51 protein-coding genes and 1 riboswitch (2 of these 52 only partly in view) are annotated in these 57,289 nt (G+C 62.6%); of the genes, 34 read left to right on the top strand and 17 right to left on the bottom strand.

Translation table 11 applies throughout. The annotated features are described in order from the left end of the window. From secA to O3306_RS15775, 3 genes are all read left to right on the top strand, one after another. Positions 1-2,536: the 3' portion of a preprotein translocase subunit SecA gene (gene secA / locus O3306_RS15785; RefSeq protein WP_272009062.1), read on the top strand. It extends 173 nt beyond the left edge of the window; the window shows 2,536 of its 2,709 coding nt (coding positions 174-2,709); the start codon falls outside the window, past its left edge; the stop codon is at positions 2,534-2,536. Positions 2,537-2,693: 157 nt separating this feature from the next. Then, positions 2,694-3,743 (top strand): hypothetical protein, encoded by a 1,050-nt coding sequence (locus O3306_RS15780; RefSeq protein ID WP_272009060.1) that lies wholly within the window; start codon positions 2,694-2,696, stop codon positions 3,741-3,743. Between the two features lie 24 nt (positions 3,744-3,767). Beyond that, positions 3,768-5,327, top strand: a complete 1,560-nt coding sequence (locus O3306_RS15775; protein ID WP_272009058.1) for a phosphate ABC transporter substrate-binding/OmpA family protein — start codon at positions 3,768-3,770, stop codon at positions 5,325-5,327. Between the two features lie 45 nt (positions 5,328-5,372). Here O3306_RS15775 and radC read toward each other — a convergent pair whose 3' ends face one another. The 5 genes from radC to O3306_RS15750 form a co-directional block, all read right to left on the bottom strand. After that, positions 5,373-6,134, bottom strand: coding sequence for a RadC family protein (gene radC, locus O3306_RS15770; protein WP_272009056.1), 762 nt, complete (start codon positions 6,132-6,134; stop codon positions 5,373-5,375). Between the two features lie 67 nt (positions 6,135-6,201). Then, positions 6,202-7,008 carry a bifunctional hydroxymethylpyrimidine kinase/phosphomethylpyrimidine kinase gene (gene thiD / locus O3306_RS15765; protein WP_272009089.1) on the bottom strand — a complete coding sequence of 269 codons (807 nt, stop codon included), beginning with the start codon at positions 7,006-7,008 and terminating at the stop codon, positions 6,202-6,204. Then, positions 7,005-7,619, bottom strand: coding sequence for a thiamine phosphate synthase (thiE, locus tag O3306_RS15760; protein ID WP_272009054.1), 615 nt, complete (start codon positions 7,617-7,619; stop codon positions 7,005-7,007). Before thiE ends, thiD begins: the two co-directional genes overlap by 4 nt. Beyond that, positions 7,616-8,404 carry a hydroxyethylthiazole kinase gene (thiM, locus tag O3306_RS15755; RefSeq protein ID WP_272009052.1) on the bottom strand — a complete coding sequence of 263 codons (789 nt, stop codon included), beginning with the start codon at positions 8,402-8,404 and terminating at the stop codon, positions 7,616-7,618. Before thiM ends, thiE begins: the two co-directional genes overlap by 4 nt. A gap of 50 nt (positions 8,405-8,454) precedes the next feature. Then, a riboswitch (TPP riboswitch) is annotated at positions 8,455-8,549 on the bottom strand. 45 nt (positions 8,550-8,594) lie between these two features. Continuing rightward, positions 8,595-8,774: a DUF1674 domain-containing protein gene (locus tag O3306_RS15750; RefSeq protein ID WP_272009050.1), complete on the bottom strand. Its 180-nt coding sequence runs from the start codon at positions 8,772-8,774 to the stop codon at positions 8,595-8,597. 66 nt (positions 8,775-8,840) lie between these two features. On the opposite strand from O3306_RS15750, the gene O3306_RS15745 reads away from it, so the two are divergent. The 7 genes from O3306_RS15745 to O3306_RS15715 all read left to right on the top strand — a co-directional run bounded on the left by O3306_RS15745 (position 8,841) and on the right by O3306_RS15715 (position 17,767). Then, positions 8,841-10,133, top strand: a complete 1,293-nt coding sequence (locus tag O3306_RS15745; protein WP_272009048.1) for an RsmB/NOP family class I SAM-dependent RNA methyltransferase — start codon at positions 8,841-8,843, stop codon at positions 10,131-10,133. 95 nt (positions 10,134-10,228) lie between these two features. Continuing rightward, on the top strand, positions 10,229-11,989 hold the full coding sequence (locus O3306_RS15740; RefSeq protein WP_272009046.1) for a heparinase II/III family protein: 1,761 nt from the start codon (positions 10,229-10,231) through the stop codon (positions 11,987-11,989). A gap of 163 nt (positions 11,990-12,152) precedes the next feature. Next, positions 12,153-13,742, top strand: coding sequence for a bifunctional phosphoribosylaminoimidazolecarboxamide formyltransferase/IMP cyclohydrolase (gene purH / locus O3306_RS15735; protein WP_272009044.1), 1,590 nt, complete (start codon positions 12,153-12,155; stop codon positions 13,740-13,742). Positions 13,743-13,822: 80 nt separating this feature from the next. Next, complete coding sequence (lspA, locus tag O3306_RS15730) at positions 13,823-14,308, top strand: signal peptidase II (RefSeq protein ID WP_272009042.1); 486 nt, start codon at positions 13,823-13,825, stop codon at positions 14,306-14,308. A 52-nt stretch (positions 14,309-14,360) separates the two neighbouring features. Then, positions 14,361-14,888 carry a DUF3035 domain-containing protein gene (locus tag O3306_RS15725; RefSeq protein WP_272009040.1) on the top strand — a complete coding sequence of 176 codons (528 nt, stop codon included), beginning with the start codon at positions 14,361-14,363 and terminating at the stop codon, positions 14,886-14,888. 237 nt (positions 14,889-15,125) lie between these two features. Next, the gene (locus O3306_RS15720; protein WP_272009038.1) at positions 15,126-16,454 is read left to right on the top strand and encodes a M16 family metallopeptidase; all 1,329 of its coding nucleotides are present in this window, start codon (positions 15,126-15,128) and stop codon (positions 16,452-16,454) included. Next, positions 16,451-17,767 (top strand): M16 family metallopeptidase, encoded by a 1,317-nt coding sequence (locus O3306_RS15715; RefSeq protein WP_272009036.1) that lies wholly within the window; start codon positions 16,451-16,453, stop codon positions 17,765-17,767. Before O3306_RS15720 ends, O3306_RS15715 begins: the two co-directional genes overlap by 4 nt. Before the next feature lie 139 nt (positions 17,768-17,906). Here O3306_RS15715 and O3306_RS15710 read toward each other — a convergent pair whose 3' ends face one another. From O3306_RS15710 to O3306_RS15695, 4 genes are all read right to left on the bottom strand, one after another. Beyond that, positions 17,907-20,252 (bottom strand): aldehyde dehydrogenase family protein, encoded by a 2,346-nt coding sequence (locus O3306_RS15710; RefSeq protein WP_272009034.1) that lies wholly within the window; start codon positions 20,250-20,252, stop codon positions 17,907-17,909. Positions 20,253-20,270: 18 nt separating this feature from the next. Then, positions 20,271-21,260, bottom strand: coding sequence for a deoxyribose-phosphate aldolase (gene deoC, locus O3306_RS15705; RefSeq protein WP_272009033.1), 990 nt, complete (start codon positions 21,258-21,260; stop codon positions 20,271-20,273). 107 nt (positions 21,261-21,367) lie between these two features. Beyond that, on the bottom strand, positions 21,368-22,087 hold the full coding sequence (locus O3306_RS15700) for a 2-dehydro-3-deoxygalactonokinase (protein ID WP_272009031.1): 720 nt from the start codon (positions 22,085-22,087) through the stop codon (positions 21,368-21,370). Positions 22,088-22,092: 5 nt separating this feature from the next. Then, the gene (locus tag O3306_RS15695; protein WP_272009029.1) at positions 22,093-22,512 is read right to left on the bottom strand and encodes a TIGR01244 family sulfur transferase; all 420 of its coding nucleotides are present in this window, start codon (positions 22,510-22,512) and stop codon (positions 22,093-22,095) included. Between the two features lie 199 nt (positions 22,513-22,711). Between O3306_RS15695 and O3306_RS15690 the strand changes: the two genes are divergently transcribed. Next, on the top strand, positions 22,712-23,854 hold the full coding sequence (locus tag O3306_RS15690) for a pyridoxal phosphate-dependent aminotransferase (protein ID WP_272009027.1): 1,143 nt from the start codon (positions 22,712-22,714) through the stop codon (positions 23,852-23,854). A 272-nt stretch (positions 23,855-24,126) separates the two neighbouring features. On the opposite strand, the gene O3306_RS15680 is transcribed toward O3306_RS15690, so the two are convergent. Then, on the bottom strand, positions 24,127-25,005 hold the full coding sequence (locus O3306_RS15680) for a LysR family transcriptional regulator (RefSeq protein WP_272009025.1): 879 nt from the start codon (positions 25,003-25,005) through the stop codon (positions 24,127-24,129). Between the two features lie 143 nt (positions 25,006-25,148). Between O3306_RS15680 and O3306_RS15675 the strand changes: the two genes are divergently transcribed. The 7 genes from O3306_RS15675 to O3306_RS15645 all read left to right on the top strand — a co-directional run bounded on the left by O3306_RS15675 (position 25,149) and on the right by O3306_RS15645 (position 32,218). Next, positions 25,149-26,651, top strand: coding sequence for an ABC transporter substrate-binding protein (locus tag O3306_RS15675; RefSeq protein WP_272009023.1), 1,503 nt, complete (start codon positions 25,149-25,151; stop codon positions 26,649-26,651). Between the two features lie 83 nt (positions 26,652-26,734). Beyond that, on the top strand, positions 26,735-27,670 hold the full coding sequence (locus O3306_RS15670) for an ABC transporter permease (RefSeq protein ID WP_272009021.1): 936 nt from the start codon (positions 26,735-26,737) through the stop codon (positions 27,668-27,670). A 10-nt stretch (positions 27,671-27,680) separates the two neighbouring features. Continuing rightward, a complete protein-coding gene (locus O3306_RS15665) occupies positions 27,681-28,502 on the top strand; it encodes an ABC transporter permease (protein ID WP_272009019.1) in 822 nt (273 codons plus the stop codon). Between the two features lie 3 nt (positions 28,503-28,505). Continuing rightward, a complete protein-coding gene (locus O3306_RS15660; protein ID WP_272009017.1) occupies positions 28,506-29,486 on the top strand; it encodes an ABC transporter ATP-binding protein in 981 nt (326 codons plus the stop codon). After that, on the top strand, positions 29,483-30,439 hold the full coding sequence (locus O3306_RS15655) for an oligopeptide/dipeptide ABC transporter ATP-binding protein (protein ID WP_272009015.1): 957 nt from the start codon (positions 29,483-29,485) through the stop codon (positions 30,437-30,439). The genes O3306_RS15660 and O3306_RS15655 overlap by 4 nt, the downstream gene beginning before the upstream one ends. 53 nt (positions 30,440-30,492) lie before the next feature. Next, positions 30,493-31,386, top strand: a complete 894-nt coding sequence (locus tag O3306_RS15650; RefSeq protein WP_272009013.1) for a serine hydrolase — start codon at positions 30,493-30,495, stop codon at positions 31,384-31,386. Between the two features lie 433 nt (positions 31,387-31,819). Further along, positions 31,820-32,218 (top strand): hypothetical protein, encoded by a 399-nt coding sequence (locus O3306_RS15645; protein WP_272009011.1) that lies wholly within the window; start codon positions 31,820-31,822, stop codon positions 32,216-32,218. Between the two features lie 26 nt (positions 32,219-32,244). Here O3306_RS15645 and O3306_RS15640 read toward each other — a convergent pair whose 3' ends face one another. After that, positions 32,245-33,222 carry an Lnb N-terminal periplasmic domain-containing protein gene (locus tag O3306_RS15640; RefSeq protein ID WP_272009009.1) on the bottom strand — a complete coding sequence of 326 codons (978 nt, stop codon included), beginning with the start codon at positions 33,220-33,222 and terminating at the stop codon, positions 32,245-32,247. Positions 33,223-33,257: 35 nt separating this feature from the next. Beyond that, positions 33,258-34,076 carry a 4-hydroxy-tetrahydrodipicolinate reductase gene (gene dapB, locus O3306_RS15635; RefSeq protein ID WP_272009007.1) on the bottom strand — a complete coding sequence of 273 codons (819 nt, stop codon included), beginning with the start codon at positions 34,074-34,076 and terminating at the stop codon, positions 33,258-33,260. A 260-nt stretch (positions 34,077-34,336) separates the two neighbouring features. On the opposite strand from dapB, the gene rbfA reads away from it, so the two are divergent. The 7 genes from rbfA (at position 34,337) to O3306_RS15600 (ending at position 39,604) form a co-directional block, all read left to right on the top strand. Next, positions 34,337-34,732 carry a 30S ribosome-binding factor RbfA gene (rbfA, locus tag O3306_RS15630; RefSeq protein ID WP_272009006.1) on the top strand — a complete coding sequence of 132 codons (396 nt, stop codon included), beginning with the start codon at positions 34,337-34,339 and terminating at the stop codon, positions 34,730-34,732. Next, positions 34,729-35,466, top strand: coding sequence for a phosphodiester glycosidase family protein (locus O3306_RS15625; protein WP_272009004.1), 738 nt, complete (start codon positions 34,729-34,731; stop codon positions 35,464-35,466). Before rbfA ends, O3306_RS15625 begins: the two co-directional genes overlap by 4 nt. 68 nt (positions 35,467-35,534) lie before the next feature. After that, positions 35,535-36,461, top strand: a complete 927-nt coding sequence (gene truB, locus O3306_RS15620; protein ID WP_272009002.1) for a tRNA pseudouridine(55) synthase TruB — start codon at positions 35,535-35,537, stop codon at positions 36,459-36,461. 53 nt (positions 36,462-36,514) lie between these two features. Next, positions 36,515-37,030, top strand: coding sequence for a DUF1643 domain-containing protein (locus O3306_RS15615; RefSeq protein ID WP_272009000.1), 516 nt, complete (start codon positions 36,515-36,517; stop codon positions 37,028-37,030). Positions 37,031-37,134: 104 nt separating this feature from the next. Then, positions 37,135-38,193 (top strand): calcium-binding protein, encoded by a 1,059-nt coding sequence (locus O3306_RS15610; RefSeq protein WP_272009087.1) that lies wholly within the window; start codon positions 37,135-37,137, stop codon positions 38,191-38,193. A 140-nt stretch (positions 38,194-38,333) separates the two neighbouring features. After that, on the top strand, positions 38,334-38,603 hold the full coding sequence (gene rpsO, locus O3306_RS15605) for a 30S ribosomal protein S15 (RefSeq protein ID WP_272008998.1): 270 nt from the start codon (positions 38,334-38,336) through the stop codon (positions 38,601-38,603). A gap of 137 nt (positions 38,604-38,740) precedes the next feature. Beyond that, positions 38,741-39,604: a DMT family transporter gene (locus O3306_RS15600; RefSeq protein ID WP_272008996.1), complete on the top strand. Its 864-nt coding sequence runs from the start codon at positions 38,741-38,743 to the stop codon at positions 39,602-39,604. On the opposite strand, the gene O3306_RS15595 is transcribed toward O3306_RS15600, so the two are convergent. Further along, the gene (locus O3306_RS15595; protein WP_272008994.1) at positions 39,582-40,553 is read right to left on the bottom strand and encodes an asparaginase; all 972 of its coding nucleotides are present in this window, start codon (positions 40,551-40,553) and stop codon (positions 39,582-39,584) included. The genes O3306_RS15600 and O3306_RS15595 overlap by 23 nt on opposite strands. Positions 40,554-40,801: 248 nt before the next feature. On the opposite strand from O3306_RS15595, the gene pnp reads away from it, so the two are divergent. Further along, entirely contained in the window at positions 40,802-42,934 is a 2,133-nt protein-coding gene (pnp, locus tag O3306_RS15590) for a polyribonucleotide nucleotidyltransferase (protein WP_272008991.1), read from the top strand. A 347-nt stretch (positions 42,935-43,281) separates the two neighbouring features. Beyond that, a complete protein-coding gene (gene gdhA, locus O3306_RS15585; protein ID WP_272008989.1) occupies positions 43,282-44,631 on the top strand; it encodes an NADP-specific glutamate dehydrogenase in 1,350 nt (449 codons plus the stop codon). Positions 44,632-44,635: 4 nt separating this feature from the next. Here gdhA and O3306_RS15580 read toward each other — a convergent pair whose 3' ends face one another. After that, entirely contained in the window at positions 44,636-45,094 is a 459-nt protein-coding gene (locus tag O3306_RS15580; protein WP_272008987.1) for an Lrp/AsnC family transcriptional regulator, read from the bottom strand. 136 nt (positions 45,095-45,230) lie between these two features. On the opposite strand from O3306_RS15580, the gene ald reads away from it, so the two are divergent. After that, the gene (ald, locus tag O3306_RS15575; protein WP_272008985.1) at positions 45,231-46,349 is read left to right on the top strand and encodes an alanine dehydrogenase; all 1,119 of its coding nucleotides are present in this window, start codon (positions 45,231-45,233) and stop codon (positions 46,347-46,349) included. Positions 46,350-46,437: 88 nt separating this feature from the next. Here ald and O3306_RS15570 read toward each other — a convergent pair whose 3' ends face one another. After that, positions 46,438-47,784 (bottom strand): hypothetical protein, encoded by a 1,347-nt coding sequence (locus tag O3306_RS15570; RefSeq protein WP_272008983.1) that lies wholly within the window; start codon positions 47,782-47,784, stop codon positions 46,438-46,440. Between the two features lie 261 nt (positions 47,785-48,045). Between O3306_RS15570 and aroC the strand changes: the two genes are divergently transcribed. Next, a complete protein-coding gene (gene aroC, locus O3306_RS15565; RefSeq protein WP_272008981.1) occupies positions 48,046-49,149 on the top strand; it encodes a chorismate synthase in 1,104 nt (367 codons plus the stop codon). 49 nt (positions 49,150-49,198) lie between these two features. Here aroC and O3306_RS15560 read toward each other — a convergent pair whose 3' ends face one another. Both O3306_RS15560 and O3306_RS15555 read right to left on the bottom strand, forming a co-directional pair. Continuing rightward, positions 49,199-50,794: a thiamine pyrophosphate-binding protein gene (locus O3306_RS15560; protein ID WP_272008979.1), complete on the bottom strand. Its 1,596-nt coding sequence runs from the start codon at positions 50,792-50,794 to the stop codon at positions 49,199-49,201. Next, positions 50,794-52,242 (bottom strand): TrkH family potassium uptake protein, encoded by a 1,449-nt coding sequence (locus tag O3306_RS15555; protein ID WP_272008977.1) that lies wholly within the window; start codon positions 52,240-52,242, stop codon positions 50,794-50,796. Before O3306_RS15555 ends, O3306_RS15560 begins: the two co-directional genes overlap by 1 nt. Positions 52,243-52,372: 130 nt before the next feature. Between O3306_RS15555 and O3306_RS15550 the strand changes: the two genes are divergently transcribed. The 5 genes in view from O3306_RS15550 to O3306_RS15530 are tightly spaced (each overlapping or abutting the next) and all read left to right on the top strand, a layout consistent with a single transcriptional unit that may run on beyond the window. Further along, a complete protein-coding gene (locus tag O3306_RS15550; protein WP_272008975.1) occupies positions 52,373-53,071 on the top strand; it encodes a GntR family transcriptional regulator in 699 nt (232 codons plus the stop codon). Further along, positions 53,061-53,969, top strand: a complete 909-nt coding sequence (locus O3306_RS15545) for a dihydrodipicolinate synthase family protein (RefSeq protein WP_272008974.1) — start codon at positions 53,061-53,063, stop codon at positions 53,967-53,969. Before O3306_RS15550 ends, O3306_RS15545 begins: the two co-directional genes overlap by 11 nt. After that, positions 53,966-55,456, top strand: coding sequence for an aldehyde dehydrogenase (locus O3306_RS15540; protein WP_272008972.1), 1,491 nt, complete (start codon positions 53,966-53,968; stop codon positions 55,454-55,456). The genes O3306_RS15545 and O3306_RS15540 overlap by 4 nt, the downstream gene beginning before the upstream one ends. After that, positions 55,453-56,217, top strand: coding sequence for an NAD(P)-binding domain-containing protein (locus O3306_RS15535; protein ID WP_272008970.1), 765 nt, complete (start codon positions 55,453-55,455; stop codon positions 56,215-56,217). The genes O3306_RS15540 and O3306_RS15535 overlap by 4 nt, the downstream gene beginning before the upstream one ends. After that, on the top strand, positions 56,214-57,289 hold the 5' portion of the coding sequence (locus tag O3306_RS15530; protein WP_272008967.1) for a trimethylamine methyltransferase family protein. Its footprint extends 475 nt past the window's final position; only the first 1,076 of its 1,551 coding nucleotides appear in the window; the start codon lies at positions 56,214-56,216; the stop codon falls past the right edge of the window. Before O3306_RS15535 ends, O3306_RS15530 begins: the two co-directional genes overlap by 4 nt.

Raw genomic sequence — 57,289 nt, 5'->3', positions numbered from 1 at the left:
TGGTGAATCATTGGATGCGCTGCTGCCCGAAGCATTCGCCAACTGCCGCGAGGGCGCGCGCCGTGCGCTTGGGCTGCGGGCCTTTGACGTGCAGTTGATGGGCGGGATTTTTCTACATCAGGGCAATATTTCGGAAATGAAGACCGGCGAAGGCAAAACGCTGGTCGCCACATTTCCCGCATATCTCAATGCGCTGACCGGCAAGGGCGTGCATATCGTCACGGTGAACGATTACCTCGCCAAGCGGGACGCCGAGTGGATGTCAAACGTGTTCTCTGCCCTGGGCATGACCACGGGCGTTGTCTATCCGGAACAGCCCAGCGGCGAGAAGCGCGCCGCTTATGCCTGCGATGTGACCTACGCCACCAACAACGAGCTGGGTTTCGACTATCTGCGCGACAACATGAAATCCGATCTCGATGACATGAGCCAGCGCGGCCACAACTATGCCATCGTCGACGAGGTCGATTCGATCCTGATTGACGAGGCGCGCACGCCATTGATCATCTCGGGCCCTTCGCAGGACCGCAGCGATCTGTATGTCGCGATCGATGCGCTGATTCCCGAACTGGACGAGTCGCATTACAAGCTGGATGAAAAAGCGCGCAATGTGACCTTTACCGACGAAGGCAACGAGTTTCTCGAAAACCTGCTGGTTGAACGTGGCATTCTGCCCGAGGACCAGTCGCTCTATGATCCCGAGAGCACGACCATCGTGCACCATGTCAACCAGAGCCTGCGTGCGCACAAGATGTTCACCAAGGACAAGGACTACATGGTTCGTGACAACGAGGTGGTGCTGGTCGACGAATTCACTGGCCGGATGATGGCCGGGCGACGCTTGAGCGACGGGCTGCACCAGGCCATCGAGGCCAAGGAAGGCTGTGAAATCAAGCCAGAGAACGTGACGCTGGCGCAGGTGACCTTCCAGAACTATTTCCGGCTCTATGACAAGCTGGCCGGCATGACCGGTACAGCCGCTACCGAGGCCGAGGAATTTGCCGAAATCTACGGTCTTGGCGTGGTCGAAGTGCCGACCAACCGGCCCATTGCGCGGATCGACAAGGACGACGCGGTCTACCGGACCACTGCCGAAAAATACAAGGCGGTGATCAAGGCGATCGAGGAAGCCCATGCGAAAGGCCAGCCGACGCTGGTCGGCACCACATCCATCGAAAAATCCGAGATCCTTAGCCAGCTTCTGACGCAGGCGGGTATCCCGCATAACGTCCTGAACGCGCGTCAGCACGAGAAGGAAGCGCAGATCGTCGGCGATGCGGGCAAACTGGGTGGTGTCACGATCGCGACCAACATGGCCGGTCGGGGTACTGACATCAAGCTGGGCGGCAATGTCGAGCAGAAGGTGCTCGAGGCGATCGCCGCTGATCCCGATGGCGACCCAGAGGAAATTCGGGCCCGGATCGAAGCCGAGCACGCCGCCGACGAACAGGCGGTGATCGACGCAGGCGGCCTGTTTGTTTTGGCGACCGAACGGCACGAAAGCCGTCGGATCGACAACCAGTTGCGCGGTCGGTCGGGCCGCCAGGGCGACCCGGGTATGTCGGCGTTTTTCCTGTCGCTCGATGACGATCTGATGCGCATTTTCGGCTCTGAACGGTTGGAAAAGGTGCTGTCAGGATTGGGCATGAAAGAGGACGAGGCGATCATTCACCCTTGGGTGAACAAGTCGCTGGAACGCGCCCAAGCCAAGGTCGAGGGCCGCAACTTCGACATTCGTAAGCAATTGCTGAAATTTGACGACGTGATGAACGAGCAGCGCAAGGTGATCTTCAAGCAGCGGCTTGATATCATGCGGGCTTCGGACCTCAGCGAAATCGTCAAGGATATGCGAAACGAGGTCATTGACGACTTGGTGGACCAGTACATGCCGCCCAAATCCTACGCCGAACAGTGGGATATGACCGGGCTGCACGAGGCCCTTCTGGAGCAGCTCAACATGGATCTGCCGGTTCAGTCTTGGGCCGAAGAAGAAGGCGTCGACGACGAGGATATCTCGGAACGGATCGAGAAAGCCGCGAACGAGATGATGGCGCAGAAAGCGGCGCAGTTCGGCCCTGCCAACATGCGGCTGGTGGAAAAGCAGATCCTGCTGCAGACCATCGACACGAAATGGCGCGAACATCTGCTGACGTTGGAGCATCTGCGCAGCGTTGTCGGGTTCCGTGGGTATGCGCAACGCGATCCTCTTAACGAATACAAGAACGAGGCGTTCCAACTCTTCGAGACGATGCTGGACAGTCTGCGCCATACCGTGACGCAGCAATTGTCGCAGGTGCGCCCTATGACGGATGAAGACCGTCAGGCGATCATGGAACAGATGGCGCAGCAACAAGCGGCGCTGGAGGCTCAATCTGCCGCGGCCCAAACCTCAGACGACAGCTCGCCAGCGAAGCAAGACGCTGCACCGGGATTTGACGAGAACGATCCGTCGACTTGGGGCAATCCCGGTCGAAATGCAGCTTGTCCCTGTGGATCGGGCAAGAAATTCAAGCATTGTCATGGGCGGCTGGCCTAAGGTTTGACCTTGGGCGCCAGCCGTTCTGCGGTCTCTAAAATTCGCGCAAGATGCCGCATTCTGGCCTAAATGACTCCGTTTCGGGGTCACATGCCTGCCGCTTTGTCTCCCTAGATTACTTTCCGCAACCGAAATTCTCGGTGAGGGAGACCTGAACATGCCCAAGATAGCAATGCCCAAGATCAAGTTGATCGCAAGCGGATGCGCCACATTGGCAGCCGCGCTGGCGCTCGGATATTTCATTCAGGCCAACGGAAATCCGGCCCCCGCCCAAGCACGTTCCATTCCGCAGGCGCCCAGCAACACGGGAACGTCGCTGGATAAACAAGACGGGATGTCCGCCGCTGACCTGGAGGACTCTGCCGATGAGTTGGATATCAGTGCGGTCACCTTGACCTCGGCACTGCCGATCGCGCCCGAAGCGATCCTGAAGGCGGCGGCATTGCCCGCGCAGCCCGTCACGCTGGCCTCTGCCGCGGTAGAGCCGATCACGACCATGCCCAGCGAGGAACCCGCGCCGGTCTTTGGCTGTGACTATGCGCTGTCCGCCGAAGCCTCTGCCGGGGCGATGGTCGCGCTGGCGCTCGATGTTCCTTGCATGCCGAACGAGCGGTTCACCCTGCATCATAACGGCCTGATGATTACCGGAGTGACGGACGAAAGCGGTATCAGCGAAATGGTGGTACCCGCGCTCAGCACTGAGGCGGTCTTTATCGTGGCCTTTCCGAACGGCGAGGGCGCGGTGGCCAATGCATCGGTAGATGCTCTTGAATATTATGACCGCGTCGCGGTGCAGTGGGAGGGTGACAGCGGCCTGCAGATTCATGCGATGGAATACGGCGCCGACTACGGCGATGCGGGGCATGTATGGGCCGAAGCGCCACATGATTTGAGCCAGGCGGTTGGCGGTGAGGGTGGGTTTCTGACCCGGCTGGGTGCAAGCGATCTGCCGCATGCCTATCAGGCCGAAATCTACACTTTTCCCAGCAGTATCGCCGCTCGCGCTGGTGACGTTCAACTGCAGGTCGAGGCGCAGGTCACACAGGACAATTGCGGGCGCGATGTCGAGGCACAATCTATCCAGTTGCAGCAGGATGGCGGGCTCAAGGTCCAGACACTGACCCTCGCAATGCCGGAATGTAACGCCGTCGGTGACTTTCTGTTGTTGAAAAACCTGTTGAATGACCTGAAGATCGCGCAGAACTAATTCGCAACGACCGAGGGTACATCAATGACTTTTGTGCGTGCGGCGATTGTCGCCGCACTTTTTCTTTTTGGTGGCGCGCTTTGTGCTCTGGCGCAGGACGTCACGCTGACGTCGCGTGATGGCGAGGTGGAAATCTCGGGCGATTTGCTGGGCTTTGACGGTGAATTCTACCGGGTCGACACTATCTATGGCGAGTTGACGGTAGATGGCTCGGGCGTGCTGTGCGCCGGGCCGGGTTGTCCCAGCCTGTCAGACTACGTCGCCGAATTGCGGTTATCCGGGGCGCCGACAATTGGCCGGGTTCTCATGCCCGCGCTGATAGAGGCCTTTGCGTTGAAGAGCGGGTTGGAAGCGTCGCGCCACACCGAGGATGACCGGCGTACGGTCTATACCCTGACGGACCGCGACAGCGGTGCGGTGCGGGGGCGGTTCTTTTTTCACCTCACCAATACTGACGAAGCGTTCGCCGACTTGCTGGCCGACGAGGCCGATGTGGTGATGTCCTTGCGCGAGGCCCGGCCCGACGAGGTCCGGCGTGGTCGCGATTCCGGCCTGGGAGATCTGACCGACGCTCGGCGCAGCCGTGTTCTGGCGCTTGATGCACTGGTGCCACTGGTGGCAGCCGAGAACAACGTGACCACCATCACGACGCCGCAGCTGGCGCAGGTATTGACCGGTGAGATTGACAACTGGGCAGAGCTGGGCGGGCCCGATGCCCCGATTGCGGTGCACTTGCATGACCCACGCAGTGGGTTGGGGCAGGCGACCGAAGACCAGATGACGGGCGGACGTGCGGCGGGCCTGCTGCCGGGGGCGATCCGGCACGGGGACGGGGTGGAACTGGCGGCGGCAGTGGCGCGCGATCCCTTTGCGTTGGGCGTCGGCAGCCGTTCGGAAAAGGGACTGACGTTCGAATTGGCACTGAAAGGCGCGTGCGGATTTTCCATGCGGGCAACGCGTCGGGCGGTCAAAACCGAGGATTATCCGTTGTCTGCGCCGATGTTCCTTTACCTGCCTGCGCGCCGCTTTCCCAAGCTGGTGCGTGAATTCCTGTCATTTACCCGTGATCCGGCGGCGCAGTTGGTGGTGCGGCGTGCGGGCTTTGTCGATCAACTGCCCGAAGAAATCGAGATCGATGCGCAGGGTGACAGGTTTGCCAATGCGGTGATGCGCGCGGGCGATGAGATCTCGTTGGAAGAATTGCAGCGCATGGTCCGCACGCTGGCGCCGCTGAAACGTCTGAGCACGACGTTCCGCTTTCAGCCTGGGTCGGTGCGGCTTGATGCGCAGTCGCGCTCTAACGTGGCGCAATTGGCGCGAGCGTTGGAGAGCGGATATTACGACGGGCGGCGGCTGGTCTTTGTCGGGTTCAGCGATGGCGAGGGGTCGGCGGAGATCAATCAGCAGATCGCGTTACGACGCGCGACGGCTGTGCGTGACGCTGTGCTGCGCCGGGCCGAGACGCTGAATACATCGCGGCTGCAGCTTGATCTGGAGGCCTTTGGCGAGGCGATGCCGATGGCCTGCGATGACAGCGAATGGGGTCGCCGTGCCAATCGGCGGGTCGAAATCTGGGTCCGCTGAGGCGCTGATCGGTATCACGTCGGTATTGCGTCGGTATCCGGTCGGTCAGAGATACCCTTCGCTGCGAAAGCTCAACTCGCAGGATTTTCCGGTGATCAGATGGTCGTGCAGCGTGATGCCCATCACCTGTGCCGCGTCGGCAATCTGGCGGGTCATGTCGATGTCGCTCTGCGATGGTGTCGGATCGCCGGAGGGGTGGTTGTGGACCAGGATCAGCGCCGAGGCATTCAGTTCCAGCGCCCGCTTGACCACTTCGCGCGGGTAGACCGGGACATGATCGACGGTTCCGCTGGCTTGTTCTTCGTCCGCGATCAGGGTGTTCTTGGTATCAAGGAGGAACAGGCGAAACTGTTCTGTCCCGCGATGGGCCATGGTGGCGTGGCAGTAGTCCAGCAACGCATCCCAGGATGAGATCACCTGTCTTTGCATGACTCGGGCGCGGGCCAGACGCTGACTGGCGGCCTCTACGATCTTGAGCTCGGTGATCACCGCTTCCCCAACGCCGGGCACCTTCGCGAGCCAGGCGGGCGGTGCGGAAATGGCACCGTTGAAATCACCGAAAGTGTCCAGCATGAGCCGCGCCAAGGGTTTCACATCCCGGCGCGGGATGGCGCGAAACAGGACCAGTTCCAGCATTTCGTAATCTGGCATGGCCTGCGCCCCACCATTGCGGAACCGGTCACGCAGGCGGGCGCGGTGATCGCGGATGTAGGAGGGTTGCTTACCGGGCGGAATATCTGCCGCAACGGCCTCGTCACCGCTGAAGAGCGGCAGGGGGGCTTCGGCAAAATGTGAAAACTGAGCCATAGCGGGAGAATGCCGCACGGCTGGTTAAGGCATGGTTAATCTGTCTGCCCGTGCCGCCTAGCCCGGCCTAGTCAGGCGCGTGCCACAATGCGTGGAAATGATGCGTCGGGCCGTGGCCGGTGCCGACGCGCAGCTGATTCGCCCCGGCGATCGCGCCTGTGACATAGGTCTTGGCGCGGCGTGCGGCCTCTTCAACGTCAAAACCTGACGCGATCAGCGTCGCCAGCGCCGAGGACAAGGTACAGCCGGTGCCGTGGGTATTGCCGGAGGCGATTCGCGTGCCTTCGAGCCACGCGCTGTCGCCTGCCTGAAGCAACAAATCGGGGCTCTCCCCGCCCGACAGGTGACCGCCTTTCAGCAATACCGTCTTTGGCCCAAGAGAAAGCAATGCGGCAGCCTGGGCCTGCATTTCGGCGCGGTCCCTTGCCTCTGGCTGGCCCAGGAGGTCGGCGGCTTCGGGCAGGTTGGGGGTGATTACCGCTGCCATTGGCAAGAGTCGGTCGCGCAGAGCTGCCATCGCAGCAGCCTCCAGCAGGCGGTCACCGCCTTTGGCCACCATCACCGGGTCGAGCACGATGGGTGCTGTCACGCCGGTCAACGCCTCGGCCACCGCCTTGATGATTGCGGCGTCGCCCAGCATGCCGATCTTGACCGCATCGATGTGAATGTCGGCACGAATCGCTGCGATCTGGTCGCGAACCAGATCAGGCGCGGTCAGGCTGACCCGCGTCACGCCACGCGTGTTCTGCACGGTCAGCCCGGTGATTGCCGCCATCGCGTAGCCGCCATTGGCCGAGATCGCCTTGATATCTGCCTGAATGCCGGCCCCGCCGGATGGGTCCGAACCAGCGATACTGAGGATATTGGGAATCACGTCTTGCTCCATTCATTTACCAGCGTGCGGGCCGCATGTTCCATGTCCGGGGCGCGGGAGATCGCCGAAACGACTGCCATGCCGTGCGCGCCCGCCGCACTGACCGCTGCGGCATCTGCTGCTATCAGCCCGCCAATCGCCACCACGGGCAGTGTTGAGGCCGTCGCCGTCTGTTGCAACCCGCCGAATCCGATGGGGGGAGCATGATCTGGCTTGCTGGCAGTCGCGCGTACCGGGCCGACACCCAGATAATCGACAGAATCGGCGGGGATAGAGTCTATTTGGTCTGTTTTGTCGACCGACAGCCCGAGGATCATCTGCGGGCCGATCCGGGCGCGGATGGCGCGCGGATCACCGTCGCTTTGGCCGATATGCAGCCCATCGGCGCGGGCCTCGATGGCCACGTCGATCCGGTCATTGACGATAAGCCGGGCCCCAAGGGGCCGCAGCACGCGGCGCAGATCGCGGGCCAGCGCGATCATTGCTGAATCGCTGGCGTGTTTGTCCCGCAACTGGACCCAGCGCACTCCGGCACGCGCGGCGGCCAGAGCCTGTGCCGTAACCGGTGCCTCTGCCGCTGCGTCGGTCACGAAATAGATGCCCGAGATCATGCCCGTGTCACCCGTGCACCTGCTGTCAGGGCCTCTGGCGTCATCGCGGCCAGCGCGTCGAGGAAGGCAGGCTGAAAGCTGCCCGGCCCGGTGCTTTGGGCGGCGGCCTGTTCGCCAGCCAGACCGTAATAGGCCAGCGCGGCGACCGTGGCGGGCAGCGCCGGTTGACCCACCGCAAACGCGGCCACGATCCCGGTGAGCGAACAGCCCAGCGCCGTTACCTGCGGCATGACCGGCGCGCCGTTGGCGATGCGCCAGCCGGTCGTGCCGTCGGTCACGTAGTCAACCGGGCCGGTCACGGCGACGACACCGCCGGTGCGCGCGGCCAGATCCCGCGCCGCTGCCTCGGCAGCATTGACCCCGTCGGATGCATCGACGCCGCGCCCGGTGGCATCGGCCCCGGCCAGTGACAGCACTTCGGATGCGTTGCCGCGAATCACCGTGGGCCGTAGCGCCAGAAGCCGCGCGCCGGCATCGCGCCGCAGTGACGTGGCCCCCACAGCGACAGGATCGAGCACCCAGGGCTTGCCCGCGGCGGTCATTACGCCTGCCGATTCCTCCATCGCGCAGACCCAATCGGCGTCGAGCGTCCCGATATTGACGCTCAGCGCCTGGGCAATCGCGGCGAATTCGGCTGCCTCTTCGCGGGCGTGTACCATCGCGGGTGACGCGCCTGCGGCCAGCATGACATTGGCCATGATGTTCATTGCGACATAATTGGTGATGTTCTGCACGAGCGGCGCGTTGTCGCGCATTTTAGCCAGGTTAGTGCCGATTTCTTCCATTTTCGCCTCCAAGGGGCGGAGGTGAGGCAGGGTCATCTGCGACAATTGCAGCTAGGCACCCCACGACTTCCTCCGCCGGTATGATCCGGGTCAGGTTCAAAGGGTACTTCTCAGCCCACATGCGCGGACGCCCCTGTCGTGATGTATAGGTGCGCCAGAGCGGGGCGCGCGTCAAGGTCCGGTGGGGGTATCAGAAATCGACGGCGATGCCTTTACGCTCCCAATCACCGAAGCGTACCGGCTCTGGTCCCTTGCGGCCGCCCAGCTCTGGCGGCAGGTCGGGCGCGTCGGCGGCGGCCTTGCGTCTGGCGTCGGCCTCGGCGAGGGCGCGTTGCGCTTCTGGTGGCAGATCCGGTTTGTCCTGGGTCATGGTGGGCCTTTCGCTGCTCTCACCCCCTTGATATACGCGCTCGATACCTCTCGGCAAGGATATGCAATGCCCACCGGACCCCGCCCCAGACGCAATGACACCCCACCCTCGGCCCGCGCCTGCGCGGTCGATCTGCTGAACCAGATCCTTGGCGAGGGGCGGCTGATGTCCGAATTGCTGGCGGGCGGTGCGCTGGACCGGTTGGAACCGGCGGACCGCGCCCGTGCGCAACGGCTGGCAACAGACACGCTGCGCGGGCTGGAACGTGCTGACCGGTTGCTGAAAAAACATCTGCGCAAACCGCCGCCGCTTCATGTGCTCAATATCCTGCGGCTGGGCACGGTCGAGCTGGGCATGGGCGGTGACGCGCATGGGGTGGTGAATGACGCGGTGAACCTGATCGCGGGGCACAAGCGATATGGCACGCTCAAGGGGCTGATCAACGCGGTGCTGCGCAAGATGGCGGCTGAGGCCCCGACGGGCTGGGCCAACCTGCGCATTCCGCATTTGCCGAAATGGTTGCGCGGGCCGTTGAGCGAAGCCTATGGCAGCGCCACCGTGGCGGGGTTCGAGGCGGCGCATTTTGCCGGCGCGCCGGTTGATCTGACGGCCAAGGGCGATGCGCAGTCGGTGGCCGATGCGACGGGCGGCACGCTGCTGCCCACCGGCTCTGTCCGGCTGACGCAGGCGGGGCAGGTCAGCGCGCTGCCCGGGTTCGATGCCGGCGATTGGTGGGTGCAGGATGCTGCCGCCGCCTTGCCTGCGAAAATCCTGAATGCGCAGGCCGGAGAGGCGGTGCTGGATCTCTGCGCGGCGCCCGGCGGCAAGACGCTGCAACTGGCCGCTACTGGGGCAGATGTTACCGCGCTCGACCTGTCAGAAACGCGGATGGCCCGCGTGGCGCAGAACCTTGCGCGCACGGGCCTGAGTGCGACCTGCGTGACCGGCGATGCGCTGGAGCATAAGGGCGGGCCATATGATGCGATCCTGCTGGATGCGCCCTGTTCGGCGACGGGTACGATCCGGCGCCATGCCGATCTGCCGCATGCTCGCGACGGGGCCGAGATCGGCAGTCTTATCGCGCTGCAAGCGACGATGCTGGATCACGCGATCACGCTGCTGAAACCCGGCGGGCGGCTGATGTTCTGCACCTGCTCGTTGCTGCCCGACGAGGGTGAATGCCAGGTCGAAGAGGCGCTGGCGCGGCATCCGCAGCTGCGCGTCGACCGTGAGGCCCTTATGCGTCCGGGTGTCGATCCAGCATGGGTCACGGAAGAGGGCGGATTGCGCCTGCGCCCCGATTATTGGGCAGATCAGGGCGGCATGGACGGGTTCTACATGGCGCTGCTGCGCGGCTGACCGCCCGGCGCCCATTTAGGCCGGTGACTTGGGGCCTGCTGCGCGGTATATTGCCGACAAGAGGTGCCGCGAAGAGCGCCGCTAGAGGCGAGGCTATGGCATTAATCGACACAATTGGCGCGCGGTGGACACGGCTGATGAACCGCGTGCAGGCGCGGCGTGCATCCTGGGCACGTCCGGCCACGGCATTCGTGTCCTCACCCGAGCCGCGCACCATCGGCAGCTTTGCCCGGGGGCGACAATTGTGCGCGGGAAATTTCCTGTTTGCCGGGCATCTGGTGAATGAGCCCGATACGCAGATCTGGGATATCCGAATCCCTGACCAAGCATTCGAGGCCGAACTGCACGGGTTTGCCTGGCTCGACGATCTGGCCGCCGTGGGCGACGGACCGGCGCGGCAAGCGGCGCAGGACTGGATCTGGGGATGGATTGACCGTTACGGCAATGGGCGCGGTCCGGGATGGACGTCCGACCTGACCGGGCGGCGGCTGATTCGCTGGATCAACCACGCGCTGTTTGTATTGCGGGGGCCGGACAAAGCCGCCTCGGATGCATTCTATCGCTCGTTGGGGCAACAGACGCTGTTTCTGGGCAAGAGGTGGGAGGCGGCACAGCCCGGTCTGCCGCGGTTCGAGGCGCTCACCGGTCTGATCTATGCCGGGCTGGCGCTGGAGGGCATGCAGGACAATGTCGGCCGCGCCACCCTGGCGCTGGCGCGCGAATGCGACATGCGCTTTTCCGGCGACGGGCTGCTGCCGACCCGTAACCCCGAGGAACTGCTGGAGGTGTTCACCCTGCTGACATGGGCCGCGACCGCACTGAGCGACGCGGGGCGAAGCCCGGGCGAGTCACATTGGCTGGCGATCGAGCGGATCGCGCCGATCCTGCGCACCCTGCGCCATGCTGATGGCGGTCTGGCCCGGTTTCATGGTGGTGGCAGGGGGCTGGAAGGGCGGCTGGATAACGCGCTGGCCAATAGTGGCATCAAGAGCCGGGCGCCTGACGGGTTGGCGATGGGATATGCACGGCTCAGCGCCGGGCGCACCTCGCTCATCATCGACGCCAGCCCGCCGCCAAAGGGCGCGGCCTCGGTCAATGCGCATGCGTCAACGCTCGCCTTCGAGCTGACATCGGGGCGGCGGCCATTGATCGTCAATTGCGGCTCGGGCGATACATTCGGCCCTGATTGGCGCCGTGCCGGGCGGGCGACGCCTTCGCATTCCACCCTGGTGATCGCCGCCGAATCAAGCGCGCGTCTGGGGCCGGATGGCCCGCAGGAGGAATGGCTGGTGGGCGGGGCGAAGAATGTGCCGATCCAGATCAGCCGTGCGACCGACGGGCTGCGCTTTGAAGGGGGGCATGACGGGTATATTGCCCGCTATGGCCTGATGCATGCGCGCACCCTCGAAATGACATTCGACGGGCGTGGCATTGCCGGCGAAGACATGATGCTGGCGCTGGAGGACGCAGACAAGCGCCGGTTCGACAAGGCGCTGGATGCCACCAAGCTGGCGGGGATCAAATTTCAGATCCACTTTCACCTGCATCCCGATGCGGACGCGGAGCTGGACATGGGGGGGCAGGCGGTCTCGATCGCGCTGCGCTCTGGTGAAATCTGGGTGTTCCGCCACGATGCGCGGGCCCAGATCGCGCTGGAGCCCAGTGTCTACTTGGAGCGCGGGCGACTCAAGCCGCGGGCGACCAGGCAGATTGTCCTGTCGGGGCGCGCGATGGAGCATGCCACGCGAGTCCGCTGGTCGCTGTCCAAGGCCCAGGACACGCCGGTCAGTATCCGTGATCTGGCGGACGGGGGCACTTATACGGGCGACTATACCGATCCCGAAGACGAGGCCTGACGCGGATGCGTTTTCGCTGATCGGGGCATTGACGCGGCGAGGAGGGTCGAAGATGGGCAAAACCAGCGATTATATCGGTGAATAGGCCATTTCTGCCATTCAGGTTCAGCGCAAAACCCTTTATGCGGACGGCATATCACTGACCCCGAGGAGCTGCTGCCCGATGACCCAAGTCACACCAATTCGTCGCGCCCTTCTGTCCGTATCGGACAAGTCCGGCCTCATTGAACTGGGCCGTGCGCTCGCAGGTCAGGGGGTGGAACTTCTGAGCACCGGAGGCAGCGCCAAGGCGTTGCGCGATGCGGGGCTGAATGTGCGCGATGTCGCCGATGTGACGGGCTTCCCCGAGATGATGGACGGGCGGGTGAAAACCCTGCACCCGAAGGTGCATGGCGGGCTGCTGGCGCTGCGCGACAATGATGACCATCTGGCGGCGATGGAAGAGCACGACATCGGCGCAATCGACCTGCTGGTGGTCAACCTCTACCCGTTCGAGGCCACTGTGGCCGCGGGTGCGGACTATGACACCTGCATCGAGAACATTGATATCGGCGGGCCTGCGATGATTCGGGCCGCGGCCAAGAACCACGGGTTCGTCACCACTGTGGTCGATGTCGAGGATTACGAAGCCCTGCTGGCCGAGATGGCCCAGCACGATGGCGCGACCTGCCTGAAGTTTCGGAAGGACATGGCCCAGAAGGCCTATGCGCGCACGGCTGCCTATGATGCGGCTGTTTCGACCTGGCTGGCCTCTGCCATCGGCGTGGACGCGCCGCGCCGCCGGGCCGTGGCGGGGACGCTGGCGCAGGAATTGCGCTATGGCGAAAACCCGCACCAGCAGGCTGCGTTCTACACTGACGGTTCGGCCCGGCCCGGTGTTGCCACCGCGCGGCAGTTGCAGGGCAAGGAACTGAGCTACAACAACATCAACGACACCGATGCCGCGTTCGAGCTGGCCAGCGAGTTTGCCGCCGACGATGGCCCGGCCTGTGCGATCATCAAGCACGCCAATCCCTGCGGTGTTGCGCGTGCCGGGACGCTGAAAGAGGCGTATAAGCGCGCCTTTGATTGTGACCGCACGTCGGCCTTTGGCGGAATCATTGCGCTCAACCAGCCGCTTGACGGGGCGACGGCCGAAGAGATCGCGCAGATCTTTACCGAAGTCGTGATCGCGCCCGGAGCGGATGACGATGCGGTAAGCATTTTTGCAAAGAAGAAGAACCTACGCCTGCTCGTGACCGAGGCGATGGCCGATCCGCGAGCGGCGGCACAGACGATCCGGCAGGTTTCGGGCGGTTACCTGTTTCAGGACAAGGATAACGGCCATGTTTCGGCGGAGGATCTGCGGGTGGTGACGAAACGCGCCCCCACGGATGCGGAAATGGCCGATCTTCTGTTTGCCTGGCGCGTCGCGAAACACGTCAAATCCAACGCGATCGTCTATGTGAAGGACGGCGCTACGGTTGGCGTCGGTGCAGGACAGATGAGCCGCGTGGACAGCTGCCGCATCGCCGCGCGCAAATCCCAGGACATGGCCGAGGCGCTGGGGCTGGATGCGCCGCTGACCCAAGGGTCTGTCGTGGCGTCAGATGCGTTCTTTCCGTTCTCCGACGGGTTGCTGACGGCTGCCGAGGCCGGGGCGACCGCCGTGATCCAGCCGGGAGGGTCGATGCGCGACGATGATGTGATCGCCGCCGCCGACGAGGCCGGGCTGGCGATGGTGCTGACAGGAATGCGGCATTTCCGGCACTGATCGGGGTCGTTTCCGGGTGTGTGTTGTTCGTGATACCAGGCAGAAAAATGACCCCGTCACACGGGCAAGAGGTGCAGGCAATGAAATTGGTTTTCTGGGTTGGTTTCTGGACCTTCCTGATCGATCAGATCACGAAATACATCGTCGTGCATGCCATGAGCCTGCGCACGCTGGGCGCGCTTGAGGTCTGGCCACCTTTCCTCAACCTGCGGATGGCGTGGAATTACGGGGTCAATTTCGGCCTGCTGGCGAACGATTCGGACGCAGTGCGCTGGATTCTTGTCGCTGTGGCGCTGGCCATTTCGGTGGCCGTCCTGTGGTGGGTCAGCAGCGAACCCGGCGGCAAGTGGCAAAGTGTTGCCGCCGGTCTGCTGGTCGGCGGCGCGCTGGGCAATGTGATTGACCGGCTGCTTTACGGGGCGGTGGCGGACTTTCTCAACCTCAGCTGTTGCGGCATTGATAACCCATATGCGTTCAACGTTGCCGATATCGCGGTTTTCGCCGGTGCCGTCGGCATGGTGATCTTTTCGCCCTCCAGAAAACCGCCGGTGAAAAAGCCCTCGTGACGTTGGCCCGGCTTTGCGCTAAACCTCTGGCAACTTGTTCAGGAGAGGCACGATGATCCTATCGCGCAGCGTGATTTTGGTGTTGGCCGTGGCAATGGCGCTGACGGCCTGTGGCCGCAAAGACGATGATGTGCAGCTGGCCAAGATCAAGAAGACCGGCAATGGCCCGGATGAGTTCGCTGTTCTGCCGACCAAGCCGCTGCAGGCCCCCGAAAGCTATAGCGCGTTGCCCGCGCCCACGCCCGGCGGCAGCAACCTTGTCGATCCCAACCCCGAGGCCGATGGCATCGCAGCGCTGGGCGGCAACCCCGGTGCGCTGGCGGTGACCGGCGTCGGTGCTGCCGATGGGGCGCTGTTGAACCGCACGCGCCGCTACGGTGTGGCAGGCAACATCCGTCAGACACTGGCGGAGGAAGATCTGGAAGTGCGCCGCCGTCATGGCCGGGTGAACATCCTCAATATCGGTCCCAATGACGATTATACCGACGCCTACAAGCGCCAGTGGCTGGACAGCCAGGCCGAACAGCGTCGTCTGCGCCGGATGGGCGTTGCCGTCCCGTCGGCACCACCGCCAAGCTAAAACGAGCCGTCGCAGGACCGCACCGCGCACCGGATGCCTAGAACCTGAAAGGGACATGAAGCGCGGCTTCCGGGCTGGCCGGGCGTTTCCCCCGAACGCCACGAGATCCAAGCCACTTTGCTCACAGGATCGTCAGCGCGCTTGAATGCCCGTTTCTCGTGCGTATCTATGACAAGTGCCAAACCGGCCCACCGCTCAGCCAACCGCATGGAGACAGCCCGTATGCGCCTACCCCCGATGACACGTCTGATGATCCTGCTGTCACTGCTCTGTGCGCCGCTGGCTGCGGTTGCCGATGATCAGGTTACCAGCTTCACGCTGGATAACGGCATGGATGTGGTCGTGATTGAGGACCACCGCGCGCCGGTGGTGGTTCACATGGTCTGGTACCGCGCCGGATCGGCGGACGAGCAACCCGGCAATTCCGGCGTGGCGCATTTCCTGGAACATCTGCTGTTCAAGGGCACCGACACGATGGCACCGGGCGAGTTTTCGGCCACGGTGTCGCGCAATGGCGGCAATGACAACGCCTTTACCAGCTACGACTACACCGCCTATTTTCAGCGCGTCGCCGCCGACCGGCTGGAGCTGATGATGCGGATGGAGAGCGACAGGATGGTCAACCTGAAGATCGGGCCGGAGGACATCGCCACCGAGCGCGACGTGATCATCGAAGAGCGCAACCAACGGATCGAGAACAACCCCGGCGCATTATTCCGCGAACAGCGCAATGCGGCGCAGTATCTGAACCACCGCTACGGCGTGCCGATCATCGGCTGGCAGCACGAGATGCGCGAGCTTGACCTGCAGAAGGCCAAGAGTTTCTACAGCACCTACTATTCGCCCAACAACGCGATCCTGGTGGTCGCCGGCGATGTCTATCCGGATGATGTGCGCGCGCTGGCCGAAACCTACTACGGCGTGATCCCCGCCAATCCGGACCTGCCAGAGCGTATCCGCCCGCAAGAGCCGCGCCAGATGGCCGAACGCCGCCTGATCTTCGAGGATCCGCGTGTGGCGCAGCCCTATGTCTCGCGGTCCTACCTTGCGCCCGAGCGTGACAGCGGCGCGCAAGAGGAGGCGGCGGCACTGTCGCTTCTGGCCGAAATACTCGGCGGTGGCATCACTTCGGTGATGGCGGAAAAGCTGCAATTCGATGAGCAGATCGCGGTCCAGTCCCAAGCCTGGTACGGTGCGACATCGCTCGACGATACCACGTTTGATATGGTCGTTGTCCCGGTCGCTGGCGTCAGCCTGCCCGAGGCCGAAGCCGCGATGGACCGGGTCATCGCCGAGTTCCTGGAAACCGGCATCGACGAAGAACAACTGGAGCGCATCAAGATGGGCCTGCGCGCGGCGCAGATCTATGCCCGCGACGACGTGAACACGCTGGCCAATCGCTATGGCAGCGCCCTGACCCAGGGGCTGACGATCGAGGATGTGCAGGCCTGGCCAGATATCCTGCAGGCCACCACGTCTGACCAGATCATGGCAGCCGCTCGCAAACTGTTTCAACGCAAGAACGCGGTCACAGGCTATCTGACCGCCCCGGAGGTGACCCAATGATACGCCTTGCCCTGGCAGCTCTGCTGACGCTGTTTGCCACCCTGCCGCTGCGCGCTGAAATCGAGGTGCAGGAACTGACCACGCCGGGCGGCATCGATGTCTGGCTGGTCGAAGAACATGCGATCCCCTTTGTTGCGCTCGAATTGCGCTTTCGCGGTGGCGCGTCGCTGGATGCGCCCGGCAAGCGCGGCGCGACCAGCCTGATGGTTTCCCTGCTCGAAGAGGGCACCGGCGACATCGACAGCCGCGAATTTGCCCGGAGGGCAGAGGAACTGGCCGCGTCTTTCAGCTACAGCGCCTATGATGACAGTATCGCCATCTCGGCGCGCGTTCTGACCGAGAATCGCGATGCCGCCATCGATCTTCTGCGCCAGAGCATCGTGCTGCCGCGCTTTGATCAGCCCTCCATCGACAGGGTGCGCGGGCAGGTCCTGTCGATCATCCGCTCTGACCTGAAGGATCCTCGCGCCATCGCGGGGCAAGCCTTTGATGCGCTGGTTTACGGAGATCATCCCTACGGCAGCTCCAGGAATGGCACGGTGGACAGCGTCACGGCCCTGACCCGCGATGATATCGTCGCAGCCCATGCCGCTTCGATGACCCGCGACCGGCTCTATGTCAGCGCCGTGGGCGACATCACGGCCGAAGAACTCAGCGCGCTGGTCGATACCCTGCTGGAGGGGCTGCCGGAATCCGGCGCGCCGCTGCCGGGCCCGGCAACGGTGCACCTGCCTGGTGGTATCCAGGTGGTGGACTATGACACGCCGCAATCGGTCGCCACCTTCGCCCAACCCGGCATCGACCGCGACGATCCGGATTTCTTTGCCGCCTACCTGCTGAACGAGATCCTCGGCGGTGGTGGATTCGAAAGCCGCCTGATGACCGAGGTGCGCGAAAAGCGCGGGCTGACTTACGGCGTCTATTCCTACCTGGTGGACAAGGATGGCGCGCAGGTCTGGATGGGCAGCGTTGCCTCGGCAAATGACCGCATCGCCGAAGCGATCGAGGTGATCCGTGCTGAATGGGCCCGCATCGCCACGGACGGCGTGACGGCCAAGGAACTGCAGGATGCCAAGACCTTCATGACTGGCGCCTATCCGCTACGCTTTGACGGCAATGCACCGATCGCCAATATTGCCGTGATGATGCAGATGGAAGGCTTGCCGACCGACTACATCGCCACCCGCAATGACCGGGTCAACGCGGTCACGCTGGAACAGATCAACCGTGTGGCGCGCGAATTGCTGAAGCCCGATCAACTGACCTTTGTCGTGGTCGGCAAGCCCGAGGGCCTCAATTCCACCCTGAACTGACCCGTTCCTTCATTTTGCCAAAAATACTCAAAACACCGGGGCAACAGGGATACTGGTTCGAGCATTGTGAGCGCCGCCTGCCCCGGTCACCAATCCACTGACCAGCATGCGCCGCAAGGCGCATTCCTCTGGATCAGGCTCACTCCCCGTAAGGGATCCAGATATTCTGGACTTCGGTTGCCGCCTGAAGAAACTCATGCCCCTCGCCCGCCGCCCCCATCCAGGCGCGGGCATGGCCGTTGTTCACCCAGGTCCGCTTGAGGTTGCCGGCGCTGGCCCGCTCGATCTCGCTCGAGATCTCGCTCGACGAAAAACTCCAGACCGCATCGACGTCGCCATGTGCCGCCAGATGCGGGGCCAGATCCGCGTGGCACCCGGTCAGCACATTCACCACGCCGCCGGGCACGTCGGATGTCTCCAGTATTTGCACGAAATCCAGCGCTGCCAACGGAAACGGCTCGCTGGCCACCACCACGCAGCGATTGCCCATCGCCATGACCGGGCCGACCACCGAGAGCATGCCCAGCAACGGTGATTCGTCCGCGCAGAACGCGCCGATGATGCCCACGGGCTGATGCATTGCCATCGCAACGCCTCGGATCGGCACGCCGTGCACCCGCCCGTCATATTTGTCGGCCCAGGCCGCATAGGTGAATAGACGCGAAATGCTCGCCTCGACCTCTTTCGCGCCTTGCCGTTTGCCGGTCATCGCGTTGATCCGGTCAGCAAATTCATCCGCGCGCGCCGACAGGTTCTCGGCCATGTAATAGAGGATCTGCGCGCGTCCGTGACCGCTCGATCTGGCCCAGCCCGCAGCACCACGCGCCGCTTCGACGGCGTTGCGCAGGTCCTTGCGATTGGCCACCGGCACCTGGCCCAGCAGTTTGCCGGTCTTGCCAAAGACGCTGCGCGAATAGCCCCCGTCGGGCCGTGTCTGCCTGCCGCCGATATAGAGCTTGGTCGTCCGGTCGATCCCCGGCACGCCACCGCCATCTCCGGCAAAAGCCGCGACAGGTTTCAGCGCTTTGGCCTTGCCTGCCGGTTTGGTGTAGGTGCGCAAGCCTTCCCAGCCGCCTTCGCGCCCGAAACCGCTCTCGCGGACGCCGCCGAAACCGGCTGCCGCGTCGAACATGTTGGCGCCGTTCACCCAGACCACGCCCGCCGCAAGTTTCGGCGCGATATCAAGCGCGAGGTTCAGATTCTCGGACCAGACCGAACCGGCCAGCCCGTAGCGGGTGTTATTCGCGATCTCGATCGCCTCGGCGGGGGTGCGAAAGGTTGTCCCGACCAGAACCGGGCCAAAGATCTCTTCCTGCATCAGTACATCCGATGGGGCTAGCCCGGTGATGAGTGTCGGTGGATAGTAGGCCCCGGCTTCGGGCAGGCTCACATTTGCGATGTGCCGCACGCCTGCAGTTGATCCTTCGACCATTTCAGTGATCCGCGCGACCTGCACGGGATCGACCATCGCGCCGATGTCGATCGACTTGTCCAGCGGATTGCCGATGCGCAGCTTGTCCATGCGTGCGGTCAGTTTCGTGTAAAACCGCTCTGCCACGCCCTCTTGCACCAGCAGGCGCGAACCGGCGCAACAGACCTGGCCCTGATTGAACCAGATGGCATCCACCAGCCCTTCGACTGCGCTATCTAGATCGGCGTCGTCAAACACTATATAGGCACTCTTTCCGCCCAACTCGAGCGTCAGCGCCTTGCCACTGCCTGCCGTGACCTCGCGGATACGCCGCCCCACCGTGGTCGATCCGGTAAAGGCGATCTTGTCTATTCCTGCGTGCGCGGTGATCATTTCGCCCACCGCGCCGTCGCCGGTGACGATGTTAACCACACCCTCGGGCAGGCCCGCCATCCGGCAGATATCGGCAAACAGCAAAGCGGTCAGCGAGGTGTATTCGGCTGGTTTCAGCACCACGGTGTTGCCCATCGCAATCGCCGGGGCGACCTTCCACGCCAGCATCAGCAGCGGGAAGTTCCACGGTACGATCTGCCCACAGACGCCCAGCGGCACCTGGCCGGGCAATTCGGCCTCCATCAATTGCGCCATGCCCGCGTGGAAATAGAAATGCCGGTGCACCAGTGGCACGTCGATATCGCGGCTCTCGCGGATGGGTTTGCCGTTATCCAGTGTTTCGAGCACGGCAAAAAGCCGGGCGTTTTTCTGGATCAACCGCGCCAGCGCATAGAGGTGTCGCGCCCGGCCATGCCCGCCCAGCCGAGCCCAGCCCGGTTGCGCCCGGCGGGCCGCGTGCACGGCGGCGTCCACATCGGCCTGTGTGCCCTGTGTCAGGGTCGCCAGTACCTCGCCCGTGGCCGGATTGTGCGAGCTGAGGCCGTTCCCCGGATCGGTGAATGCGCCGTCGATGAAATGGCCGAAGCGGCTGCCCTGATCCACCAGCCATGCCAGTGCCTCTGCCGCGCTTTCAGGGGCCGGGCCGTAGTCCATGCTCTGGTAGATATCCCTGACGCTCATATCACTTGCCTCATCCACTTAGCCCATCGCATGCCGCCACCCCGCCGAATAGGCCCCGCTGACGTGATGTTCCAATTGCCGTTCGATATCGCCAAGCAGCGACGACGCGCCAAACCGGAACAGGGCAGGGTCGAGCCAGTCATTTCCCAGCTCTTCCTTGATCAGGCTGAGATAGACCAGCGCGTCCTTTGCCTTGGATATTCCCCCGGCGGGTTTATAGCCCACTTTGACGCCTGTTTGGCTGTAATAGTCTCTAATCATGCGCAACATCACCAGCGTGACCGGCAGGGTAGCATTAACCGGCTCCTTGCCTGTCGAAGTCTTGATGAAATCGGCGCCGGCCATCATGCACACCAGGCTGGCGCGTGCCACGTTGCGCAGGGTCCCCAGCTCTCCGGTGGCCAGGATCGCCTTGATGTGTGCCGCGCCACAGGCTGCGCGAAAGGCTGCCATTTCATCGTGGAGCGATTGCCAGTCGCCGGTCAGCACGTGGCGGCGTGAAATCACGATGTCGATCTCGGCTGCGCCTGCGGCCACGCTCGCCTCGATCTCGGCCAGGCGCAGCGGCAAGGGCGTGAGGCCTGCGGGAAACCCGGTGGAGACGGCGGCGACGGGGATGCCGCTGCCTGCCAGCGCCTCGACCGCCGGGGCGATCATGTCGTGATAGACACAGACAGCGCCGACATGCAGCCCCTCCATGCCCAGCGCAGTCAGCAGATCGGCGCGCACCGGCTGGCGTGCCTTGGCGCATAACCGCCGCACCCGGCCTGCGGTATCATCGCCCGCCAGCGTGGTGAGGTCGATACAGGCGATGGCACGGCACAGCCACGCCGCTTGGTGATCCTTCTTGATGCTGCGCCGCCCGGGCAACGTGGCGACGCGCCGTTCGATCGCAGAAGTGTTGGCCTGAAGGCTGCGCAGCCAGGCAAGGTCCAGCGGCATGCCTTCGTTGCGCGCCGCCATGGTCTGCGGCAGGTGCACCTGCTCTGTAGGACTCTGGGTTTGCATGTTATTTTTTCCGGCAGTCGACTTCGCATCAGGGTGTCATGCGCCGGTGTTGTTGGCAAGCAGCGCTACGCGGGGCCTTGGGCCCTTCCGGGCCAGAGATGCGCGCGTCAGTATGAATATCCGGCGGCATCGGCAAGCGCCGCCAGACCCCGCGCGAGCATATCCTGCGGCGAGGCGGTTTCGGCCACGGCGCCCTGGGATTGCAGGATCTGGGCGAGGTTACGCGAATCTGACAGCACGATCACTTGTTGGCCCAGCCAGTAAGGTTTTGCCGCGGCGATCTCGGCCCCGATCAGGTGACCGGTGAGCGCCCGCGCGTCGCCGCCGAGCGAGGCTGAATGCAGGTGTGCTGCAAGCTTTTCGGGCCGGGATAGAGTCTGATCTGCCGCATCGGCGCTGGCGTCTGCGGCGCCGCCCATCGCGACGATCAGCCGGCCGGTAGCAAAGCCCTGAAAGCTGACGATCTCATCGGCGCTGACATGGATCCAATGGGTTGTCTGGTCTGTGACATCGACTACCACACCGTCCCAGTTCGGGCGGATGGCGAGCACGCCCGCGATCCGCAGACGTGCCCAACCGCTCAGCGCGTCGGGCGGGGTTTCTTGCGTAACGGTCGGCACCGCGTCGGCGGCCTCGGGCAGGACGCGCACGGGCACGGCCTGTGGAGTGGTGCCGTTGATCGGCACCGTGGCACGGCCCTGCGCGCTGTCCGCGTTCAACGCCGCAGAGGGATCTGAAAACAGGCTCTGTTCCTGCAGGATTTGGCCATCGAGCAGGCAAAGGCGAACGCCGCCAGCGTCCGGTCCGTGGGCCAACCAGAGGGCCATCTGCCTTAGCTCCGGGTCATCTGCGCGACAAGGCCGGACATGTCATATCCCGCATCTGCCGCCGCCTCGACGATCTTCGCGGGTGGCATCTCACCGATATTCGCGATGCTCCACAGCATGGTGCAGCGTGTGCCGGTGCGGCAATAGGCCAAGACGGGTGCCGGCAACTCTTCCAGCGCCGCGCGAAAATCGGCCAGGTCGGTCTCGCTGACCTGCCCCGAGGTGATGGGCACCGCGCGGTAGGCCAGCCCGGCGGCTTCTGCTGCGGTTTTGATCGCATCGCTGGCACATTGCCCGATTTCCTCGTTATCGGGCCGGTTGCACAGGATCGAGCGATAGCCTGCCGCGGCGATGGCGGGCATGTCTTCGACTTCGATCTGGGGTGAAACGGCAAAGCTGTCGGTGATCTTGCGCGGGTCCAACATGATGTGGTTCCTCTGGTTCCGGGATGGGCACGCTTCCTCTATGCCGCCAATGGCGCCGGAATTTCAATGCCCGTTGCGCATTGCCGCGGGCTGCATCGGTTTACTTTCGGCGCATGTTCACCGACGTTGGCCGCCTGGGGCCGGGTGGCCGGGATCAGCGTGATCCGAACCCTGCCATGTGGATGCAAAGGACGAAGCCATGACGAGTTTGCCAGATTTCCGGCTTGAGACGCATTTTGCCAAATGGGAATTTACCGCGCGGCATCACCTCACGGCCTCGGATGCGCAGAGTATTTCACTGCGCGACCTGTTGGTGATGGCGGACCCGGCGGATCGTGCCGAGTTCGAGAATATGTGGCTCGGTTACACCGAAACCTGGGGTGCGCTCGACCTGCGCGCCGAGATCGCGGGCACCTATTCTGCGCGCAGCGCCGACGATATCCTGTGCTTTGCCGGGGCGAGCGAGGGGATATTCGCCGCCAACACCGTGCTGCTGGACAAGGACGATCACGCCATCGTGGTCACGCCGAATTACCAGTCGCACGAGACCATGCCGCTGGCGATCTGCGACGCGACCGGCGTGCCGCTTGATCCCGATGATGGCTGGTCGCTGGATATTGACCGGGTGCGCGCCGCGATCCGGCCCAACACGCGGCTGGTCACGATCAACTTTCCGCATAATCCCACCGGCGCGATCCTGCCGCTGGATCGGTATCGCGCGCTGATCGAGCTGTGTCGCGCGCATGGCATCTGGATATTGCATGACGAGATTTTCAACGGACTGGGGCCGTCCGATGCCGCGCATCTGCCGTTCATCGCGGATGAATACGAGCGCGGCCTGAGCCTTGGCGTGATGTCGAAATCCTATGGGCTGCCGGGTTTGCGCATCGGCTGGATCGCCTGCCAGGATCGCGAGGTTCTGGCGCGGATGGAGCGGCTGAAGCATTACTTGTCGATCTGCAATTCCGGGCCCAGCGAACGGCTGGCGCGGATTGCGCTCAAGGTGCGTGACCGGTTGCTGGCGCGCAATTGTGCCATCGTCGATGAGAACCTGCCGAAATGGGAGGCGTTCTTTGCCCGATATCCTGACCTGTTCGAGTTCACCCGCCCGGACGGATCCTGCATGGGGTATCCGCGGTACCTCGGCGCCGATGGTGTCGATGCCTTTGCCCGCGCGCTGGTGGAGCAGAGCGGCGTTCTGGTGTTGCCGAGCACGATCTACCGCTCTGATCTGGGCGAGACGCCAACGGACCGCTTCCGCATCGGGTTTGGCCGCACGGGGCTCGACGAAGGGCTGGCCGCACTGGAGGCGCATGTGCAGGGTCGCGGGCGCGTCGCGTGAGAGTCGGTTTGCGCTCAGCACGGTCGATATCGAGGAGCTGGTTGCCGAGCGCGATGTCGTTGTCGGCCGGGAGGCCACTCGTCTCTGTGTGAACCGGTTTGCCTTAGGTCAGTTGTTCAGAACTGCCTCGCAATCGGGCCGTGTTTGAGAACCGGCTTGGCTACCCCACAACGTAGTCCCTGATTTTTTCAGTACAAAACGGATTCACTGCATGCGCTGGGTAATCTTGCTGTCTCATTGCAGGCGCTTGGCCAGCAAGGACTTGAGCACGCTCAAGTCGCGAATGTGTTGTCCACAAGAGATGAGAGTAGATCATGGGCCACGGCGCGCATCGGCTCGTTTCGGCGATGGAACGCCACCAGAGCGACAGGTGGCAAGTCCGTGATCTCAATGATCTTGAGATTCGTATTCCTGTGCCGGGCGCCCGTGAATTCATCCACGATCCCGACCCCGCCGCAGGATTCGACCAGTGGGCAGACCGTCGAGCAGAATGGCACGTCGCAAGCCAACTCGAACGGCAGACCTTGTCCCCGATAAGCGCGCTGGATGGCTGCACCCATGGGCGACCAATTGGGGTCATAGCAGACCAATTTTTCACGCGCGAGGTCGACCAGCGTTACGGTCGCACGCGCAGCCAGAGGGCTGTCACTGCGCACGACCGCGATAAGCGCGACCTGCCGTAGCACGGCGGCCTGAAAATGCGACTTGGCGGGCACGGCCATCTGCAGGCCTAACTCGGCGCGCCCGATGCGCACGTCCTCTTCCGGGTTGCTGACATTCAGGCGGATGCGATTACGCCAGCCATCGTAGCCGGCCAGCTTCAACCGCGGTGCGAGAAATCCCTCGACAACCGCAGGGGTGGCCGAAATCGACAATGGGCTGGCGGCGGACTGGCGCAGAGTCTCGGCCCGGTCCAGCAGCTTGAGATGGGTCGCGAACATTGGCATCGCCTCCTCGAACAACGCCGAGGCCTCGGCCGTCGGCTCCAGCCGGTTGCCAGCGCGGCGAAAGAGTGCAAAGCCCAGCCGCCCTTCCAGGCGCTTGATCTGCGCGCTCACACCAGGCTGGGAAATACCCAATACGCGGGCGGTTTCGATGGTGGTCCCGACGCGCATCAAAGTGCCGAAGAGCTCCAGTTCGCGGAAATTCATTATTACCCTGATGATAAAGTGGCGTGTCTTTATCATTATACATGGTGCCGATCTCAGGTCTATCGTTTACCTGACTGGTGCGCTCCGCGCGAAAGGGCTGCTGGTTGGTCCAATGAAATGATTGCCGTTCAGGGAGAAATAACATGAACAGATCTATGAGAGCCTTGCTTGCCTCCGGCTGCATGATGCTGTCCGCCGGAATGCTTAGCGCCGAGACATTGCGTGTAGCGATGGGCGTCGATCCGGTATCGCTGGATCCCATTGCCACCAGCGACAACGCGTCGATCTGGACGCAACTGCTGATCTACGACACGCTTATCCGCCCCAGCAAGGATGGAACCGACCTGGAGCCGGGCCTCGCCGAGTCCTGGGAGGTGTCCGAGGACGGGCTCACGCTGACCTTTAAGCTGCGCGAGGCCAAATTCTCGGACGGCACACCGGTTACGGCCGAGGACGTGCAGTTCTCGCTGGAGCGCGCGGCGTCCGAGCAATCGAGCTGGGCCGGCTTCTTCCGCCCGATCACCGGCTACGAGATCACCGGCGAGCACGAGATCAAGTTGATGCTCGACAAGCCATTCACACCCGCACTGAACAACCTTGCCATGTTTTCAGGCGCGATCCTGCCCAAGAAACTGGTCGAGGCGCAGGGCGATGCGTTCTTTGTCGATCCGGTCGGCTCCGGACCCTATGCGCTGGCGGAATGGACCCGCGGCTCGCAGATCGCGCTCGAGGAGAACCCGCATTATTGGCAGGAGGGAAAGCCGTTCATCGAGAATGTCGAGCTCAACATCGTAACCGAGGGATCGGCACGCACGATCAAGCTGGAGGCCGGGGAAGTCGACGCAATCATCGACCCGCCCCTGAACCAGATCGAGAAGCTGAGAACCAAGGAGGGTATCGTCGTTGGCAGTGCGGTGCCTTACCGCTCGGATTTCGTACTACTGAACACCACAAAGGCGCCCTTCGACGATGAAAAGGTGCGCCGCGCTCTGAACATGGCTGTCGACAAGAAGGCGCTGATCGAGGGCATTCTTTACGGCGCTGGCAAAATTGCCGCCAGTGCGATGCCGCCCATGCGCTATGCCGACGAGAGCCTAGAGCCCTACGCTTACGATCTGGAAAAGGCCAAGGCGCTTTTGGATGAGGCCGGGTTGGGCGACGGATTCGAGGCCGAGCTTCTGGTCAACTCCGGAATGGCCGCGCACCGTAACGTGGCGGTCGCGCTTCAGGCAATGATGCAGCCGCTCGGCGTCAAGCTGAATATCCAGATGGTCGAAGGTGGCACCCACTGGGAGACGACCAAAGCCGGGAATTACGAGATGGCCGTATCCTTCGCCACCTCTGATACCATCGATCCCGACCAGTTGATCGGCTTTCTGGCGGTTAATCCCGAGCGGGCCAACGCCTACCACACTGAGTGGAAAAGCGAGCGCCTGAACGAGCTATACCAGAAAGAACGTGTGACCGAGAACGGCGAGGCACGCGGTGAGATGTTCGGCGAGATGGTGCAGCTACTGCATGATGGGGCGCCCTACATCTTCCTCTATCACCCCGCCTCGGCCTGGGCGACACGCGCCAATGTCGAAGGCTTCGAGATCCTGCCGACGTCAAATTTCCGCCTCGAGGACGTGAAGTTCACCGACTGAGTGCAGCGACATGCGGTAGGGCCGGGCTCCTTATGCCCGGCCCTACCATTCATTGACCTTTAGATTCCGAGCAGGCCCGCCCGATGCTGCGATCCATCCTTCAACGCCTCCTCATGCTGATCCCAGTGCTGATCGGGATCACACTGCTGGGCTTTTTGCTTTTGCAGGTCGTGCCCGGCGATCCGGTCGAGCGCGCGATGGGCACCCGCGCCAGCGCCGAGGAAATGGATGCGATGCGCCGCCAATGGGGCCTCGATCAGCCGATGTGGCGGCAATACCTGCTGTTCCTGCGCGACTGCATCACCGGCTCGTTCGGCACGTCGCTGTTTCACAAGCTGCCGGTTTCGACGCTGGTGCTTGAGCGGCTTCCCTTCACGCTCGCCATCGTTGCCTATTCCACGGTACTGGCCCTGTTGATCGCCATGCCCTTCGCCATTCTCGCGGCGCTCAGACGCGGTGGCATGGTCGATCTCGCCATCCGGCAGCTTTTCGTCTTCGTGATCGCGCTCCCTCCATTCTGGCTCTGTTTTCTCTTCATCCTATGGCTGTCGCTGGGCCTTGGCCTCTTCCCCACGGGGGGCATAGGCGACGGGCTGGTGCAGAATTTGCATCGCCTGTTCCTACCGTCGCTGGTGGTAGGATTGTCGACCGCCGCGCTGATCCAGCAAAGCCTCCGGGCGACGCTGATCGAAACCATGTCAGCAGATTACGTGGACACGGCCCGCGCCAAGGGGCTGTCCCGCGTTCAGGTGTTCACGAGGCATATCCTTCGTAACAGCCTGATCTCGACCATCTCGATCGTCGGTGTACGGATCGGTTGGATCATTGGCAGCACGGTGGTTGTCGAGAAGATCTTCTCGGTTCCCGGCCTCGGCAGCCTTTTGATCGACGCCATTGTTTCGCGGGATTTCCCGGTAATCCGGGGTCTGACCGTCATCTTCGCGATGCTCGTGGTTCTGGTGAACCTTCTGACCGACATCGCCTATTCCATCGCGGATCCCCGCGTGTCGCTGGACTGAGGGGGCGCGGATGACATTCCTCTACAAGTTCTGTCGCAACAGATCGGGTCTCGTCGGGCTGGCGATGCTGCTGGTCCTTTCGATCGCAGTGCTGCTTACGCCGATCCTGTCGCCGCACAATCCCTTCCAGTTGAACTTCGGCGCAGCCCTGCGTCCGCCCTCTGCCGAACATTGGTTCGGTACCGACAATTTCGGGCGCGATGTCTTTACCCGGGTGATTGCGGGCGCCGTCTACGATCTGCGGTTGGCCCTGATCTGCGTCTTCGGCCCAGCGGCCATCGGTGTGGTTATCGGACTTGTTGCCGGGTATTTCGGCGGCGCGGTCGACTCGGCTCTCATGCGGCTAACCGATATTGCTTGGGCATTCCCCTTCTACGTGTTGGTCTTGGCCATCGTGGGCGTCCTCGGGCCAAGCGAAACGAACCTCTACATCGCTTTTTTCCTCGTCAACTGGATCGGTTATGCCCGTATCGTGCGCGGCGAGACCTTGGTGACGGCGAGGCTGGAATATGTCGAGGCGGCACGCGTACTGCGCTACAGTCGCCCACGCATCCTCTTTCGGCACATAATGCCCAACACGATCACCCCGGCGCTGGTCTATTCCATGTCAGACGTGGTGCTGACCGTGCAGGCCATCGCGGCGCTGTCGTTCTTCGGTCTCGGGGTGCAGCCGCCCGCGCCGGAATGGGGCCTGCTGATCGTCGAGAGCATCGACTACATGCGGGAAGCGCCTTGGATGACGCTGTTTCCCGGACTCGCCCTGGCCTGGGTCGGCATCGGCTTCTCGCTCGTGGGTGAGGGCTTGTCGACCGCCCTCAAGCCGGAAGGATAAGCCATGCCTCTTTTGTCCGTGCAGAGCCTCAAGACCGAGTTTCACGGCCGCCGCGGTATCGCCCGCGCTGTGGATGACGTCAGCTTCGACATCGAACCTGGCGAGATTTTCGGAATTGTCGGAGAGAGCGGCTGCGGAAAATCGGCTACCTGCCGGTCGATCCTCAAGCTCTTCGGCGGTGCCGATGCGCGCATCGCCGGGGGCAGCATCACGCTGGATGGCGTCGGTGATCTGGTCGCGCTACCCGAGAAGCGGATGGGGGATGTCCGCGGCAGCAAGGTCTCGTTCATCTTTCAGGATCCGCTGACCGCGCTGAACCCGACTATGCGTGTCGGGCGGCAGATCGCGGAAATCGTGATGCGCCACTCCAAGGCCAGCCGGAAGGAGGCCGGGCAGCGCGCCCTGGAGCTCTTGCGGGACGTCAAGGTGACCTCGCCCGAGCGACGCCTTATGGCCTATCCACACGAACTGTCGGGTGGATTGCGCCAGCGCGTCGTCATCGCCATGGCGCTGGCGCTGCAGCCGCCGCTCATCATCGCCGACGAGCCCACGACCGCGCTGGACGTGACCGTGCAAGATCAGATTCTGCGCCTGCTTCTTGAGCGCCGCGACCGTACCGGCACGGCGATCATTCTCGTGACCCATGATCTTGGGGTGGTCGCCGAGGTCTGCGACCGCGTGGCGGTGATGTACGGCGGCCAGATCGTCGAAACTGGCTCTACCGACCAAGTGCTGCAGGGTGCGGCCCATCCCTACACCCGCGCGCTCTTGGCGGCACTTCCCTCAGCGGCAATGCGGGGGCGGAGCCTGACGCCTATCGAAGGGATCCCGCCCAGCCTGATTGCGCCACCGCCGGGATGCCGCTTTGCCCCTCGCTGTGCCCATGCGCATGACGCGTGCCGGGCCGCCCGCCCGGCGCTTGCGCCGCGCGAGGGCAGCACGCCTGGTCATCTCGATGCCTGCATATTGGAGCGAGGAACATGAGCATTCTGGAAGCCAGGTCTGTTTCGCGCAGTTTCGTCTCCCGCCGCGGGTTGCTCGATCTTGTCATGCGTCGCCCGCCACTGGCGCTGAAGGCGGTGCGCGGCGTCGACCTCTCGGTGCAACGCGGCGAGACCCTCGGGATCGTGGGCGAAAGCGGCTGCGGCAAGAGTACGCTCGCACGCCTTATGGTCGGCCTGTATCCCTGCACCGAGGGCGATGTCGCTCTGAAAGGCGCGTCCATGCAGGGCCCTGACCCCGAAGGGCGGATTCAGATGGTTTTTCAGGATCCCTACTCGTCGCTGAATCCGCGCATGACGATCGGCGCACTTCTGTCTGAGGCAATCACTCGGTACCGCCCGAAAACGACCCGTGCCGACTGCGCGCGCGAGGTGGCCGCGGGCCTGCAAAAGGTTGGTCTTCCCGCAGATGTGGCCGAGAAGTATCCCTACGCGCTCTCGGGCGGCCAGCGCCAGCGCGCCTCCATCGCGCGCGCCCTTTGCCCAAGGCCCGAGATACTCGTTGCAGACGAGCCCGTCTCGGCGCTGGATGCGTCAGTTCAGGCGAATATCATCAACCTCTTCGAACAATTGAAAAAGAACGACGGCATCACCATCGTCTTCATCTCGCATGACATGCAGGTGATCGCGCATCTGTGCGACCGGGTGGCGGTGATGTATCTGGGCGAGGTTGTGGAATTGCAGGAGACCGCGTCGCTCTTTGAAGCGCCCCTGCACCCCTACACCAAGGGCCTCATCGCCGCCGTACCGCGTATTGACCGAACGCAACGCGAGCGCATGCCGATGGATGGCGAGATGCCCGACCCTTTCAACTTGCCCGACGGATGCCGCTTTGCCGGGCGTTGCCCTTTGGCAGAAGAGAAGTGCAACCAGCCGCAAGTGTTGCGCGCTGTGAGAGGTGGCATGGTGCGATGCTGGAAGGCACCAATAGAATGACCAGGAGAAGTGGAAACCCGATGTTTTTTGAGCAGACAGAGATTTGGCAACACGTGGGAACACGGCTCGTGGATGAGTTCGAGAGCCGCTATGGTGAGGACGGCCTGACGCGAGACAGGTTCGGCTTGGTCTTGGTCGAGGAGGCGCCGGGGGGAGCACGCGGATTTGCCCATCGCGGCGATTGGCGCTGCTACCCGTGCAGCTTGGTCAAGGCGTTTCACCTCGTCCACACGCTGCACGCTTTGGAGAAAGGCCAGCTCCAACCACATGCCGAACTGGACCGCGCGCTGCATGACATGATCGCATGGTCTTCCAATACTGCGACCAATTACGTCATCGACCTTGTGACCGGAACAACGGGCAACACGCTACTGGATGATGCGGATCTGGCTGCGTGGATCGACCGACGCGAGGCGCTGAACCGATTTTTCAGCGGTCTTGAATGGTCGGAATTCCAAGCGTGCAACATCACGCAAAAGTTGATGGACGACACGCGATACGGACGCGAGGCGCAATATGCGGGCGCTGAGGGCGAGAATCTGAACGCCCTCACCCCCCTCGCTTCGGCGCGGCTCTTTTACGAGATTTTTGCGGGCGACATCCCCCTTGGACCTGCCGCGCGCGAGCGTGCTCAAAACACCCTCAGTCGCGAGCGCGTAGGGGCCAAGTCCGAAAGCCTGCACTATCAGGTTGACGACTTCCTTGGTGGCGGCACTCCCAAGGATGTGGCAATCTGGAGCAAGGCCGGCAAAAATTCCTGGACCGGGGATCCGCGTGCCTCCTACTTCAAGCACGACCTCATCCGTATTGCCATGCCAGAGGGAAACCCGCTGATCGCGGCCTTGATGACGCAAGGGAAGACTGTATGCGAGGATAAGCCGGATGTTTTCCCCGAGCTTGGTAAGTTGATATTCGATACGGTCCTCGCACAGGTGCAGCAAGGCTGAAACGTGGATGAAATCGGTCGCAGCGGGGGGGGTGGTTTTAGGTTTTTGCGACCGGTTGCCGCAGAGATGGCAATGTCAGTGAGCAGCCCCCTCTGAGCGGGCCAATTTGAAAGTTGGTGCATGATTGGCCGCTGGTCGATCGGAACGATTGCCTCTGGCGCAGGTGGGCTATCCGATGTTCTTGTGGTCAGCTTTGCGCGATTGCACTTTCAGTCGAATGGAAAGATTTCGCTGGCAGCGAGAGTGTCCGGTTTCAACCATATCGCAATCCACGTCAGATAACCTGGCAGTGACATGGTATGCCATGTTTTTTGAATGTATGGTCTTCATGAGGCTGCGAGAATCAGCCTAGGGTGCAACTTATGAGTGCCGGTTGCTTTGGAAACGAAGGTCGGGTCGGTATGTCAGTACGGAACCAGTAGAGGAAAGCTTCATGTATTCATTGGCCAAAGCCGCAATTGCGGGTTGCGCGGTTTTCCTTTCACTGCAGATGGCTCACGCCGGGGACTTGCCCAAGGCGAACCGCTATTTGTCGGCGACCGACCAGCATCGCGCCATCGTTGATTGCAAATATGAGCTTGGCTCGCCGGGCTGGGCAAAGATGGAAGTGGTCTATGTCGCCTACCCGTGGGGGGGCGACAGCGTCTTTCGGATCCTTCCCGACCGGAACGTAAGTGCCGCGGATGCCGCATGGATCAATGAATGTGCCGACAAGAAGCTGGGCCGCGAAAGCCGCCCGGCGGCTGCGACGCCACAGCAAGAGGCGCGCGGAAGGTGCCCGAAACACGCGCCGGTTCTTTACGGCGGCGCGCGTTATTGCGTCGGTAACTAAGGCCGTATTGTAGCGCAATCTGAGCGCTATTTACCCCGGATCACTTCGGAAAAATTGGCCCCTTTTGCGGCTGCCTGCGCGCGCGGCGTGATCAGGGCGGCGGTGCGGCGATCCGCCAGCGAACCGTTGCCGGCCAGAAGACCAAGCTCTTCGATAAACTCGGGCAGACGGCCGGACATGACGAGCCGCCAGTCAAGCGGCAGGTCCGGGTTGACGGCTGTGGCGAGCTGGTAAACCACCGTCGTGCAGTTTGCCGTCAGCGTGTTGTAGAATTCTGGGCGTTCTTCCAGCCGCTGGGCCAGCGCCACATAGGCCATGAAGAATTTGCGCCGCTGTTCGGGCGTCAGATCGATGGCATAGAGGCTGACCTGTTCGCCGCGGTGATTGGTGCGCAGTTTGACGATGTCGCGTTCGGTGGCGGCAATCAGCACCAGTTCGAACTGGTGAAAGAATCCACCGATCTCGTTGAAGACTTCGCCCGCCTCGCGCCGGATCTCGACCGAGAAGACGACATGTTCGGCATCCTCAAAGCCGAAGCTGACCAGCACATGTGCGATATCGGGGTTGTCCCAGACGGATGTCAGCATGTCGACGCTCTGTAGCGTCTGCAAATCGTAGGTGCCGCTGGTCCAGCGTTCCTGGGCGCTGTCCTTGGTGATCCATTCGAAATCGCGGATGTCGCTGAGGGTGACGGTATCGCCGGACACCTCTGCCTTGACGCCGCGCTGCACGTCGATGGCCCAGTCCCGGTCGGCGCGCGGCACGATCGTCTGGTACCAGCCCGCCACCGCCAGTGCCGTGATCGCCAGCACCACCCATCCCAGTGGCCGCGCGCGCCATCGCGCGAAAATCGCCGCGATCAGTGCGACAGCCAGCGTCAGCAGGACGACCACGCGGGCCGTGCCCTCCAGGTGAATCCAAAGGGCGGTTGCGGCCCATGCCGCGCCGGAACACAGCAGCAGCCAGAACAGGATGGATCCGGCGATGCGGCGTTTCCGGGGCATGTCAGCTGTCCTGAATGAGGAATGGGGGCCGCGGCTCAGCTCTGTTTCATGCCGAGCACGTCGAGCATATCATATTCGCCCGGCTCCCGTCCCTGACCCCAGAGAGCCGCCTTGAGCGCGCCGCGCGCGAAGACGGCGCGGTCAGAGGCCACATGGCGCAGGATGATCCGTTCCCCGGCGGCGGCAAACATCACGTCATGTTCGCCCACGATATCGCCGCCGCGAATGGCGGAAAACCCGATATCACCGCGGCGGCGTTTGCCGGTGATCCCGTCGCGGCCACGGTCCGACGTGGCGTCGAGTGATACGCCGCGCCCCTCGGCGGCGGCTTCGCCCAGCATCAGGGCGGTGCCGGAAGGTGCGTCGACTTTCTGGTTGTGGTGCGCCTCGATGATTTCGATGTCGTAGTCTTCGTCGAGCGCGGCGGCGACCTGACGGGTGAGTTGCGTCAGCAGGTTCACCCCGAGGCTCATGTTGCCGGCCCGCACGATCACCGCATGGCGCGCGGCGGCCTTGAGGCGGGTCAGATCGGACGTGTCGAGCCCGGTGGTGCCGATCACATGCACGGCGCGCGCCTGTGCGGCGAGGTCGGCAAAGGCGACCGTGGCGGAGGGGGTGGTGAAATCCACGATGGCCTGCGCACGCGCGAACGCCTCCAGCGGGTCATCGGTGACGGTGATGCCATTTTCGCCGCCACCCATGGCGCGGCCCAGATCCTGCCCGATCCAGTCATGGCCGGGGCGTTCCAGCGCGGCAATGAGATGCGCGCGCGGGCTGTCCTGAATGGTGCGGATCAGCATCTGACCCATGCGGCCCGATGCGCCGGTCACGACAATGCCTGGTCCCTGGGACATGATGCGCTCTCCTTGTGTTGGTCCGCCCTACTTAGCGTGTGACGTGGCCGACAGACAATCACCGACTTCGCAGTGCTTTGGTGCGGGTTTCGCTGATCGAGCGGCTGCGCCGTGCTGGCTGGTTTTTTGCGATGTGGGGTGCTGCCGCTCAAACTCCCGGGGATATTTTCGGCCAGAAGATGCGTCATGGCGCGCAAGGCTGGTTGAAGGTGTGGTGATGGTCGCTTGGCAAAACCTGTCGGACCGCTTAAATGCAGAATATGGCAAAGAACAAGTTTCATGATGGGCCCGGTCCGTCGCAGCGGCAATTGCGGGTGGGCGAGCTGATTCGACGCGCGCTGTCGGATGTGCTGGCGCGCGGCGATGTCCACGACCCCGATCTCAACCGCCTGTCGGTGACGGTGGGGGAGGTTCGCATGTCGGCCGATCTGAAGATCGCGACCGCCTATGTGCTGCCGCTGGGCGGCAAGGGGCAGGACGAGATCGTCGAGCTGCTGGCGCGCAACAAGGGCGAGCTGCGCCATGTCATCGGCAAGAAGCTGGCGCTGAAATATGCGCCTGACCTTCGGTTCCGGCTGGATACCACGTTTGACCAGATGGATGAGACGCGCCGTTTGTTTGCGCAGGAGACTGTGCGGCGCGACCTGGACGAATGAGCGCGCTGCGCGGGATCTGGCTGGCCTTGGTGCTGGCCGCGGGCCCGCTGGCGGCGGCGGATTGCCGAGATTTGATTTTCGATGGAGCGGGTTACGCGATCTGCGAGGTGGATATGACCACCGAGGATCTGCGGCTGTTTCTGAATGACGGCGCGGGCGTGCCGCTGGGCAGTTTTGGTAATGTCGACGCGCAGCTGGAATCCGAGGGCCTGCGGCTGGGGTTCGCGATGAATGCCGGCATGTACCACCCGGACCGTAGCCCGGTGGGGTATTATGCGGAAGGCGGCGAGGCGCGCTCGAAAGTGATCACCAGCGCCGGGCCGGGGAATTTCGGCCTGTTGCCCAACGGGGTGTTCTGCATTGGTGATGGGCGGGCCGAGGTGATCGAGACGCTGCGTTTCACGCGTGACGCGCCGGATTGCAACTATGCCAGTCAATCGGGGCCGATGCTGGTGATCGACGGTGAGCTGCACCCGCGTTTCCTGGCAAAGAGTGACAGCCTGTATATTCGCAATGGTGTCGGCACTTCGGCGGATGGCAAGCGCGCGGTTTTCGCGATTTCGCAGAGCCCGGTGAATTTTCATGCGTTCGCGCGGCTGTTTCGCGATCATCTGGGGCTGCCCCAGGCGCTTTATTTCGATGGCAATATCTCGCGGCTCCATGCCCCTGACCTGGGGCGTATAGATGCGGGTTTCCCGATGGGTCCGATTGTCGGCACGGTCGTACCGCGCTAGCGCGATTGACAGGATTGCCTGCGTAAGATAGCTCGCCACCCTCTGTCACAGGGCGAAAGGGCGGCATGATGGCACGCAAACGCAAAGGTCGCGACATTTCCGGCTGGTTGTTGGTGGACAAGCCCGCCGGCCCGACATCGACCGCTGTGGTGAACAAGGTGCGCTGGGCGTTGCAGGCGAAAAAGGCGGGCCATGCGGGCACGCTTGATCCCGATGCAACCGGCGTGTTGGCCGTGGCGCTGGGCGAGGCGACCAAGACCGTGCCATTCGTCACCGATGCGCTGAAAGCCTACCGCTTTGCCGTGCGGTTCGGACAGGCCACCAATACCGACGATGCCGAGGGTGAGGTGATCGCGAAGAGCGACGCGCGGCCGACGGATGACGAGATCAAGGAGGCGCTGAGCCCCTTTGTCGGCGATATCATGCAGGTGCCGCCCAAGTTCTCGGCGGTCAAGATCGACGGTCAACGCGCCTACAAGCTGGCCCGTGACGGCGAGGAGGTCGAGATTGCCGCCCGGCCGCTCTGGGTCGAGGAACTGTTGCTGATAGACCGCCCCGATGCCGATACCGCCGTGCTGGAGATGACCTGTGGCAAGGGTGGCTATGTGCGCGCCATTGCGCGCGATCTGGGTGCTGCGCTGGGCTGTTACGGGCATGTGACGTGGCTGCGGCGTCTGTGGTCCGGGCCTTTCGACGTCGAGGATGGCATCACGCTGGCAGAAATAGAGGCGCTGGCGCAGGATCCGGCGCTGGACGCGCATCTGATGCCACTGGAAATCGGGCTGAGCGAGTTGCCCGAGCTGCGCTGCACGCCCGAGGGGGCCGCGAAGCTGCGCAACGGCAATCCCGGCATGGTGCATCCGGGCGACGCCGAATATGGCGACGAATGCTGGGCATCGCTGGACGGGCAGGCCGTGGCCGTGGGGATCTACAAGGCCGGTTCGCTGCATCCCAGCCGGGTCTTTGCGGCACCACGGGATGACTCCCAGGCCTGAGCGCCGGGTCCGGCCCGCTTGCATCGCGGGGTAAGGGGCGGCAAAAGCAAGCCATGATCGAGCGCACACATCTCAAGGGCGACGCCCAGTCGACGGCGACATATTCGCCCTGCGAGCGGTATCGCTACCAGTTGACCCGTATCTGGCAAGAGGATGGGCGGCGCGCGCTTTTCATCATGCTGAACCCGTCAACCGCGACCGAGCTACAGAATGATCCCACCGTGGAGCGCTGCGAACGGCGCGCGCGGGCGTTGGGGCTTGGCGGGTTCCGTGTGACCAATATCTTTGCCTGGCGCGACACTGACCCGCGCCTGATGCGCGCTGCCACCGATCCGGTCGGGCCGGACAATGACGCGGCCATCGCCGAGGGCTGTATCTGGGCCGATCAGATCATCGCCGGATGGGGCACTCATGGCGCACATCTGGAGCGCGGCCCGCAGGTGGCGGCATTGCTGCAGGGCACCGGGCGCGCGGTGTATCATCTGGGCCTGACCAAGGCGGGCCACCCGCGGCATCCGCTTTACATCAGCTATAGCCAGCAGCCGCAGCTCTGGATGCCGGGCGATTAACCAATAGATCACGACTCGTTTGACCGGCGCGGGGGGGCTGGCGGCACACTTGGCTCGGGTAAGTGTGAGTAGGTGCTATGCTGCTATTGGCGGGTCTTTTGGATATGATGGCAGTCGGGTCGATGGCCTTTCTCGGCATGTCCGAGGAAGAAGACGCCGACACGGAAGAGGTGGAAACCGCCGAAGACGGTGTACCATCAGAGGCGGAGGATATGGCCGCTGCAAGCGGGCAGAGTATCCTCGACATTGCCACTGCGGTTGATGGCGAAAACGTGCCGGATACGGCGTTGGAATCGGGTGAAGGCGCCGAGGTCGATGATCCTGACCCTGCCGATCCGGAGGATGCCTCGGGGCAGGACGTGCCATCCGGTCAGAGGATCACGATGGGCGGTGCCGGTGATGATGTCATGCCGGGGACCGATGCCGCCGATTGGCAGAACGGGTATGGCGGTGATGATCTGATCAGCGGCGGCGACGGCAACGATGCGCTTTATGGCGGGTCGGGTCAGGACAGTCTGGCTGGTGACGCGGGCGATGACAGCCTGCATGGGGGCGACGGGCAGGATCAGCTTCTGGGCGGTGCAGGTGATGATACGCTGCATGGCAACGGTGATCTGCTGGTGGGCCAAGACGGTGACGATACGCTGTTCGGCGGCGCCGGTGCGGATGCGCTGCATGGCGGGCTGGGCGATGATGTGCTGACCGGTGGCGCGGGGCAGGATACGCTGTTTGGTGGATGGGGTGATGATACGATCATCGGGCTGGCAGATGATCCCGACACCGACGAATGGGAGGATGCCAGCGGGGCGGATTACCTGAACGGTGGTGGCGGCGCCGACATGATCGTCGCGGGCGCAGACGATATCGTGACGACTGGCGAAGGTGCCGATACGGTCGCCATCGGCGCCTGGGCCACGGCGGAGCATCAGCCCGAGGTTCTGGATTTCTCGCTGGCCGAGGATACGCTGATGATCATCTTTGACGATCTGGAGGATTTCGAACCGGAAGTGGGAATCGAATCGGACGCTGATACGCCCGGCCTGAAGCATGTCCTGCTGAATGGTACGCCCGTCGCGGCGGTGCATAATGCGCCCGGTCTGACACTGGCGCATGTGACCCTGATGGGGCAGAGCGTGCTGGACTGGCCAGGTGCTGCGGCCTGATCTGATTTCCGCTTTTCTTCGAGGGGTAACTGGCCTATACGCGCCAGATCGTCGGGCCTTTTGCGCGGCGTATACTCCAAGGACCCTGCTGGACGACATCCCGGCTTGTGCCCAGAACCCTTGACATGAAGGAGACCCCGATGTCGATCACTGCCGAAGAAAAAGCACGGATCATGAAAGAATTCGCAACCAAGGAAGGCGACACCGGTTCGCCCGAAGTTCAGGTTGCCATTCTGACCTCGCGAATCACCACGCTGACAGAGCATTTCAAGACCCACAAGAAGGACAACCACGGTCGTCGTGGACTTCTGAAGATGGTCGCCCTGCGCCGGAAACTGCTGGATTACACCAAATCCAAGGATGAAGCGCGTTATCAGGACCTGATCAAGCGTCTGGGTATCCGCCGCTAAGCTGCGGGATATCACTGAATTTTCAAACGCCCGTTCTGAACAGAGCGGGCGTTTTCGTATCTGACCAAGCGATGTAACGGGGGCAAACCTGCCTTCACTGCTCGTGCGCTGCGTCAGTACCGCCAGGGGTTCGTTCCATGCCACTTGCATCGCTCCTACAGGTGGCCGCCATGGTCTTTGTCGCCACCAGCCTTGTGGTGTTCGGCGATACGGCGGGCAAGCTGCTGACCGGGGGCGGGGCCAGCCCGGTCTTTGTTGCGTGGTCGCGCTTTGCGCTGGGGGCGGTGCTGTTGTTACCGTTCAGCGGGCTGAAACGGGCGGAGCTGGTGCATTTTCTGGACTGGAAGGTGGTACTGCGGGCGCTTTTCATCGTTGGCGGGATCTGCTGCATCCTCACCGCCCTGCGGACTGAACCGATCGCGGATGTGTTCGGTGCGTTTTTCATCGGGCCGGTGGTGTCTTATCTGCTGGCGGTGGTGTTTTTGGGCGAGCGGATATCGCCGCTGCGCACGGTGCTGCTGCTGTTGGGGTTTGCGGGCGTCATGCTGGTGGTCAAGCCGGGCTTTGGCGCGACGCCGGGGATCGCGCTGGCGCTGTTGGCGGGGTGTTTTTACGGGGCTTACCTGACGATGACGCGGGCCGTGGCCGGGCATTACCGGCCCCGGTTTCTGCTGGTTTCGCAACTGATCATCGGCGCGGCGGTGTTGACGCCCCTTGGTGCGACGGCGACCTGGTCCGAGGCCGGGTGGCCCGCCGCGGGGCTGGTGCTGTTGAGCGCCTTGGGGTCGGCCGCGGGCAACTACATCCTGGTGTTTGCGAACCGCATTGCCAGTGCGACGGTGATTGCGCCGCTGATCTATTCGCAGTTGATCGCAGCGACAGCCGTGGGGGTGCTGGTCTTTGGTGACTGGCCCGATGCGGTGGCGCTGACCGGGTTGTGCGTGATTGCCGCGTCCGGTTTCGGCACGCTGCTGGCAGTCAGGCAGGCGGTGCGGCGCTGACTTCACCGCAGAGCGGTGTGGCGAGGAAAGCTCGCTGCGCGGTTATGTCCCCGCCCTGACCGAGCGCCAGAAGCAGTTTCGCATAGGCCGCTTCCACCGTCATGTCATGCCCGTCCACGACGCCGTGGCGCGAGAGGATCGCGCCCGCCGCATAGATCCCAAGCGCAATGCCGCCTTCGGGGCATTGACTGACGGCGATGATCGGGATGGCGCGATCCATTGCGGTGCGCAGCGCCTGTTCCATTGCTGGCGTGTTCGGCACGGTGCCTGATCCGAAGCAGCGCAGCACGATCCCGTCACATTGGGCGGCCGCGTGCGACAGCACGGTGCCCGACCCGCCGGGTGCGACGGGCAGCACGGCACAATCGCGGCATGGGTATTCATGGCGGATCAGCGCCGCACCGGGGCGCAGGGGTGGTGCATTGGTTGGCTCGGCAGCAAAAGCGTCGAAGGAATGCGAATGCGTCTTCCGCAGGCGCGCGCCGTGCATCAGCCGCCCGGCAAACTGGACTTGAACGCCGGGAGCCGCCGTGCCGAGGGCTGTCAGCGCGTCGTCAAGATTGCGGTGCCCGTCGCTGCCCGGCTCGGTCAGTGGCAGCATGGAGCCGGTCAGGATCACCGGCTTGTTCAGCCCCTCCAACGCAAAGGTGAGGGCGGCGGCGCAATAGGCCAGCGTATCGGTGCCGTGGGTGATCAGGAATCCGTCGTATTTCTCGTGCTGCTCGGCAATGGCGGCGGTGATCCGGTTCCAGTCGCGCGGCGTGGCATTGGCGCTGTCGATCAGCGGATCAAGGCGCAGCAGCTTGAGGCTGAGCCCGGCATGCGCGCTGGCCAGCAGGCGGGCCATTTCGTCCTCGACCACGCCATCGCGGGGGGCAAAACCGTGATCGGTGCGAGTCATTCCGATGGTGCCGCCGGTGTGGATCAACAGGATGCGTTTGCTGCTCATGGTTTTTCATACGCCGGATCCTGCGGCGTTGGCCAGTACGGTACGGCAACACTGACAGGCCGGTTGGTCTTGCTAACAGCATCGCCGCTTTCCAAAGGCTCAAAACTCCTGTATTGCCCCCGCATCTGAGACGTGATGCCTTTGATCCCGGGCGCATGAGACATTGATTGGGGTCGGCGGCAATGGGGCCGCCATTGAAACGGAGGACCGGGCAGGGGCCCGGAGTGCCTCCAGACAGGAAACGATAGATGTTCAACGAAGTTAAAAAATCAATCGAGTGGGGCGAAGAAACGCTGACACTCGAAACGGGGAAGGTTGCCCGTCAGGCAGACGGTTCCGTTATTGCCACGCTGGGCGAAACCAGCGTCATGGCCAACGTGACCTTTGCCAAACAACCAAAGCCGGGCCTGGATTTCTTCCCGCTGACGGTTCACTACCAAGAGAAATACTATGCTGCGGGCAAGGTGCCTGGTGGCTTCTTCAAGCGCGAGGCGCGCCCGACGGAAAAAGAGACGCTGACCGCGCGTCTGATCGACCGTCCGATCCGCCCGCTGTTCGTACCCGGGTTCAAGCACGAGACACTGGTGATGTGCACCGTGCTCAGCCACGATCTGGTCAACGATCCCGACATGGTTGCGATGATCGCGGCATCTGCCGCGCTGACAATCTCGGGCGCACCGTTCCGCGGCCCGATCGCGGCGTGCCGCGTCGGTTACGAGGGTGGCGAGTACATCCTGAACCCGACCGTCGACGACATGCACGAGCTGAAGAACAACCCCGAGCAGCGGCTTGACCTGGTTGTTGCAGGCACCAAAGACGCCGTGATGATGGTGGAATCCGAAGCTTACGAGCTGAACGAGGACGAAATGCTGGGCGCGGTCACATTCGCGCACGAGCAGATCCAGCCGGTGATCGACCTGATCATCGATCTGGCCGAATCGGCGGCGAAAGAGCCGTTCGACTTCACGCCGCCGGATTACTCTGAGCTGTACGAAGCCGTGAAAGCGGTTGGCGAAGAGAAGGTGCGCGCGGCCTACGCAATCACCGACAAGCAGGAACGCACGACAGCCGTTGCTGACGCCAAGACGGCGATCAAGGAAGCGTTGACCGAAGAGCAGCTTGAAGATCCGAACCTCGGCGCGGCTCTGAAGAAGCTCGAAGCGACCGTTCTGCGTGGCGACGTGGTGAAAACGGGCAAGCGGATTGATGGCCGTCCATTGGACAAGGTGCGCGATATCGTTTGCGAAACCGGCCTGCTGCCCCGGACCCACGGTTCGGCGCTGTTCACACGCGGTGAAACGCAGGGTCTGGTCGTGACCACGCTGGGCACCGGTGATGATGAGCAATTCATCGACGCGCTGCATGGCAACTTCAAATCCAACTTCCTGTTGCACTACAACTTCCCTCCCTATTCGGTTGGTGAAGCGGGTCGCGTGGGCCCTCCGGGTCGCCGCGAAATCGGTCACGGCAAGCTGGCTTGGCGGGCATTGCAGGCGGTTCTGCCGGCTGCGACAGATTTCCCGTACACCATCCGTCTGGTCAGTGAGATCACCGAATCCAACGGCTCGTCTTCGATGGCGTCGGTCTGCGGTGCATCTCTGTCGATGATGGATGCGGGCGTGCCGCTGAAAACGGCTGTTGCCGGTGTGGCAATGGGTCTGATCCTGGAAGATGATGGCGAATTCGCGATCCTGACCGACATTCTGGGCGACGAGGATCACCTCGGCGACATGGATTTCAAGGTTGCGGGCACCGAGAACGGCATCACTTCGCTGCAGATGGATATCAAGGTCGCGGGTATCACGCCCGAGATCATGAAACAGGCACTGGAACAGGCCAAGGCTGGCCGGATGCACATCCTGGGCGAGATGAACAAGGCGCTGACCGGCGCGCAAGACTTCTCGATCCACGCACCCCGTATCGAGACGATGCAGATCCCCACGGACAAAATCCGTGAGGTCATCGGATCGGGTGGCAAGGTCATCCGCGAGATCGTCGAAGTGTCGGGCGCCAAGGTCGATATCAACGACGAAGGCATCATCAAGATCGCGTCGCCCAATGGCGATTCGATCAAGAAAGCCTATGACATGATCCACTCGATCGTGGCCGAGCCGGAAGAAGGCAAGGTCTATACGGGGACCGTGGTGAAGATCGTCGATTTCGGCGCTTTCGTGAACTTCTTTGGCAAGCGCGACGGCCTGGTGCACGTGTCCCAGATCGAAAACCGTCGCCTGAACCATCCTTCAGACGTTCTGAAGGAAGGCCAGGAAGTGAAGGTCAAACTGCTGGGCTTCGATGATCGCGGCAAGGTCCGTCTGTCGATGAAAGTGGTCGATCAGGAAACTGGCGAAGAAATCTCGGCGGAGAAATCCGACGACTGAGCGAAACTTTTCGCCAAGTGATCAGGGGCCCCGGTGGAAACGCCGGGGCCTTTTTGCTTTTCCGGGGGTGGATGAGGGCGTTGTGATTTGGCCCAACGGGGTGCTGGCAGCTCTTGATTTTTTCATGGCAGGAATGGTTTTTTACCCCTGCGCGCACAAGTCGCACTGCTTTCCATTGTATTCCGACTGTTCCCAGGTATTTTTCGCACAGGTAAAGAACGCGTTTCGTTCCGAAACTGAGTCGGACCACGCGGTAAAAAGTGGCAAAGCCTAAGACTATTCCAGGTGTTTCGCGCTTGATCCGTGGCCCGACCTGCTCGCGAAACGCTCTAGCGAAAGAGTCGATTTTGAACACTGTAGATGAAAAACTCCAATCCATCCTTGCGACCGTTGTGCACCGCAATGCGGGTGAGCCTGAATTCCATCAGGCTGCGCGCGAAGTGCTTGAGAGCCTGGGGCGTGTCATTGCCAGAAACCCGGAATACTCGGCAGATGCGCTGATCGAGCGGATCTGCGAGCCCGAGCGGCAGATCATTTTTCGCGTCCCGTGGATTGATGACAACAACGAGGTGCAAATCAACCGTGGCTTCCGGGTGCAGTTCAACTCGGCGCTTGGCCCCTACAAGGGGGGTATCCGGTTTCACCCCTCGGTGAATGTCGGGATTATCAAGTTCCTGGGGTTTGAGCAGACGTTCAAGAACGCGCTGACGGGCATGCCCATCGGCGGCGGCAAAGGTGGGTCGGATTTCGATCCCAAGGGGCGTTCTGATCGCGAAATCATGCGCTTCTGCCAGTCCTTCATGATCGAGCTGCATCGCCATATTGGGGAATATGTCGACGTTCCCGCCGGTGATATCGGCGTCGGCGCGCGCGAGATCGGCTATATGTTCGGGATGTACAAACGCCTCAACAATCGTTTCGAGGCGGGCGTGTTGACCGGCAAGGGCTTGGTCTATGGCGGCTCTCGGGCGCGCAAAGAGGCGACGGGCTTTGGCACCGTGTTTTTCGTGCGCTCGATGCTGGCGCTGAAAGGCACCGATTTCGATGGCAAGCGTTGCGTGGTGTCGGGGTCGGGGAACGTGGCGATCTACGCGATGGAAAAGGTGTTGTCGCTTGGTGGCAAAGTGATCGCCTGTTCGGATTCAGGTGGATATGTCGTCGACGAGAACGGCATTGATCTGGATCTGATCAAGCAGATCAAAGAGGTCAAGCGTGGCCGCATCTCTGAATATGTCGCCCTGAAAGGGGATGGGTGCAGCTATGTCAAAGCTGGGTCGATCTGGGACGTCCCCTGTGACATTGCCTTGCCCTGCGCAACCCAGAACGAATTGCACGGTGGCGATGCCAAGACCTTGATCGAGAACGGCGTGATCGCCGTGGCCGAGGGGGCAAACATGCCCTGCACGCCTGAAGCGGTACAGATGTTCAAACAGGCGGGAACCCTGTTTGCGCCGGGCAAGGCAGCCAATGCTGGCGGTGTCGCGACATCGGCGCTGGAAATGCAGCAGAATGCCAGCCGTGACAGCTGGAGCTTTGCCAAGACCGAAAGCCGGTTGGAAGAAATCATGATCAACATCCACGACGCCTGCAACGAGACGGCCGAGGAGTATGGCGCGCCGGGGGATTACGTTCTTGGCGCGAATATCGCAGGCTTCGTGCGTGTCGCGGAAGCGATGCGGGCAATGGGGGTGATTTGACGCATCAGACCGGCAATGCCGTAGTCTTGCACACGGTGCGCAAGGCAAAGCTTGACTGCATCTTGGCGACGCCTGGCAGGCGCGCCAGATGCTGACGGTGGATGCGGGCGAAATCTTCGGTGTCTTCGGCGACGACCTTGATGATGTAGTCGGCGGTGCCTGCGGTCAGATGGCATTCCAGCACGTCGGGGATGCGGGCTACGGCCTTTTCGAACGCCTCCAGCACGTCTTCGGCCTGCGTGGACAGCGTGATTTCGACGAACACGGTCGCGGGCACGTTCATCTTGCGGGCATCCAGCAGCGCCACATATCCGGCGATGTAGCCTTCGGCCTCAAGCCGGTGCACGCGGCGGTGGCAGGCGCTGGCCGAAAGGTTCACCTTTTCCGCCAGATCGGCATTCGAAATGCGGCCCTGTCGCTGCAGGACTGTCAGAATGCGGCGATCGGTCGAGTCTATGGACATGGTGTGCAAGCCTTTGCTGCAATACTGGCTGATCTGCGAAGAATATTCGAAGAACCCCCCGAAAGGCGAGAGGTTTTTCGCATCCCTTTGCGCGCCGCCTGCGGCATTCTGTTTATAATCAGGAGGAGGAATACATATGAAGATCGGATGCCCAACCGAGGTCAAGCCGCAGGAATACCGCGTCGGCATGACACCGAACGCGGCGCGCGAGGCGGTCAGTCGTGGCCATGACGTAATCATCCAGGCGGGGGCCGGGGATGGTGCGGGCTTTACCGACGATGATTACACTGCCGCCGGGGCTACGATCAGCACCAGCGCAGAGGAGATCTTTGCCAGTGCTGACATGATCGTGAAGGTCAAGGAACCGCAGCCGGGCGAACGCAAGATGCTGCGCGAAGGTCAGTTGCTCTTTACCTATCTGCATCTTGCGCCGGACCCGGCCCAAACCCGCGATCTGCTGGACAGCGGCTGTACCGCCATCGCCTACGAGACGGTCACGGACAATCGCGGCGGTCTGCCGCTCCTGGCGCCGATGTCCGAAGTCGCCGGGCGTCTGGCCCCCCAGAGCGGGGCGTGGGCGCTGCAAAAGGCCAATGGCGGCAGTGGCGTCCTGATGGGCGGCGTGCCGGGCGTGCGTCCGGCCAATGTGGCGATCATCGGTGGCGGGGTTGTCGGCACCGCCGCGGCCCGTGTTGCCGTGGGGATGGGGGCGAATGTCACCGTGCTGGACCGGTCGGTGCCGCGCCTGTCATATCTTGACGACGTGTTCATGGGCCGCCTGACGACGCAATATTCCGACAAGGGCGCCATCGAGGAACTGCTGGGCCGTATGGACATGGTGATCGGGGCCGTTCTGGTCCCCGGGGCGGCAGCGCCAAGGCTGATCAGCCGCGCGCAACTGGGCCAGATGCGGCCCGGCTCCGTGCTGGTGGATGTGGCGATTGACCAGGGCGGCTGTTTCGAGACGTCCAAGGCGACGACCCACCAGGACCCGATCTACGAGGTCGGCGGGATCATCCACTATTGCGTGGCCAACATGCCGGGAGCTGTTGCGCGCACTTCGACCATCGCGCTGGGCAATGCGACGATGCCGTTCATGCTGGCGCTGGCGGACAAGGGCTGGAAAAAGGCCTGTGCGGATGACCCCAACTTGCTGAACGGGCTGAACGTACACGCCGGGCAACTGACCTACGCGGCGGTCGGCGAGGCGTTGGGGATCGACACGGTCGCACCACAGAGCCTTTTGGGCGGCTGAACCGGAACTGGCGGGCCGGACCACCGGCCCGCTACTTCGGGTAACCGGCCAAGCAGTCTCTGTTATTGCACTTGTGCGTGTCGCGCTTTCATTGCTGCACGCACAACTCGCGCAAGCGACGCCCATCACGGTCGGCGCGTGCATCCACCTTGTCAAAGCCTTCGAGGTCTGTTGCGTAGGTCGGCGTCGCGCGCCCATCGCCAAACACCGCCCGATATGTGAGCGTCGCATCAGGTTGGCTGGCAGCATCATATAAACGCTCGAAGAGCTTCCCAAACTTTTCCTCGCTGAACATCCCCAGAAATCTGATTCCGACTTCGAAGTAATCTGCACCAAGTGGGGTTTCGAAGTCCGTCACCGACGACCTCATAGGAACGGACGCGAAGGGCTCGCCATTCAACTCAAGCTGAATTTCTGCCTCAACATCTCCGCGGATGATATCGATGATCTTGGGCATTGGGTTGGCCGGGTCGGTAGACACGATATGGGGGAATTCAAGAAACAGGTCTGTGATAGGTGCTGACCGGCGCGGCGTCGCAGGGTCATGGCCAAGCGTGGTAAAGCGGACCGCGTTGTGTGACCTCTCCGACGTGTGCTCATATTTTGTCTTGGTTCCCGTACCGGGAGTGACCTCACGCGTCTTTGACGAGTGAAAGGCAGTGTGGGCGGCTCCGCCCATCCATACCATGCTTTGCGCGCGCCAGTTGCCTCGCGAATTTGATTGCATGGCGAAGCCCTGTTCGCAGCTCTGACCGGCTTCGGCACCCATGGCGGCACCGAGGCTGCGCACAACTTCGCTCAAATAGATTTGAAACCTCGCGTCTGACACCTGCCTAAGGTTGATGCGCTGTCCTACCTTTCCTGTTTCGAGTACTTTCAAAGCCGCCCTGTAAAGACTGCGGCGGGACTTGACCTCGGTCTCGCTAGAAGGATCAGGGAGCAGAAGCGACCATTTCCCATCTTCGGCCATGTTTATGGGCACGTATTCAAACGAGCCGTCGCTCGGCCCTTTCAGCCATTCAGGGTCGTCGGCTTCCCGATGGTTGATCAGGATAATGGTTCGCCCCCCCAGGAGGCGGGTTTCATGATAGCTTTCTATAGCGCGAAACTCGACGTTACTGAGATTCTGCCGCGCCGCGACCCAAGCGTTGCCGTTGATCTTGATGATAGCAACATAACCACCGAACGACGTTCTCCGGATATCGGCAGCAAACGCCTTGCCAGAATAGAGATCGGCAAGTGGCCTCATCTGCTCGGCGGTAAAGACGTTCTCCGAACTGGTGAAAGGCTTGGAGTTTGGCAAGCAGCCCGCCAAGACGCAGCCAAGGAGCAAAGCGCCGAGACATCTGCCGACACAGCGCAGACGAGCGTTGAGGTGCTGAAAAAGCGCTGATTTCTTGGGAAGCAGCACCAGACCTACGTTAAATGGAATCACGACCGACCCTCCCCTAGCCCCGAGAACAATACACCAGAGGATCGCTACTTTAGCGGGCTGGTGAAAATATTCTCGGCGTGTTTTGGGCGAAGCTGACATTGGTTCACACAGGGAGAAAGCCCAGTTGTCCCAAAGAGCCGCCCACTCAAGACTCTTGGGAGGGTGCCCACATTGGTGGGGCCGGACCGGGGGTGCCATATTCAATTCCGCTTGAGGCGCGTGCGTGGCCCCGCTAGACCCAAGCGGCAAAGGAGCCGCGCCATGAGCCTCAACACATTCGGACATCTCTTTCGTGTCACCACCTGGGGCGAAAGCCACGGGCCCGCGTTGGGGGCGACTGTGGATGGTTGCCCGCCCGGCGTGACGGTGGACGAGGCGATGTTGCAGCACTGGCTGGAAAGGCGGCGGCCCGGCCAGAACAAGAACATGACCCAGCGCAACGAGCCGGATGCCGTGCGCATCCTGTCGGGTGTGTTCGAAGGGCAGACAACCGGCACGCCCATTCAGCTGATGATCGAGAACACTGATCAGCGCAGCCGCGATTACGGCGATATCGCCAACACGTTCCGGCCCGGCCATGCGGATATCACCTATCACCAGAAATACGGGCTGCGCGACTATCGCGGCGGGGGGCGCAGTTCGGCGCGTGAAACGGCAGCGCGGGTCGCGGCGGGCGGGATTGCGCGCGCGGTGCTGGGCGTGCTGGCGCCAAAGGTAGAGATCAAGGGCTACATGACCCGCATGGGCGAGATGGTGCTGGACCGCGAGCGGTTTGACTGGGATGCGATCGATACCAACGATTTCTGGCTGCCCGACGCCAAGGCCGCGCCGGACTGGGAGAAGTATCTGCAAAAGCTGCGCAAGGAACACGACTCGGTTGGTGCCGTGGTCGAAGTGGTGGCGCGCGGCGTGCCTGCGGGCCTTGGTGCGCCGGTCTATGCCAAGCTCGATACCGATCTGGCGGCGGCCTGCATGTCGATCAACGCGGTCAAGGGCGTGGAGATCGGCGAAGGCATGGCGGCGGCAGAGTTGAAGGGCACCGAGAACGCGGACGAGATTTTCATGGGGCCGGACGGGCCGGAATACAGCAGCAACCATGCGGGCGGCATCCTGGGCGGGATATCCACCGGGCAGGACGTGGTGGTGCGCTTCGCGGTCAAGCCGACCTCGTCGATCCTGAGCCCGCGCAAGTCGATCCGGATGGACGGCAGCGCGACCGAGGTGATCACCAAGGGCCGCCACGATCCCTGCGTCGGTATCCGCGCGGTGCCGGTGGGCGAGGCCATGATGGCCTGCGTGATCCTGGACCACCTGTTGCTGCATCGCGGCCAGGTGGGCGATGGCCCACGCGGGCGCATCGGCTGAGCGGCGTAGAACTTTCAGAGAATTCCAGCGCGCGCCCAGCCGGGTCGGGTCAATCAGCGGTCATGGCGGCGGTCATGTAGATCAGGGTCGGGCCATCGGCCTTGAAGGCGGCTGTCACCGCCCTTTTTAGCTCCGAGTGGGATTTGGGTGCTTCGGCATATGCGCCATAGGCCTTGGCCAGTGCGCAGAAATCGGGGTTATGGGCGATCACCGAATTGGGCGCGATCTGCGCGCGCACCATGCTGTCCTCGATCTCTTTCAGCTTGCCATTGTCCCACAGCAGGATCGGCAGGGGCTGGCCCAGTTCCACGGCGGTGCCCAGTTCCTGCACCGTGTACTGGAACCCGTAATCCCCGGCGATGATCACCGTGGGCAGGCCGGGCCGGGCCGTAGCCCCGCCGATCCCGGCAGGCAGGGCATAGCCCAGCGTGCCAAAGCCGTAGGGGTGGTGCCAGTGGCCGGGGCGGGCCATGTCCCACACTTCCTTGCCGGTATAGGCAAACTGGGTCATGTCCGAGAAATACATCGTGTCCTCGGGCATCACCTCGCGCAGTACGTCGCAGATGGGCGCGATGCCGGGGCGTTCGGAATCTGATTCGGCGCGCCAGCGGGCGCGGGCGGCCTTGACCTCTTTCGCGGTCCAGCTTGTCCGGGCTACGTGCCCTTCGAGTGCGGCAGCAAGCCCGGTGAAGAAGGAAACGCTGTTCATCAGCAGTTTGCCCCCGCCGCTCTGTTGAGCGAGCATTTCGGGGTCGATGTCGACGCGGATGAAGTCACCGACATGGCCCAGCTCGGCGCGCCACAGGTCGATTTCGGACAGCTCGGTGCCCACGGCAATCACCAGGTCGGCACCGGCAATGACGCTCTCGCTCTCGGGGCGGCCAAGATAGGCACCGAAATGCAGCGGGTCGTCCAGCCCGGCGATGCCGCGCCCGGCATAGGTGGTAAAGCTGGCCGCTTGCAACTGTGCCAGCACCTTGCGCGTGGTGTCGGGATTGCCGACCGCGCCGCCGCCGAGCACGAATAGCGGGCGTTTGGCCGCTGCGATCTGTGCCGCGATGTTCGGGGGCAGCGATTGTTCGGCAAGGGTGACGGGTTCGGGGGCCGGGTCCGATGCCGGGGGCGCATTGCCTTCGAGCAGGGCGATGGGCACCTGGATATGCTTGGACCGCTTTCGAACGCTCTGGAATTCGGCCAGTGCGCGGTCGATGAGCGCGTAGGCCGCATCGGCGGAGTGAGCCGTTGCCGACCAGTCGCAGACTGTCCCGCCGGCGATCTCCTGATCCAGCATCTGGTGCAACTGGCCGCGGGTCGCGGCTGTCTCGTCAAGGCATGAGGAGATGGCCAGTACCGACACGCTGTCGGAATAGGCCTGCCCCAGCGGTGTCATCGTATTGCACAGGCCGGGGCCGGTGATCACGTAGCACACGCCGGGCCGTCCGCTGGCGCGGGCATAGCCATCGGCCATGAACCCTGCGCCCTGTTCGTGCCGGGCGAGGATATGGCGGATGCCGGCCTCTTCGATGCCGCGGTACATTTCCTGGTTATGCACACCAGGGATGCCAAAGATCGTGTCAACGCCGCGCGATTTCAGCATGTGCGAGATTTGCGCCCCCAAAGGGCGGGTTTGAACAGGTGCAGTCATCAGGACCTCCAGAAGTTGATGGTGAAGATAGCATAAACCGCGAGCAGTTCTAGCCGACCGATCAGCATGCTGGCGCTCAGAATCCATTTGGCGGTATCGTTGAGCGGGGCGAAATTGCCCGCCGGTCCGATGGTATCACCCAATCCCGGCCCGATATTGGCCAGCGCGGTCGCGGCGCCAGAGATCGACGTGATGAAGTCGAGCCCTGTAAAGGCCAGCAACACCGAGATGACCCCGAGCGAGACGACGAAAAAGACAAAGAACGACATCACCGAATTCAGCACTTCGTCATCCACCGGACGCCCGGCATAGCGCGGTGTGAATATGCCGTGCGGGGATCGGATGCGGCTCATCTGGACGCGAATCGAGGCAAAAAGCAGTTGGTAGCGGAACACCTTGATCGAGCATGCGGTCGAACCGGCGCAGCCGCCGATCAAGCCGGTAAAGAAGATAACGGCGATGGGCAGCGGACCCCATGTCATGTAATTTTCGCTGGCAAAGCCGGTTCCGGTCATGATCGAGATGGTGTTGAACAGGACCTCGCGAAAGACGCGTTCGCTGGGGTCCCCGGCCTGAACGAAACGCCACAATGTCAGGCCCATGACGATCACGAAGATGGTCATCAAAAAGGCCCGGACCTGCGGGTCAGTCAGCAGCGGGCGGGCCGTGCCTGTTGTCATCTGCACGAAGCGCACGAATGGCAGGGCTGCCAGGGCCATGAAGACGGATGCGACATACTCACTGGCCGGGTTGAGCGCGCCGAATGATGAATCGTAATTCGACATGCCCCCGGTCGCGATGGTGGTCATCGCGTGTACGGTAGCGTCAAAGACGTGCATGCCGGACCACAGATATGCCGCAACGCACAGCATCGTCAGCGCAAGGTAAATGACCGAGATGCGAGATGCGATTTCGCCTGCGCGCGGCAGGATCTTGCCAAAGGTGTCAAAGGCTTCGGCCTTGAAGATCTGCATGCCGCCGACCCGCAGTTCCGGCAGGAACACCATCGCGACGATAATGATCCCGATCCCGCCCAGCCACTGCATGATTCCGCGCCACAGCAGCAAGCCCCGAGGCAGGGTGTCCAGACCGCTTATCACGCTGGCGCCGGTGGTGGTGAGGCCCGACATGGCTTCGAAAAAAGCATCTACGAAGCGCAGTTCGCTCTCGCCCAGCATGAAGGGAAGCGCACCAAAGAGCGGCAGCACGACCCAGACGCCGGTGGTCAGAAGGAAGGTCTGCTGAATGGTCAGCCCGGATTGCACGCCGTTGCGGCAGGTCAGCGCCACGAGGCCGCCTGTCAGCACGGTCAGGATCGAGGACTCGGCAAAGACGGTCCATTCACCGCGCTGTTCGGCGATGTCGAGCACCAGCGGGAACACCATCGCCAGCCCCAGCGCCATGACCGTCAGGCCGATAACATATCCCACCGGGCGCAAATCCATCATGCGCCGCAGCGTTGGATGCCTGCCAGTCCGGTGTCAACCCGGATCGGCTACGCAAAGATGATGCGAATCATCTGGACAAGAAATACATTTCGTATACATTCTGTGTACGATTGGTGGAGATCGCATGCCCATGGACAAGAAAACTGCCTGCCTGGAAGACCTGCGGATGCGCATATTGATGCAGCAGATCGTGCCCGGCGCTGACCTGGATGAGGCAGCGCTGTGCGAAGCCTACGGGATCTCGCGCACGCCGATGCGCGAGGTGTTTCAGCGCCTGAGCGGGGCGGGGTATCTGCGCACCGAGCCCAATCGCGGCCCGAAGGTCACGTCGATGGACCTTGGCGTGATGCGCATGTTCTTTCAGACCGCACCGCTGATCTATGCCAATGTCGCGCGCCTCGCGGCAGAGAACCGGCGGCCCGAGCAGATCGAATCGTTGCGTGCCACGCAGGACGGCTTTCGCGCTGCTACCTCGACAGGCGATGTCAGCCGCGCGGCAATGCTCAACCACCGCTTTCACGAGGAGATCGGCGAGATGGCCCATAATCCCTACCTGATGCCCGCGTTGCAGCGCATGCTGATTGACCACACGCGCCTCAGCCAGACTTTTTACCGCGCGAAATCGGCGGATGAGAAACAGCGGGTCAAGACCGCCTGCGTGCATCACGACCAGATGATTGACGCGATCGAGGCGCAGGACGGAGAACGCGCGGTCGAACTGACCCTGCAACACTGGGATCTGTCGCGCGACCGGCTGGAGCAGTTCGTGAAGCCCGACCCGCTACCGTTCGACATGCCATCGCAAAAGGATCAAGCCCGTGCAGTTTGAAGGGATCTACACCCCCATCGTGACGCCCTATCATGATGATTTCACCATCAACGAAGAGGCGCTGGCGCAGACCGTCGAAATGCTGATCGGGGCGGGCGTTCACGGGATCATCGTGGCCGGTACGACCGGCGAATATTACGCCCAGTCCGCCGAGACTCGCCTGTGGCTGTTCGAGCGGGTTCACCAGCTGATCAATGGCCGGGTTCCGATGATCGCGGGCACCGGTGATATGCAGACCGAGAACAGCATCGCCTATGCCAAGGCCGCCAAGGAGATCGGCGCCGATGCGCTGCTGATTGCCACGCCGCCCTATTCGTGCCCGACGGGCCGTGAACTGGCGTTGCACTGTCTGGCCATCGACCGCGCTGCGAACCTGCCGGTGATGCTCTACAACTATCCGGGCCGGATGGGCGTGACGATGGACGAGGAATGCCTGGACCGTTTGGGCCGGTCAGCCAATTTCTGCGGCATCAAGGAAAGCAGTGGTGACATCGACCGCCTGCACCTGTTGGCGCGAGATTACCCGCATATCGGCCTTGGCTGCGGCATGGACGATCAGGCGCTGGAATTCTTCGCATGGGGTGCGCGGTTCTGGGTCTGTGCAGGCTCTAACTTTGCCCCAGAGGCACATATCGCGCTCTACCGCGCCTGCGCAATCGAAGGGGATTTCACGAAGGGCCGCGCCATCATGTCCGCCATGCTTCCGCTGATGCGGGTACTGGAGCAGGGTGGCAAATTCATCCAGTGCATCAAGCATGGTTTGACGGTGCGCGGCATTCCCGCCGGGCCGCCGCGCCGCCCACTGCACCCGCTGAACAAGGATGACAAACGCGCCTTGGAAGAGGTGATCCGCACCATGAACACCGCCATCAAGCGTATCGAAGGAGAGGCGCAATGACCGAGCTTTTGACCCGCGCGGAATATGCCGCCATCGCCGCCGAGATCGACCTGCCTGCCGCGCCGTTTATCGACGGCAAGTTCCGCAAGGGAACGGGGCCGATGATGGAGACGGTGAACCCGGCAACGGGCGATGTGCTGACCCGAATCAGCACCGCCGGACCCGAGGACGTGGACCTGGCCGTTTCGCGTGCCCGCGAAGCGTTTGATCGCGGTGACTGGTCGCGCCTGCACCCGTCAGAGCGCAAGGATGTTTTGATAAAGCTGTGCAAGCTGATCACCCGCCGACAGAACGAACTGGCCGTGATGGAGAGCCTTGATAGCGGCAAGCCCATCCGCGATTGCGTCGGCATCGACGTGCCCGAGACGATCCATACGATCAAATGGCATGCCGAGCTGGTTGACAAAATCTATGACCAGGCCGCCCCAACAGGCGACGATGCCATCGCGATGATCGTCCGAGAGCCGATCGGCGTGGTCGCTGCGGTGCTGCCGTGGAATTTTCCGATGTTGATGCTGGCTTGGAAGATCGGGCCGGCACTGGCCGCTGGCAATTCGGTGATCGTGAAGCCGGCCGAGCAGACGACGCTGACCGCGCTGCGCATTGCCGAGCTGGCGCATATGGCGGGCGTGCCGCGCGGCGTGTTGCAGGTGTTGCCCGGTGACGGGCCGTCGGTCGGCGAACCGCTGGGCCTGCATATGGACGTGGATATGGTCAGCTTTACCGGCTCGACCGAGACCGGAAAACGCTTCCTGCGCTATGCGGCGGACAGCAACATGAAGAAGATCGTGCTGGAATGCGGCGGCAAGAACCCTGCCGTGGTGCTGGCCGATGCCGAGAACCTCGATCATGTGGCCGGTCATGTGGTCAATGCCGCATTCTGGAACATGGGCGAGAATTGCAGCGCCACCTCGCGTCTGATCGTTCACCGCGACGTCAAGGCGCCGCTGATGGAACGGATCGTGGCCCGCATCCGCGACTGGAAGACAGGCGATCCGCTCGACCCGGCCAACCATCTGGGTGCGCTGATCGATGCCGAGCACTGCCGCAAGGTATCGAGCTACCTCAAGGGCGAGGCAGTGATTGGCGGGACGGTGGACGGCAATTTCATCGTGCCGACGGTCTATGAGGTCTCCGGAGATGACGAGCGGGCGCGCGAAGAGATCTTCGGGCCGATCCTGTCGGTCATCGAAGTGGCCAGCACCGAAGAGGCAATCGCATTGGCCAATGACACGGCATATGGCCTTGCGGCGGCCGTGTTCACCGCCAACACGCGGACCGCGATCCGCGCCGCGCGTGACATCCGCGCCGGGACCGTGACGGTCAATTGCTACGGCGAGGGCGACATCTCGACCCCGTTTGGCGGGTACAAGCAATCAGGGTTCGGCGGACGCGACAACGGCGCGCAAGCCCATGACCAGTTCACCGAGATCAAAACCATCTGGATCGATCTGACCGATCCAGCAGAGGGAGACAACGTGGGATGAGTCGTGTAGGTTTTATCGGCACCGGGCATATCGCGGCGCCGATGGCGCGGGCGCTGGCGCGATCCGGCCACCGCGTCACCGTATCAGAGCGGAGCGCGGAAACCGCAGCGGAACTGGTTGGTGCCGGGCTCGGTATCCAGGTGGCGCCGAACCAGCAGGTTCTGGAGAGGTCAGAGATCGTATTCCTTTGCCTTCGCCCGTCCGTTTGGGAATCGGTCTCGACGACGCTGGAATGGCGGCCTGATCATAGCGTGATCTCGGTCATGGCCGGGATCAGCCTGGATGACCTGCATCGGGCCTGTGCGCCAGCGACCGACATATCGGCAACAATTCCGTATGCTTTTGTAGAGCACGGTGGCTGTCCGCTGCCTGTCGTCGGCAACCCGGCGGCCTTGCAGGCACTCTTTGGCGCAGACAATCCCGTGCTGCCACAAACAGACGCTGATGCCCTGACGCACTTCTTTGCCGCATCGTCACTAGTGTCGGCGGTGCTGGGCCTGTTGGAGGGTGGCGCGAATTGGCTGGGGCCAAGAACCGGCGACGGGGATTCGGCCGAGACCTACCTCGCGGCGCTCGTGGGCGGATTCCTGAGCCATGGCAGCTTTGAGTCCGCTGGCAGGCTGGTGGAGGAAAAATGGGGACTCGCGACGCCAAATACATTGAACCGACAAATGGTTGACGGTCTGGAAGGGCAGGGCGCGTTTGCAGACCTGCCCTCACTTCTGGATCGGATCGCCGCGAGCATGGGAGGCGACAAATGAGTACCGCTGCTGTTGGAACTACACGCCGGGGGCGTGGTGCGCGAAAGGCGATCCGTCAGGCGCATGATTTCAAGATGCTACCGTCCCTCAAACGCGGACTCCCCCTGACCGAGCCGATGGACGAGGGGCAGATCGAGCGGATCGATGCCGCTTCGATGCATATTCTCGAAAATGTCGGTGTTGTCTTTCGCGACGAAATCGCGCTGGCGGATTGGCGGCGTGTTGGGGCCAAGGTGGTGGGCGACACGGTTTACCTGGATCGCGGGCTGGTACGCGAGTTGATCGCGACGATCCCCGAAACGTTCACCTATCACGCCCGCAACCCGGCCAATAATCTGCCCTTTGGCCGCGATCACGCAATCTTTGTGCCGATGACCGGTGCGCCGTTTTTGCGCGACCTCGACAATGTGCGGCGCAATCCGCTGATGGAAGACCTCAGCAACTTTCACAAGCTGGCGCATATGCTGCCTGCGATGCACAGCTCTGCGCATCATATCGTGGAGCCTTACGACCACCCGATCAGCCAGCGGCATCTGCGCATCACCTATTCATCCATGAAACACTCGGACAAGACGTTCATGGGCATGACCACCAGCCCGAAGAACGCCGAAGACGTGATGGAAATGTGCGCGATCCTGTTTGGCGAAGAGTATCTGGAGACGCATCCCGTCTGCACCGGCAATTGCAACGGCAACTCGCCGCTGGTGTGGGACGAGACGATGCTGGGCGCGATGCGCGCGTTCTGCAAGCGTAACCAGCCTGTGCTGTGCAGCCCCTTCGTGCTGGGCGGGGCCAATACGCCCGCATCCGTCGCGCCGACTGTGGCGCAGCTTAATGCCGAGGCGCTGAGCGCGCTGGCCTATACGCAGGTGGTGCGCAAGGGATGTCCGGCGATCTACGGCCATTACCTCAGCACGGTCAGCATGAAATCAGGTGCGCCGATGGCGGGTACGCCGGAAATCAGCCTGATGAACCTGATGATCGGCCAGATGGCGCGGTTCTACGGCGTGCCTTGGCGATCCTCGACCGCGCTGGGCGGGGCCAAGACCTTTGACGCGCAAGCCGGTTATGA

This window comes from Roseovarius sp. ZX-A-9 (assembly GCF_028369135.1).
In the GTDB taxonomy this organism is placed as follows: domain Bacteria; phylum Pseudomonadota; class Alphaproteobacteria; order Rhodobacterales; family Rhodobacteraceae; genus Roseovarius.
Note: the sequence above shows the minus strand (reverse complement) of the source record. Positions and strands in the feature narration are given on the sequence as shown.

Excerpts from the sequence above, each read along its gene's own strand:
- O3306_RS15610 (WP_272009087.1), top strand. The coding sequence starts at position 37,135 with ATGATGGCAGTCGGGTCGATGGCCTTTCTCGGCATGTCCGAGGAAGAA.
- O3306_RS15715 (WP_272009036.1), top strand. The coding sequence starts at position 16,451 with ATGATACGCCTTGCCCTGGCAGCTCTGCTGACGCTGTTTGCCACCCTG.
- O3306_RS15680 (WP_272009025.1), bottom strand. The coding sequence starts at position 25,005 with ATGAATTTCCGCGAACTGGAGCTCTTCGGCACTTTGATGCGCGTCGGG.
- O3306_RS15580 (WP_272008987.1), bottom strand. The coding sequence starts at position 45,094 with ATGTCCATAGACTCGACCGATCGCCGCATTCTGACAGTCCTGCAGCGA.
- O3306_RS15740 (WP_272009046.1), top strand. The coding sequence starts at position 10,229 with ATGGCATTAATCGACACAATTGGCGCGCGGTGGACACGGCTGATGAAC.
- O3306_RS15780 (WP_272009060.1), top strand. The coding sequence starts at position 2,694 with ATGCCCAAGATAGCAATGCCCAAGATCAAGTTGATCGCAAGCGGATGC.
- O3306_RS15665 (WP_272009019.1), top strand. The coding sequence starts at position 27,681 with ATGACATTCCTCTACAAGTTCTGTCGCAACAGATCGGGTCTCGTCGGG.
- thiM (WP_272009052.1), bottom strand. The coding sequence starts at position 8,404 with ATGGAAGAAATCGGCACTAACCTGGCTAAAATGCGCGACAACGCGCCG.
- O3306_RS15595 (WP_272008994.1), bottom strand. The coding sequence starts at position 40,553 with ATGAGCAGCAAACGCATCCTGTTGATCCACACCGGCGGCACCATCGGA.
- O3306_RS15600 (WP_272008996.1), top strand. The coding sequence starts at position 38,741 with ATGCCACTTGCATCGCTCCTACAGGTGGCCGCCATGGTCTTTGTCGCC.
- O3306_RS15745 (WP_272009048.1), top strand. The coding sequence starts at position 8,841 with ATGCCCACCGGACCCCGCCCCAGACGCAATGACACCCCACCCTCGGCC.
- O3306_RS15725 (WP_272009040.1), top strand. The coding sequence starts at position 14,361 with ATGATCCTATCGCGCAGCGTGATTTTGGTGTTGGCCGTGGCAATGGCG.
- O3306_RS15560 (WP_272008979.1), bottom strand. The coding sequence starts at position 50,794 with ATGACTGCACCTGTTCAAACCCGCCCTTTGGGGGCGCAAATCTCGCAC.
- dapB (WP_272009007.1), bottom strand. The coding sequence starts at position 34,076 with ATGTCCCAGGGACCAGGCATTGTCGTGACCGGCGCATCGGGCCGCATG.
- rbfA (WP_272009006.1), top strand. The coding sequence starts at position 34,337 with ATGGCAAAGAACAAGTTTCATGATGGGCCCGGTCCGTCGCAGCGGCAA.
- deoC (WP_272009033.1), bottom strand. The coding sequence starts at position 21,260 with ATGCAAACCCAGAGTCCTACAGAGCAGGTGCACCTGCCGCAGACCATG.
- O3306_RS15540 (WP_272008972.1), top strand. The coding sequence starts at position 53,966 with ATGACCGAGCTTTTGACCCGCGCGGAATATGCCGCCATCGCCGCCGAG.
- O3306_RS15655 (WP_272009015.1), top strand. The coding sequence starts at position 29,483 with ATGAGCATTCTGGAAGCCAGGTCTGTTTCGCGCAGTTTCGTCTCCCGC.
- O3306_RS15700 (WP_272009031.1), bottom strand. The coding sequence starts at position 22,087 with ATGGCCCTCTGGTTGGCCCACGGACCGGACGCTGGCGGCGTTCGCCTT.
- ald (WP_272008985.1), top strand. The coding sequence starts at position 45,231 with ATGAAGATCGGATGCCCAACCGAGGTCAAGCCGCAGGAATACCGCGTC.
- O3306_RS15670 (WP_272009021.1), top strand. The coding sequence starts at position 26,735 with ATGCTGCGATCCATCCTTCAACGCCTCCTCATGCTGATCCCAGTGCTG.
- O3306_RS15660 (WP_272009017.1), top strand. The coding sequence starts at position 28,506 with ATGCCTCTTTTGTCCGTGCAGAGCCTCAAGACCGAGTTTCACGGCCGC.
- O3306_RS15750 (WP_272009050.1), bottom strand. The coding sequence starts at position 8,774 with ATGACCCAGGACAAACCGGATCTGCCACCAGAAGCGCAACGCGCCCTC.
- O3306_RS15615 (WP_272009000.1), top strand. The coding sequence starts at position 36,515 with ATGATCGAGCGCACACATCTCAAGGGCGACGCCCAGTCGACGGCGACA.
- truB (WP_272009002.1), top strand. The coding sequence starts at position 35,535 with ATGGCACGCAAACGCAAAGGTCGCGACATTTCCGGCTGGTTGTTGGTG.
- lspA (WP_272009042.1), top strand. The coding sequence starts at position 13,823 with ATGAAATTGGTTTTCTGGGTTGGTTTCTGGACCTTCCTGATCGATCAG.
- O3306_RS15695 (WP_272009029.1), bottom strand. The coding sequence starts at position 22,512 with ATGTTGGACCCGCGCAAGATCACCGACAGCTTTGCCGTTTCACCCCAG.
- O3306_RS15645 (WP_272009011.1), top strand. The coding sequence starts at position 31,820 with ATGTATTCATTGGCCAAAGCCGCAATTGCGGGTTGCGCGGTTTTCCTT.
- O3306_RS15675 (WP_272009023.1), top strand. The coding sequence starts at position 25,149 with ATGAACAGATCTATGAGAGCCTTGCTTGCCTCCGGCTGCATGATGCTG.
- aroC (WP_272008981.1), top strand. The coding sequence starts at position 48,046 with ATGAGCCTCAACACATTCGGACATCTCTTTCGTGTCACCACCTGGGGC.
- O3306_RS15710 (WP_272009034.1), bottom strand. The coding sequence starts at position 20,252 with ATGAGCGTCAGGGATATCTACCAGAGCATGGACTACGGCCCGGCCCCT.
- pnp (WP_272008991.1), top strand. The coding sequence starts at position 40,802 with ATGTTCAACGAAGTTAAAAAATCAATCGAGTGGGGCGAAGAAACGCTG.
- O3306_RS15535 (WP_272008970.1), top strand. The coding sequence starts at position 55,453 with ATGAGTCGTGTAGGTTTTATCGGCACCGGGCATATCGCGGCGCCGATG.
- rpsO (WP_272008998.1), top strand. The coding sequence starts at position 38,334 with ATGTCGATCACTGCCGAAGAAAAAGCACGGATCATGAAAGAATTCGCA.
- thiE (WP_272009054.1), bottom strand. The coding sequence starts at position 7,619 with ATGATCTCGGGCATCTATTTCGTGACCGACGCAGCGGCAGAGGCACCG.
- O3306_RS15720 (WP_272009038.1), top strand. The coding sequence starts at position 15,126 with ATGACACGTCTGATGATCCTGCTGTCACTGCTCTGTGCGCCGCTGGCT.
- O3306_RS15775 (WP_272009058.1), top strand. The coding sequence starts at position 3,768 with ATGACTTTTGTGCGTGCGGCGATTGTCGCCGCACTTTTTCTTTTTGGT.
- purH (WP_272009044.1), top strand. The coding sequence starts at position 12,153 with ATGACCCAAGTCACACCAATTCGTCGCGCCCTTCTGTCCGTATCGGAC.
- O3306_RS15550 (WP_272008975.1), top strand. The coding sequence starts at position 52,373 with ATGGACAAGAAAACTGCCTGCCTGGAAGACCTGCGGATGCGCATATTG.
- radC (WP_272009056.1), bottom strand. The coding sequence starts at position 6,134 with ATGGCTCAGTTTTCACATTTTGCCGAAGCCCCCCTGCCGCTCTTCAGC.
- O3306_RS15625 (WP_272009004.1), top strand. The coding sequence starts at position 34,729 with ATGAGCGCGCTGCGCGGGATCTGGCTGGCCTTGGTGCTGGCCGCGGGC.
- O3306_RS15555 (WP_272008977.1), bottom strand. The coding sequence starts at position 52,242 with ATGATGGATTTGCGCCCGGTGGGATATGTTATCGGCCTGACGGTCATG.
- O3306_RS15690 (WP_272009027.1), top strand. The coding sequence starts at position 22,712 with ATGACGAGTTTGCCAGATTTCCGGCTTGAGACGCATTTTGCCAAATGG.
- O3306_RS15640 (WP_272009009.1), bottom strand. The coding sequence starts at position 33,222 with ATGCCCCGGAAACGCCGCATCGCCGGATCCATCCTGTTCTGGCTGCTG.